Source organism: Desulfovibrio intestinivivus, from assembly GCF_053570665.1.
On record NZ_JBRBQT010000001.1, the window covers coordinates 678,436 to 736,106 of the forward strand.

Below are 57,671 nucleotides of genomic sequence, written 5' to 3' on the forward strand. Positions count from 1 at the left end.
GCATCCCGGTCAGTACACGGTGCTGAACTCCCCCCGGCAAGAGGTGGTGGAGCACGCCGTTGCCGATCTTGTATTCCATGCCGACTTTCTTGACGTACTGGGAGCGGACGGCAGCGCCCGCATAGTGCTGCACCTCGGCGGGGGCTATGGCGACAGGGCATCCGCCCTCGCACGGCTGGCGGAAAATCTGTTGGCCCTGCCGCCGCATGTGCTGGCCCGCATCTCGCTTGAAAACGACGAGCGCACCTTCACCATTGAAGATGCCCTGCACATCTGCGGAAAATGCGGCCTGCCCGCGATCTTTGACGTTTTTCACCATTCCCTGAACGCCCCGGCAAAGGGAAATCTGGCGTACTGGCTTGATCGCGCCATGGAGAGCTGGACCCCACAGCATGGCCGCCCCAAACTGCACTACAGCCAGCAGCTTGCAGACGGCAAACCGGGCATGCACTCGCGCACCATTGCCATGAGGGGATTTATGGAATTTCATCAGTCGCTGGGGCAGCGCGAGCTGGATGTGATGCTGGAGGTGAAGGACAAAAACCTTTCAGCCGAAAAGTGCATCCAGCTTACCAATCCAGGGCTGACGCGGCAGGAGCTTACGGCCCAGTGGGCCAGATACAAATATCTGGTGCTGGAGAGGGATCAGGCCGCCTACACGGGCATACGCGCTCTGCTCAAGGCGGAAACGCCCGATGCCAAGGGTTTTTATGCGCTGGTGGAGCAGGCGATGGAAAAGGGACTTTACGGCCCGCAAGCCCGCAATGCCGCAGAGCATGTGTGGGGCTATGTGGACAAGCTGGCCTCGCCCGCAGAAAAAAAGCGCGCCCTGGCGGGCATGGCAGAGCTGCAAAACGGCATTGCCGCCCTGCCGCGCGTCAAGCGCCTGCTGCTGACACTGGCCGAGCGGCATAAGGTGGAATACCTGCTGCACAGCATCTATTTTTATGTGTAGTAAAAAAATCGGCGCAGGGCAGAACCGTGCGCCGAAAGATGTCAGGCTGTTTCGCCCTGCCACTCCATGTGCAGCAGGGGATAGGGATTGCCCTGCCCGTCCAGAGCAGACCGCCCCACCACCTTGAAACCCTGCCGCTCATAAAAAGTCAGAGCCTGCGGATTCTGTTCGTTCACGTCCAGCGTCAGCCGTGGATGCAAAGCCCGCATATGCTCCAGAAGCGCCCCGCCCACACCGTGACGGAAGCAGCGCGGTTCAACAAAGAGCATCTCCACCTGCGCGCCGTTGCAGCCAATAAAGCCCGCCAACATGCTGCCCGCTGCGTGTTGCGCGGGTGCAGCCTGCCCGCAAGGCGCAAGCTCCGCCACCCATAGAATTTCTACGCCCGGCAGGTAGGCGTTACGCACATCATGAAACAGGCGTTCCACCTCGCCGGAAGGCAAAAAATGGTGGGTGGCCTCCACGCTGCGCCGCCACAAATCCGCCAAGGCCGCATGATCGCAGGCCGTTGCCTGCCGGATGCGCAATGTCTGCAAAAGAGCCTTTTCGTCAGCGCCGCTCATCGAACATTCTGATGAGCAACCCCGGCCAGCAGCCCGGCGGTGCGGTCGACACGCAGGGGCGGCACATGGCTTTGCACCTCAAGGGTAAACTGCTCCTTGACCAGCTGGCCGCTGTCGAGCAGTGCGCGGGCGCGAGCCTCGCGATCAGGCGCGGCAGAAGCCACCGCTGAGGGCGACTGCTCATACCCCTTGGCGTACTTGGGCGAAAAGTGTCTTTCGACCAGCGCCACGCAAACAGTATAGGCCACAAACACGACTGTTACCCCGCCGAGAAACAGCGCCGTGCGCAACAACATCTTAAGCGTTTCCATACGTCTCCCGACCTGAACGTGTTATACAGGCGCGGCTTCCCCGGCAGAGGGAGCCAGTACTTCCATCATGTCACCCGTGCGCACAGCGCCGCCGTGCAGCACTTTGGCAAATACGCCCTGGGTGGGCATGATGCATTCGCCCATGGTGTGGAATATCTGGCAATGACTGTGGCATTCCTTGCCGATCTGCGTAACTTCCAGCAGCACGTCATTACACGCAATGCGGGTTCCCACCGGCAGAGCGGCAAAATCAATACCGTCCACTATCAGATTTTCTCCAAAACAGCCGTTGGCGACCAGAGCGCCCCGAGCCTTGAAGGCCTCAATGGCCTGCCACGAAAGCAGGCTGACCTGACGGTGCCAGTTGCCCGCATGGGCGTCGCCCTCAATGCCGTGATTTTCTAAAATATTTGCCTGATCCACGGCCTTTTTGGCCGTGCCTTTCTTCTGGCTGGTGCAAATAGCTATGATCTTGCCCATAATGCTGTTCCTTTGCTGTATTCATGCCTCGCCGCCTGCAAGCGGTTGCCCGCAGTCTGCCCCAGATAGGCGGCTGCGTCCAGTCAGGAGGCGGGCCCGCTACCCTGACACCTCATATATACTTGTCCAACCCCGCCAGATCGCCGTGGGCGAAAAGCCAAGCAAACAGGTGCGTGAGCCGCAGCGCCACCTAATAGCACTATTTACGTAGGTTATCACAGCCTGCGCGCGCCGCCAAGGTGAGCCGCATCAGTAATTATACTTCCAGGTCAGGCCGCCCTTGGTGCTCTGCTGCTCGGTGCGCAGTTCAAGGTTGGCCTTTGGGGTCAGCTCCAGCTGAAGAACAAAGGCGGTTGTGCCCTGCTTGGCGCCCTGCTCTACGCCCACATAAATATCTTCTGTGAGGTACTTGCCCATCTCCACCGAGCTGCCCGCAGCCATGCCCTCGCCGCCTTGGCCCGACTGGCCCGTCCCGTTTGTGCCGGAAGCGCCGGAATTGAAGCGCAGCACATCGACGCCCAGCGCCTGACGTGCAGAATCCAGCACACCACCGCCTCCGCTGCCCGAGCCAAATCCGGCCAGTTGCGCCACGGCGGCGGCCAGTCGCAAATTTTCGAACCGCCCAAGCTCGCTGGCACTTTTGCCAAAAAGTATCTGGGCCAGAATTTCATCGCGCGGCATTTCAGGGTCGCTGCTCAGGATCAATTGCATTTTGCGCACAGTACCCACAATGCTGATATTGGCCGTGAGCGCAGGGGTCTGAGTGGTCAGCATGATGTCCAGCAAGGGGTTGGAAACAGCCCCGCCGCCAAAGGTCACAGCGCCCCGCGCCAGCTTGAAATTTTTGCCCAGAATATCAAGGCTGCCTTTTACTGCGTTAAGTTGGCCGGAGATCAGCGGTTCTGCGGGTGTGCCGCCCACATGCATGTCTGCCTTCCACTCGCTCTTGAGGCCAAACCCTTCCACGACAAAACGGCCGGGGATGACAATGCGCAAGTCCAACAGGCCCGCATTGCCGCCAGAGGCGGGAGCCGTTGAGGCCGGGGCAGCAACAGCAGAGGATGCGGCCTTTTTCCCCTGCGCCACGGCAGGCGTGGGCGGTTCATGCCCGGCTCTGGCCCAGGCGGGCGAAACCTCGCTGATGGGCAAGGTGGTGATGCTGCCGCCCACATCAAGATTGTTAAGCAGCACAAGGCCCTGATTCACGGTAACTGTTCCTCGTACTTGGGGCGCTGCGGCACTGCCAGCCACAGAAGTCTGCGCGGAGAGTTCCACGCGGATGTCGCGGCGGCGCAGGGGACGCAGATGGTCAACCACGGCCTTGAAATCAAGCATACTGCCGTCAAGCCTGCCCTGCCCGGTGATACGCGCTGTACCGCCCTGCCCGTCGGCTGCGCCGAGGTTCAGACGGGCAAGCCCCAATGCGCCGCCGCGGCCTTCTTCAAGATCAAGCCGCAGGTTGATGCCCGTGAGCAGCACGCCGTACTGCAAATTTTCGTAACGGGTGTCGTCCATGCGCACAAAACCCTTTGGGGCCGGGGCCTCAAGGCTGCCGCCCACATCAAGCGAAAGCGCAAGCCGCCCCGCAAGCCGCTGGTCTGCCACTGGCATCAGGCTCCACAAGGGGGCCACGGCTCCGTTCCAGCGCACTGACGCGCGCAGCGGCCCCTGCATGTTCGGGCTCGGCAATCCGTCCGGCCCGAAAAGAAGGGGCAAACGTGCCTCTACCCGGCATTCTGTGCCGCCCAGAGCCGCCACCGTGGCCTGATCCGGCACGAGGCGCAGGGCCAGAGCGCCGCCGCCAGCGTTGTCCCTCTCCAGCTTTCCGGTCAGCGCAAGGTTCATGGGTTTGAGCGCCGCACCCGGCACCACAAGACCGCGCACATCCACACGCAGATCCCCGCCGGGCTGGGCCGGGGTGCCGGTAAGCCTCGCGCTGGCCTCAAGCTCGCCCTTGGGCAAGGCCGGGATCAGCACATGCCAGGGCGTGAGCGAAAGATGTTCAAGCGTAAGTCGCATATCAAGCTTTTCCGGCCCAAGGGCGGCCTGCGCCCGTAACCTGCCGGAAGGCTTCATGGCTACATCAAGACCACTGACCGCCAGATCGCCCGCGCCGTAGCGCATTGTGGCCCCTGCCGCCGCGCGCAGGCCCAGCTTTTGCGCGGGCAGGTCAAGATCAAGACGGCGCAATTCAAGCAGGCCGGGTTGCCAGCGCACTGCGCAGCGCGTTGCGGCAAATCCGCTTGTTTCGAGGCTGGCCTCCAATGGCCCGAATATGGAACCCTGCGCGCGCAGCTTGGCACCAAGGCGGATAGTCCCGCTGCGTACCCCGGCGAGGTCAAGCCGGGCGGCAAGCAGGCCCTTGCCGAGGGCATCGGTCAGCACCGCCTCGCCCTCCAAACCCTGGACTTCCACCGGCTGACCGTTGCCTGCCCGGTAGGCCAGCCGAGGCACACGCCAGCGAAGCGTTGCCTGCTGGGTGTACGCGGCCTGCGGAGCCGAAGGCTGCATTGTCTGGGCCTGAGGATTCTGACCTGGGGGACTCTGAGCTGGCGGACTCTGAACTGATGAATCCTGGCCTGACGAATTTTGAGATGTTACGGGCACCACAGGTTCCGCCCGCTGCGAAACGAATTCGAGGGAGAGTGCTGCGTCTCCGTCCAGCCGCGCCCCCGGCAACATGGCTGACAGGGCCTGCCAGTCGGCCACGCGCACATCCACCTTGCCGTCCACGCGGGGCATGCCGCCCGTCAGAGGTGGCAAAGGCAAAGCCGCAGCCAACTGACCGGAACCAGCCACGCCCAGCAACTGACATTGAAGATCACGCACGCCAGCGCGCAAAAGCGCATGCCCGTCTTCCCTGCCGTTCAGGGCAAAAAGCGTAGCGCCAAGGCGCTGTGGATGGCTATCCACCACGGCGGAGGCCTGCACATTTACTGTCAGTTCCGCTGCCTGCGCCGCATCTTTTTGTCCGGGGTCTGACAGCCCGACTTCTGCCGGAGTTGCACTTGTCTGCTTGAAAGCGCCAAGCAGCACCCGCCCCCAGTTGAGCGGCGTGGACTCCAGTTTCAGGAAAATATCCGCCAGGGCATGCCCGCCCACGTTCCACGCGGGGCAATCCAGCGCTATCTGCATATCTGGAGTTTGCAGCGGCCCCTTTGCAGTGATGTGCAACTGGGCGAGTTCCGGCAGCAATGTACTGCTTGTGGAAGGAACGGCAGCTGATGCAGGTGCGGTCTTTTCAGCAGCGGCTTTTTCCGAATCAGCTTTCCCGCCAGTGTTGGCCTGAATATCCACATCCAGCAGCCCTTCCAACCAGGAAGCGGCCTCGCCAGTGTCCCACTTTGCATGCCCGGCAAGGTGCAGAGGCCCGGCTTCCACCCGGATGCTTTCCAGCGCGGCGCTGGCCCCGGCGGCTTCACCACCAGCGGCGGGAGCAGTGACGCGCGCGGCAAGGCGCGCCTGTGCATAGGTTCCTTCGCGCAGCAGGGCGGCAAGCACGCCTGATTCGGCGGGCAGATTCCTGGCAGAAGAGATTTCTACGGAAGAAGAACTTGCAGGAGAAGCAATGGAAGCGTCAGAAGCCCTGCGCAATATCGAGGAAAGCTCGGCTGTGGCATCAAGGCCAAGAACTTCGCCCACGTGAGAGGGGGTGAGAATCACTTTGGCTGTTGAGTCAACCCCGTAGATTGCCGCCCCGCCAACGTACAAAGGGCTATCTTCCGCGCAGGCGATTCTGAGCTGCAAAAAGGCTTTCGCGCCCTGTATTCCACCCTCCACCCGCAGGCTGGCCTCAAGAAGTGCGGCGGCGGAAGCTTTGTTTTTCCCTCCGTCCTTCGCTTCGGGATGCGGCTCAGGGCGCACTCCGGGCAATGTTGCGCCAGATGCCGCTGGCTGGGCCTCTGCGGTAGAAGGCGCACTTTTTTGAGCATCTGGCGCGGCAACCTTTGTGGCTGGCGCAGTTTCATTCCGGGCAGCCGCAGGGGCCTCCCCACCCAGCAAAGCTTGAGGCAAATGGGCATTGAGGATGTTCAGCCCGCCAAGATGCACCTGCGGCAACCAGCCGGGCAAACCGCCAAGCGTCCGCAGCGCATCCCCCAGCATGGCACGCAAGGCCGCCTCAGTCAGGGGCGGCGCAGGCGCAGGAACGGGCGCATCCGGCAGTATGGGCAAGCGCAACAGTTGCGCGTCATTTACATATACGGAAGCAATACGCACGACCGAAGGCAGGGCGCGCCAGTCCCACTGTACGCGGCAGTCCGGTAGGCGCATCCACAGGCCGTCATTGTCGAACAACTCCACACCAAGAGAAAATTCAAAGGGCAAAGAGCCGGAAAGATGGGTGATTCGCGCCCTCACCCCGGCAGGCGGCGCGCCGGATTCCGGCGCAGCTTCCATAGCCGTATTGATTTTTTCCGTCAGCCAGCCCTGCACGGAGTCGCTGCGCAGGGCCGCGAGGGTTGCAGCAAGGGCAATTACGCACAGCAGTACGCACAGGCCCAGCGCCCAGCCTGCGCGACTCAGCCACTTGCGAAAAGGGCCACGGCCCCCGCCAGAGGGGTTCCTGTGGCCAGGCTGACCCGCGCTGGGGGAAACCTTGCCGCCCAGAGCGGCAGATGCGGAAGAAGAGGAAGACGGCGGGGCCGCGCTGTGTTCCTGATCCATCAGAAAGACTGTCCTATGCTGACGTAAATCTGCACCGGGGGGTCGCCATCAATGGGCTGCAAGGGAAAGCCCACATCCAGCCGCACAGGGCCGATGGGCGTGTAGTACCGCAGGCCAAGGCCAGCGCCCCAATTCATGTCGCCAATGATGCGCGGCAGCTCGTCCCTGTAAACCATTCCGCCATCAAGAAAAGGCACAATGCCCACATCTTCGGTAATTTTATAGCGCGCCTCAAGATTGACCACCTGATAGGAGCGCCCGCCCAGCGGCTCGTCCTTGTGGTCGCGCGGGCCGAGCGACTGATAGGCATAGCCGCGCACAGAACCCGCCCCGCCCGTATAGTAGCGCAAACTGGCCGGGATAGTGCGCAGCCCGGCGCCCGCAAGCCCCCCGGCCTCGACCCTGCCTGCAAGCACAAGCTTGTCGTCCGGCAGGCCGTCCTTGCGGAAGGGGGCGTAATAGCCGCTGGCGGAAACAACACCTGTCATAACGTTGAATGATTCGCCATAAAAGCCCGTGTAGGGCTTGACCTTGACAGCAAGCTCCGAGCCATCGGAAGGATTGAGGATATTGTTGCGCGTGTCGCGCCGCAGGCCCACCCGTGGCCCAAAAAATCCGTAGCCCTTGGGATCCTGCTCGTTATCCTTGATGGAGCCGCTTTCGCCCCCAAGGCCTGCGCTGCCCCACCACTGGCGCGAAAGCCGCCGCTCGATATCGCCGGAACCGCTGCCCGCAATTTTTTCGTAGGCGCTGGTATCTTCCCGCAGGGTGGAACCTGTAACAAGCAGTTTCTGCTCTCTGGCCATAAAGGCAGGCTTTTCAAACACTGCCTTGAGGCCCTGTGTTTCCGTAGCCAGAGGCGCTGTGAGCGTGAGTTTTTCTCCATTGCCGAAGACATTGCGGTTCTCCCACATGCCTTCCACACCGAGGCCCGTATCCGTATCATACCGGGCGCTGCCCCCCACCGAATGGAAGGGGGCTTCCGCCACGGTCACTTCCAGAGGCAGCACGGAGGCGCTTTCGCGCCCTGCGCCCCAGGCGAGATTTTCTTCCAGAGGTTTAACCTGCACCGAGCGGAACAGGCCCAGACCGCGCAGCTTGTTGGCGTAGCCCTCCACCATGTCCGAATCCCACGGCTCCTCACCAACATTCCAGGGGGCGAGCCGCTGCACGTATTCGGCATTCACTTCTTTTGCTCCGCGCACTTCGATGCGGCCCATGAGCGCAGGCGGGCCGGGGTGCACCAGGATATCGGCATTGAGCTTGCGGGCCTCGCGGTCAAGGGTATAGCTGGTATCTGCCACAGCGGCGAGGGGGTAGCCCTGCCGTCGCAAGGATTCTGGCAGGGAATCCACCGCCGCGAGCAGGTCATCGGCCGCAATGGGCTTGCCAATGGCTACACCCGGCAAAACAGCAGGGAAGGACGGCGGGGGCACGGGTTCCGTTTGCAGCCCCCAAAAGCCCACCTCTCGCTGCCTGTTGCGAAAAAACTGCGGGATGTCGGGTTCCGGTTCGTAATATACATCGGCGCGGCCAAGGCTGTAGCGCTTGCCTGGCGAAAGAACGAGGTCAACAACAACGGGCGAGGCGTCCTTGTCTATTTGAACGGAAGCAAGGCCGTCATAATAACCTTGGGAGTGCAGCAGGCTTTGCGCGCTGGCAGTGTCAACTCTGGCGCGCCTTTCCAGAGCCAGCAGACTGTCTGGCGGCTCCTTGGCAAGCTGCACAAGCTGGCTTGAGGCCTTCATCTGCCCTGCCAGAGAATCTGGGCCATCCTGCACCTTGATGCGCACCTTATACGGCACTGGATTGCCCTGCCACGCCGTTTCCAGCCCCGGCGGCGCTGGCTGCGGTTCTTCTGCGGGCGCGCGGGCCAGCAAACCGCAGCCCCCTGCGCACAGCAGCAGCACCGAGACAGCGAAGGCTCGCAGTACGGAAAGGCTGTTCGCCCTCCGGGGGTGTAGTTCGCCAAGGGTGGAGATCATGCCGAACCATACGTTGCCCCGCCGCATGAATCAAGAACCATTCGCAACTGTTGCTTGCAAAAAACTGCCGCTTGGCTAGGATTGTCGCAACAGGCCTTGCAGCCTGTGCAACGCATAACAACAGGAAGAAGTATGAATTACGATCTCTGCCTGCACATGGACAGCAAGGACCCCGCCATTCTGCGCCTTGTTCTTCGTAATGCGGCCAACTATATCAAAGCCCTGCCCGAAGAACGCTTTCAGATTGTGGTTGTAGCCAACGGCCCCGCCGTCACCCAGTTCGTCAAGGGCAATGAAGAATTCCGCGCCATTGCGGCCCCCCTGCAGGATCAGGGTCTGCGCATTCTGCTGTGCGCCAACGCGCTGGCCGACAACAAGATCGACCATGCCGACATCTGGCCCGGCTGCGATGTTGTGCCCGCTGGTCTTGTGGAAATTGTGCGTCTGCAACGCGAAGGCTTCGCCTACATCAAGCCCTAGGACGGACTGCGTTTCTGTGGGCATCTGCGGTGTCTGAGCGCGTTCTATCCTGCGCTTTTTTACTATTGCTTCCGGTCTGGCCGGGGGAGACAGAGCATGGAATGCTTTGGGGAAATTCTCGACATGGTGCGCCGCCAAAGCCCCGTGGTGCACAGCATTACAAACTATGTGACAGTCAATGACTGCGCAAATATCATTCTGGCTGCGGGGGGATCGCCCATCATGGCTGATGATGCGGCGGAAGTGGAGCAGATTGTGGGCCTCAGCTCGGCCCTGGTTCTCAATATCGGCACACTCAATACCCGCACGGCGGCGTCCATGCTGGCGGCGGGCAAGCGCGCCAATGCCCTGAACATTCCCGTTGTGCTCGACCCTGTGGGCGCGGGCGCTTCCAGCCTGCGCAACGAAACACTGCGTACCCTGATGCGGGAAGTGCGCTTTGCCGTCATCAAGGGCAACAGTTCTGAAATCCGTTTTCTGGCTGGCGACAAGGCCACGGCGCGCGGCGTTGACGCCGATGAAGGCACGCTCGTTTCAGAAGACAACCTTGCCGCCTCGGCCCGCATGGCTATGGACATGTGCGCCGCCACTGGTGCGGTTATCGTCATAAGCGGTCGCATCGACATTGTGGCCCACCCCAAGGGGGCCTGGGCCGTCAGCAACGGCGACCCGCTCATGACCCGCATCACCGGCGCAGGCTGTATGACCGCCGCCGTGGTGGGCTGCTGCGTGGGCGCTGCCCCGGCTGAGCTGCCGCAGGCCTGCCTGTGCGCCATGTGCTCCATGGGCGTAGCCGGGGAAATTGCCGCAGAAAATATGGGGGCCGTGGGCGGCGGCACGGGCACCTACCGCACCCTGCTGCTGGATGCCATGAGTTCCCTTGACGGCCCCGCCATCACCTGCCGAGGCAAGGTACAGCACATAGCCTGACCTGCGCCAGAGTTCAGCTACTCACAAAGCCCGCCGCCGCTCGACATTTGAACGGCAGCGGGCTTTTACAATTCCGGCGTCTGGTTGGCAAAAAAACTTTTAGCTCAGGTTACGAATACATATGTTCCTGCTCTAAATTGGCAGCCGCACAATGCAGAACACATCGTTGACGTATCGCCCATCGCGCTTGTATTCGCGGTAGCCGCGCGAGCGCGCGCAGCCCACGGCATACAGTACACCGTCTACAGATTCGAGCTGCGAGGTGCATTCACCCTGCCCAAGGGCCAGCCATTGGGGCTGTAACTGACAGCTTTCGCCGGGATGCATGTGGGCTTCGCTGGCGGCCACAACGGTTCCGCCCGCTTCGGCAAAAAAGCTTGCTGCCCCGGTGATCACTTCGCCGTCCCCATTCTTGGGCAGGGTATCGCCCAGCATGTCCGCAAACTGCGGCAGGGAATCAAAAACAATGCCTATGCCGCCAACGGCCTGCCCCCCCTGTGGTGCAAACACGGGGGCGCTGTACACATAGGTGGGTTGCGTCGCGCCCTTGGGGTGATACAACTCAGTAGCGCGAAAGGGCGAGACGGAAAAATCGTCCGAATCCTTGAGCGACAGCGTGCGGCGTACATACTCCTCGCCTATCTGTTGCCCGTAGAGGCCACGTTCCCCGGCCTGCGAACAGGCCACCACAGTTCCCCGCGCATCGTAGAGAAACAGGTTGGAATACACCGTATAATAGCTGTTGATGTATTCCAAAATATCCTCAAGCCGTGAAAGGTCGCCCCTGCTGATGGACGGCTGGGCAAGGATACGCCGAAAATCCGGCGTCAGCGCCCACCAGCGGCAGTCGTTGGCCCGTTCATACAGATTGCGATCCATTATTTCCACGGTGATGGAAGCCAGAAACGAGGCATCGTTCAAACGCGAAGCCGTAACCGTTTTCAGCAGGCCATTGGTGAAATAATGGAACTCATGCTCCATCTCGATGCTCATTTTGCGCACCGCATCCAAGATGGGTGGCAGGGCCTGGGCGGCGTGGCGTTCGTCATCCCGCGCGTTGCCGCTTTGACGGGCGGCCATTATCTGCCCGTTGAGCGCCGCCAGCGTCAAGTCGCCCATAACATCGCCAGCCTGTTCTTCAATGCTGGTCAACTGAGCGGAAAAGCCCGCCTCCCGCCGCACGAGGGCAACATCGAGCTCTTCTGCCGTCTTGCTGGCAAACGCGCTTTGCGCGTTGCGCAGCACGTGGGTTTGCCATGCCTGTCCCACATAGCCCTGATAGCCTTCTGAAGGACGCGAAACCGCCAAGGTTGCCTTGCTGGCATAAGAGGTCACGGCAAAGCTGTCCTCCGGAGTGCGGGCAAAGGAGCGCCCAGCGGGAACCAGCCGTGTATCGCTACTGGCAAAAGCCTGGCCTTTTTCATCCAGCAGCAAAATGACCATATCCTGCGCAAACCGCGCCATGCCCGCAAAAAGGTCTGCGGTTTCGCCGTCCATATCAAAGACGAGGCAGAGCACGCCCAAGGGTTCGGTGACGCCTTCAGCCCGGATAGCATGGGAATACACAAGGGCCGACCTGCCATCGGGGGCGAGGTCTGTGGGCCGAAATGTTTCCACATATTCCTGGGCGGCAAGCGTCCGCCTGACCAGCGGATCGTTTGAGGCGCTCACCGGCCTTTTGGTATCAAGCTGCACGCACACCCGGCCCTGAGGATCAAGCACCATAATGTCGCGGTACACGCTGTATTTGGAGCGGTAGGCTGCAAGCCGGGCGCGCAGCGTGGGCACATCGCATGCGCCACTCTGCAAAAAACCCACAATTTCGCCATCTGTTGCCAGAAAGCTCACGTCCGCAGTGCGCTCGTAAAGATTGCGCTTGATGATGTCCATAACCACCTGGGCCACGGGCGACATTTCGCGCACGGCTTTTTCAAGCAGTTTTTCGCCCAGCATGTTGGTCATGTCCTGCCGCAGCAGGCCAAAAGTATCACGGGTTTTGAAGATGAAATCAAAGAGGGTGGCGGCAATGGCGTTGCAGTTGATCTTGCCTGTGAGGGCAATCCACGTCCATTGCCGTTCCAGTTGAGAAAACACCGTGTGGCACCGCCTGATATCAGGCATAAAGGGAATCAGCTGCTCAACGGCCTCTTTCGTGGACGCATGGGGGTCGCGCACAATCACCTCGCTCGGATTTTCTCTCGGCGCCGCAACGCAGAGCTAAAAAACGGACTATTGATAATCCGTTGCAAATTATAGTAACTGTATCAAACCTCAAGCGGGGGGGCAAAGAACTTGTGGAAAATTTGCATAAAAGTCAATAATACTCTGATTTCTTTTTAGGAAGTATTTTTGCGCATCAATAGGCCTATCTTATTAAAAATGATAAGCAACAAACTGCAAATTTGTTAGTACACTACTCATCAATGGCAGCCAAATACATTTCATCTTTTTGTATTTGAGCATGTATTCAATACACATAATCAAATTATTATATGTACTGCGTACAGAGCAGCGTACCATACCTTATCGACTGCATAATAAAAACTTAAGGGCATTTGCCTGAAGAGCATCGCCAATCATAGCAAAAAATCCTGCCCCCCTACAAAAAATTCATGTGCGCCGCGCAAACAACAACACCCCCGCAGGGCATGGCCCTGCGGGGGTGAACTATCTAAATGAACGGCAGGAAGCCGTTCGCGATGCTGATGCTTAGTTGTTCTTGCGCTTGCCTGCGGTCTGGTAGCGCTTCATGGCCGAAAGCTCGGCCTTGCGCAGACGGATGGAAAGAGGCGTGACTTCCACCAGCTCATCTTCGCGCACAAAGTGCAGGGCGTGTTCAAGTGTCATTTTTTTCACCGGGGTAAGGGTGACGTTTTCATCCTTGCCCGAAGCGCGCAGGTTGGTGAGCTTCTTTTCCTTGGTGGGGTTCACGTCGATGTCGTTATCGCGGTTGTGCTCGCCCACGATCATGCCCTCGTACACCGGGTCGCCGGGTTCCACAAACAGAACGCCGCGCGGCTCAAGGTTAAAGAGGGCATAGGCCACGCCAGCGCCAGCGCGGTCGGCAACGATGGAACCCGTGTAACGCGTGGGGAAGTCGCCGCGCCATTCTTCGTAGCCTTCCACATAGGAGTTCATGATGCCGGTACCCTTGGTATCGGTGAGGAACTCGTCGCGGTAGCCGATAAGGCCGCGCGAAGGCACGCTGAATTCGAGGCGCACACGGCCTGTGCCGTTGTTGACGCAGTTGAGCATGCGGCCCTTGCGCTGAGCCAGCTTGTCAGTCACTACACCCATGAACACTTCGTCGCAGTCCACGTACAGGCGTTCGATGGGTTCGATAACCTTGCCGTTTTCGTCTTTGCGCAGAATAACTTCGGGGCGGCCGACGGAAAGTTCAAAACCTTCGCGGCGCATGGTTTCGATAAGGATGGCCATCTGAAATTCGCCACGGCCCTTGACCAGGAATGCGTCGCGGTCAGCGGTGTTTTCCACGCGCACGGCCACGTTGCGCAGGGTTTCCTTGACCAGGCGGTCATAGATGGCGCGGCTCTGCACAATCTTGCCCTCGCGACCGGCCAGGGGAGAGCTGTTGATGCCAAAGCGCATGGCCACGGTGGGTTCGTCCACGCGGATGCGGGGCATGGCGCGGGGATTGTCGCGGGTGCAGATGGTATCGCCGATGGTCACATCTTCAATACCTGCCAGAACCACGATATCACCGGGCAGGGCCTTTTCCACTTCCACCACCTGCAATCCATCATACACCTGAAGCTTGGTGGCGCGCAGGGGCTTGGCCTGACCATCCTCGCCAATGCAAGCCAGGGATTCCTTGGCATAGACCGTGCCGTGCATGATGCGGCCCACGGCCAGACGGCCCAGATAGTCGGAATAATCGAGGTCGGCCACCAGCATCTGGAAGGGCTGCTCGGGGTCATGGCTGGGGCCGGGGATGTACTTAACAATGGCATCGAACAGAGGCGAAAGATCCTTCTGCTCGTCGTCAATGTTGTTCATGGCCACGCCAGCGCGCCCAATGGCGTACAGCACGGGGAATTCAAGCTGGTGCTCGTTGGCGTCCAGATCGATGAACAGGTCGTAAATTTCGTTGAGCACTTCCTGGGGACGGGCGTCCTTGCGGTCAATCTTGTTGATGACCACAACCACGGGCAGACCGGCCTCAAGGGTTTTGCGCAACACAAAACGCGTTTGCGGCAGCGGCCCTTCAGAGGAGTCCACCAGCAGGATTGCGCCGGTAGCCATGGAGAGCGAACGCTCCACCTCGCCGCCAAAGTCGGCGTGGCCAGGGGTGTCAATGATGTTGATCTTGACCCCTTTCCAGTTGACGGCGCAGTTCTTGGCGGCAATGGTGATGCCGCGCTCGCGTTCCAGATCCATTTTGTCCATCACGCGGTCGTCAACCTGCTGGTCGGCGCGGAACACGCCGCCCTGCTTGAACAGACCGTCCACAAGGGTGGTCTTGCCGTGGTCAACGTGGGCGATAATGGCGACGTTACGAAGGGATTCATTGTGCTGCATGGCTTTGTGCCCTTAAAAAACACTAGGTAGTGCGGTTTTGTTCCCCGCCGGGGGGAGATTCCGACTGGCAGCGAAGCTGCGCCAGTTCAGCGCCGGGTTCGGCCGACGCAGGCAGGGGGAAAAACCGGCAGTCGGTATTGTTTGTTCTTTAATGATGTCCGGGCCGCGCTTTTACGCACTTTTCAGAGTTTTGTCACCATCGCGCGGATGAGCCGACCCAGATTTTTGCCCGCCACAGCGGCCACTGCGAGGATTTCTTCCAAGGGGGCCGGGGTCATGCAGTCAGGTAAATTTTTATTGGTCAAACATGAAAGGCCAAGCACACGCATGCCCATATGACGTGCCGCAATGATCTCAAGTACGGTGCTCATGCCCACGGCATCGGCGCCCCACTGGCGGTACATGCGTGTTTCTGCGGGCGTTTCCATTTCCGGCCCATGCACGCCAATGTATACGCCGCGCTCAAGCCGCAGACCCATTTTTACTGCGGTTTCCATGGCCATCGCCCGCAAATCCGCGTCCAGAGGCGCGCACATGTCGGGGAAGCGCGGCCCCCATTCCTCAACATTGATTCCGGTAAGGGGCGAATGCCCGGTCTGGTTGATGATGTCGCTCATGCACATGATGCCGCCAGCATCAAACTGCGGGTTCAGGCCGCCCGCCGCATTGGTAATGATAAGGGTTTTTACGCCCATCAGCGCCATAACCCGCACACCCATGCAGACCTCAGCCGGGGTGCGTCCTTCATAAAGATGGCAGCGCCCCTGCTGGATGAGCGCATAGCGCCCGATGGAGTCGTCCTCGCCGCACGCTCCGGCAAACCGGCCCCATACAAATGCGCCCGCATGCCCTTCCACGCTGGAAGCGGGAAAACCCGGCAAGTCGGTATAGGAAACAACAACACGGTCTTGCAGTTTTTCTGCCAGAGCAGAAAGCCCCGTACCCAGCACAATGCCCACAGGTGCATCCGCATCGGGCGCGGCCTTGGGATCAAGCCTGCGCGCTCCCAAGGGCAAGGCCAGAGGCCCCTGCGCGGCCTGAATGGCGTCACGGAGTGCCGTTGCGGCGCGCTGGACATCCTGAAAATTTTGCATAGAATCCCCTTCTGAAAAATACGCTCAGTGGTCTGCTGTCAGGCCGCAATCCGCGCCGCGCGTTCCTTTGCCGCTGCGCGGCTTTTTGTGCCGGACAGCCCCTGCGCGAGTGGATTTTCGCGCCAAAAGCGGGTAAGAGGTGCGGATGCACAGTCTGTATAGCTCGCCAATCGACACCCCACAAGGGGGGAGCGGGCAACGAAACAGAACCGTAACACCCCGCGATGCAAATCCAAACTCCGGCACACGCCCGCTCTGCCTCATGGGCAATCGCGGCCTTGCCGGGCATAAACCAACACAAAAAAGCGCAATTCAATGAGGGAGACAGGCTTGGACAAAGCTCAGGACAGCATTCCCCTGCAAAAGCACAAAATTCTGGTGGCCAACCGTGGCGAGATAGCCATGCGCATCATGCGCGCCTGCCGCAAGCTTGGAGTGGCCTTTACCGCCATTTTCACAGCTGAAGACGCGGCATCGGGCCATGTGCGCCTGGCGCGTGAACAAGGCGGTGAAAAAAGCCTGTACCGCGTGTCGTCTTACCATGACGCCAACGAACTTATGGCCGTGGCCGACGAGGCGGGCTGCACAGCAGTTCACCCCGGCTACGGTTTTTTTGCCGAGGATTTTCGTTTTGCACGCCGCGTGACCAAACGCGACCGGAAACTTATCTTCATCGGTCCCTCGTGGAAAATCATTCGCGAGCTGGGCGACAAAATCAACACCAAACGCCTTGCGCGCAGTTTGGGCGTGCCCACCGTTCCCGGTTCCGACCGCCCCATCTATGACGAGATGGAAGCCGAACGCATCGCCAAGAGCGTGTTCGAGTTTCAGGATCAGCAGGGCATCACGCGCCCGCTGGTGCTGGTCAAGGCTTCCGCTGGCGGCGGCGGCATGGGCATTGAGGAAGTGTACGACCCGGATCAGTTCCGCTCGGTCTACCGCCGCATCCGCAGCTACGCCTTGCGCCAGTTCAAGGATGAAGGCGTACTCATCGAGCAGCGCATCACAGACTTCAACCACCTTGAAGTACAGGTAGTTTCTGACCGCTCAGGGCATAACCCCGTACACTTCGGCACCCGCAACTGCTCCATCCAGTCCACTGGCCGCCAGAAGCGCATTGAGATCGCCCCGGGCTTTGCGCCCGAAGAACTCAAGTACACCTTTGATGCGGGCAAGGTGCTGCGCGATATTGTTGACTACTCCCTCACCATGGCCCGCAAGGTGGGCTACGACAATGTGGGAACATGGGAATGGATTGTGACCCGCAAGGGTGAACCTTTCCTGATGGAAGTGAACACGCGCATTCAGGTGGAAAACGGCGTTTCAGCACGCATTTCAAGGGTGAACGGCAAGGGCGATGTGGACCTCATTGCCGAGCAGATCCGCATTGGCCTTGGCGAGCCTTTGGGCTACGGGCAGAAGGACATCACCTTTGAAGGTCTGGGCATTGAATACCGCCTGATCGCCGAAGATCCGGACAGCAACTTCACCCCCTGGGTGGGCCGCATTGAAAAATTTGCATGGAAAGATCAGCCCTGGCTGACCATGCTCACCCATGTACCGACAACTGAGCCTTACGAAATTCCCACAGAGTTTGACCCCAACCTGGCTCTTGCCATCATCTGGGGCAAAGACCTTGAGGAAGCCAAGGCCCGCGGCCTTGAATTTCTTGGGGATCTGCGGCTGGAAGGCCACAATGCCTCGGGCGAGGAGCTGAAGTCCAACGTCAACTTCCTTGCGGCCAACACAGAGCGCATTTTGCGCTTCTGACGGGGATCAGCCCATGAGCACGGCACCGTCCACACATCTGGCGCAGGTTTCCGCAGACTGCGGAAGCTCCAGCGCTCTGGCCGGGGTAAAAACCTTACGCCCCCAGTATGGACGCATGCTGGCAGACAAGCCATTGGCCGCCCGGAATTCCGGGGATTTCGCCTACCTAAAAAAACCAGTCTAGCTGGCCCCAATATACTATGGACAACAACATCGAAAAACGCATCCAGAGTCTGCGCGACAGACTTACCTATCTGGTGGACATATTCGCTGGCAAGCACAAGGATAACGCCGACCTGCTTGAAGAAAAGCTGACCGCCTTCACTGCGCGCGTCCGCTCCGGCAATGTGGAAGATCCCTATGCCGAACTTGCCACGGTAGAAGACCTTTTCAACTATGTGGAACGCCGCCTTGAGGGCAGCATCACGCCCATGGACAAGGTGCGCATTGTGCGCCACGCCCAGCGTATCTGCCTGCGCGACATACTTGAAAACGTCTACGACAATTTCACCGAAGTGGGCGGCCAGGACGAGCACAGCCTCGACCCCAGCATGCTCATTGCCCGCGCGGTTATTACCCGCCGCCGGGGCAAAAAGGTATACACCCAGTCCGTCATGGTTATCGGGCAGGAAAAGGGGCACGGCGCGGAATTCCGCAACGGCGGCTCAGTCAAGCCCTGGGGCAACGCCAAGGCGCAGCAGTACATGCGCGTAGCCGAGACCGAAGGGATACCTGTCCACACCTACATCTTCACGCCTGGCTCGTATCCCATTGAGGATTACCCCGGCGCGGCGCAGCAGATCGCCCGCAACATCTACAGCATGGCAGGCCTGCGCGTGCCCGTTATCGCCGTTATTTCCGAAGGCGGTTCTGGCGGCGCGGAAGCCATCGGCCTTGCCGACAAGCGCCTGATGCTCTCGCACGGCTACTATTCGGTTATTTCACCCGAAGGCGCCGCCGCCATTGAAGGCCGTATCAAGGCTGGCCAGCGCGCCACGCCCGAGCTGATTGAAAGCTGCGCCAATAACCTCAAGATGACCGCGCAGGACAACCTCAAGTTCGGCTACATCGACCGTGTGGTGCAGGAGCCGCCTCTGGGCGCGCGCCCCTGGCACTTCGACTTTTTCCGCAGTCTGCGGCAGGAAGTACTGCGCGCCACCGATGAGGTAGTGATCTCCACGCGTACCATGCCCGGCCTCAAGGGGCTGGCCCTGGCCCGCGTTCGCAAACCCGATGCCAACCTGGACGAAATGTACACCCGCTGGGGGCTGACCTCCGCCGCCAAGGACAGGCTGCGCGAACGCCGCCAGCAAAAGTTCCTGCGGCTCTCGCGTCAGGCAGCGCGCGACAGGCGTCCCTTCTTTACCAAGATGGCTGTCGCCACCTGGGACTGGCTCACCAAGCCGTGGGTCAGCTTCAAGTACGATTTCTACCGCAAGCACCAGATGCGCATCCGCACCTTTATGGAAGAAATCGACAACGAGTGGGAAGTGTTCAAGAGCCGTCTGCTGGCCCCCTGGCACAAGCTCACCCGCAAGCTCCCCAGCGCCAAGGCCGAAAGCAGCAAGGTCAAGGAACTGACAGCCCTGTCCACGTGGTCGGACGATGGCCGCCGCAGCCGGTGGAACTACATTTCGCCGCGCTACAAGACAGACCGGGCCATCACCTGCCCCAACAGCGCCGCCTATGGCTGCCTTGACCTGTGGGGGCCTGACCTCTTTGCCGAATTCGCGGGCGTGTGCAGCCACTGCGGCTATCACTTTCCCATGGAGCCGGAATGGTATGTGAAGAACGTCTTTGACCTCGGCTCGGTCTTTGAATTCAACAGCGAGATTGAAGCGGGCAACCCCCTTGATTTCCCCAACTTCGGCGACCGCATTCTTGACGCGCAGAAGAAAACCGGGGCCAAGAGCGGCTGCATGACCTTTGAAGCCCGCATTGACAATACCAAGATGGTCGTGGCCATGCTCATGGGCACCTTCCGGGGCGGCTCCGTGGGCGCGGCGGAAGGCTACAAGTTTGTGGAAGCCGCCCAGCGCGCCGCCAAGAAGCGCTATCCCTTCCTGGCCTATGTGCACGGCACGGCTGGCATCCGCATTCAGGAAGGTACGCACGGCGTTATCCAGATGCCCCGCTGCACCGTGGCTGTGCGCCGCTACATTGAATCCGGCGGCCTGTATATGGTGCTGTACGACACCAATTCCTTTGCCGGCCCTGTGGCCAGCTTCCTCGGCTGCTCGCCCTACCAGTTCGCGGTGCGCTCGTCCAACATCGGCTTTGCCGGGCCGGGCGTTATCAAGGAAACCACGGGCATGGACATCCCGCCCAAGTACCACCGCTCGTACCGCGCCCTTTCGCGCGGGCACATTCAGGGTATCTGGGACAGAAGGGAAGTGCGCGCCAACCTCAAGCAGGCCCTGCTGACCATTGGCGGCAGAAACCTGTATTACAGATAGCGCCCCACTGCGTAGAAAAACGACAAGTATTCCGAGTGACGCGGCGGCCGGGAACAGTCCGGTCGCCATTAGCCGGAGGTTTGGGGGCAGCAGCCCCACCAGCCGGAGCGTCGCCAATATATAACGTTAACGGACCCAAGCATGATAAACATATCTGCACTGCTGGACGAAATAAAGGCTTCGCCCTACCGCGAAATAGTCATCAGCACGCCCCATACGGGCAAGGTGACCTTTGCGGGCATAAAACAGGGCGACAAGGTGGTTGGCCCGCAGGGCCAGTGGAAAGAAAAGCCCGGGACGCTCATTGCCACGCTTGAGCGCGAACGCAACCCCAAATCCATCTGCGCCAATGAAAAGGGCGAGATCAGCCTTCTGCACACCGAGCTTGAAGGTACCTTTGTTGAGGCAGGCACTCCCCTTGCCGTGGTGCGGCACATGCTCACCCGCGCAGAGGTGGAACGCATCCTGCTCAAAAAAGCCCTGCATCTTTTTGTTGCGCCCGAGCGGGCCAAGTACTACTTCACACCTGAGGTGGACAAAAAAATCCGCGCGGCAGATTCACAGTCGGTAGCCGTGCGCGAAGGCATGGAACTGCTCATCATGTCGCGCATGAAGCGCGAGGTGCCGCTGGTCTATACCGGGCCTGCGGGCGTTATCTATGCCGTCTACTTCACCTATAACGAAAATATCGACGCCGGAGCGCCCCTCATCGGCGTATGCCCGCAGGATCAGCTTCCCGCCATTCAGGAAGTTATCATGCGTGTACAAACCGAATGGACTGAAAAAGACTAGGCTCTCCTGCCAGCCCTGATCGCGTTCCGGAACAAGCTGCCATCAGCAGCGAACCGGGGCGCGGCAAACACGCACAAAGGCGGCCTGCCGCCAAGGGAGCACCTATGGGCAATGCACTGCAAATCCGCGTTAGCGCCGTTACATGGAACGAAGACCTGCTGGAAAAACTCTGGCCCAAACTTACGGAGCTGGCTTTCAGCGTTCCCATCAAGCATGAAAAGCACGGAGTGCTTGAAATGGTGAAGGCGCTGGATGAAGGACTGCAATTTTTGCCCTGGTCGCCAGCGCGCCGCAAGGCCCTTGGCCCCGGCATTCTTGAAGCCGCAAGGCTCAAGGCCGAGCTGGAAGCAGCCCTTGCCGAATGGCAGCCGCGCGAAGCCAACAAGCTGAGCGACGCCCTTGAAGACGTGCTGGATCAGCTCGAAAAGGCGTTTGTTGCCTGAGTCTGAAACTCGAATACCACCTTGGAGCATCACAATGCTGAATAAAGTAATGATTATTGGCCGGTTGGGCCGCGACCCCGAGCTGCGGTACACACAGAGCGGTTCGCCCGTTGCCACCCTGAATGTCGCCACCGACGAATCCTACACCGACCGTGACGGCAACAAGGTGGATCGCACAGAATGGCACCGTGTTTCTGTTTTTCAGCGCCAGGCGGAAAACTGCGCCAACTTTCTTGCCAAGGGCAGCCTGATCTACGTGGAAGGCAGCCTGCAAACCCGTAAATGGCAGGATCAGCAGGGACAGGATCGCTATACCACAGAAATCAAGGCCCAGCGTGTGCAGTTTCTCGACCGCAAGGGCGGCGACGCCCCCCGTGAAGGCGGCGGTGGCCGCGGCTTTGAAGATGACTATGGCGCGCCCGTTGCCTCAGCTGCTCCGCGTGGCAATGCACCGCGCGGCGGCCAGGGCGCCCCGAGCGCACGCAGCCAGAACGGCAATGCCCCCCAGGGTGGCAGCCGCAAGCCCCAGCCCATGGACGAAGATCTCGGCCCGGCCTTCCCCTCTGAAGCCTCCAACATGGACGATGTTCCGTTCTAGGGGCTGATTTCCTCACATTGATGACCGCAAGGCGTGGATACTGCATCCACGCCTTTTTTTGTTGATTCAGGTTTGGCACGGGCCTCGGCATTGGGGTTGAGAAAAATTTCCCCCAGTCAACAATTTTCTATCCAGCCAGACAGTTTTTCGCCGTAGTTCGCTGCCCGCAAGCAATAGCGCCAGTCCTCGCAACATAGCCTAGCAAAAGACTTTGCGAAAAAAAGCGCACTTTCACATGTATTTTTGGGTTCAGGCACATTTTTATTCTGAATCCCCCTTCTCTTTTTGCGCGATTCAGCGTATATGTTTTTGTGAATTTTCCGTATTACCCGCAGTGGCTGTGGTTTTTTTGGCGAGTAGTCAGGAAAAGTTTTAAGAGGTAGTTGACTTTTTGTTAGATTATTCACAAGATGCGAATTGAACGCTGCCCTTCCGCATGGCGACGCGGCCACGGAAGGATGCCCACATAACTAAAACACGGAGGATTTCGCAATGTCCAAGCTGGTAGCTCCTCATGGCGGTAAGGGTCTGGTCTGTTGCCTTCTGGAAGGTAAGGCCCTGGATGACGAGAAGAAAAAAGCCGCAGGCCTGAAGCAGATCGAGATTACTTCCCGCGCCAAGGGCGACCTGATCATGATGGGCATTGGCGGCTTCTCGCCTCTGAACGGCTTCATGAACAAGGCTAACTGGAAGAGCGTCTGCGAAAAGATGACTCTTACTGACGGCACCTTCTGGCCCGTGCCTGTCACCCTTGATGTTCCCGCTGCTGATGCCAAGACCCTCAAGGTCGGCGAAGAAGTGGCCCTGGTTCGCAAAGGCGAAATCATGGCTACCATGAAGGTCGAAGAAGTCTACGAAATGACCGAAGCCGACAAGAAGCTGGAATGCGAACTGGTGTTCAAGGGTTGCGGCCCTGACTCCGAAAAGTTCTGGGAAGTGGCCCCCAACGACCACCCCGGCGTGAAGATGGTTCTCGCGCAGAACGAATTCAACGTTGCCGGTACCGTTAAGGTTCTTTCGCAGGGCGAATTCCCCGAAAAGTTCCCCGGCGTGTACATGACCCCTGCTCAGCTGCGCGCCAAGATGGACGAACGCGGCTGGCAGAAGGTTGCCGCTCTTCAGCTGCGCAACCCCATGCACCGCTCGCATGAATACCTGGCCAAAATCGGCGTGGAAGTGTGCGACGGCGTGGTTATCCACTCCCTCGTGGGCTCCCTGAAGCCCGGCGACATCCCCGCCGAAGTGCGCGTGAAGTGCATCGACACCCTGGTTGACAAGTACTTCGTGAAAGACTTTGTCATTCAGGCTGGCTACCCCCTGGACATGCGTTATGCCGGTCCCCGCGAAGCCCTGCTGCACGCCACCTTCCGCCAGAACTACGGCATCAACAACCTGCTGGTTGGCCGCGACCACGCTGGCGTGGGCGACTTCTACGGCATGTTTGAAGCCCAGGAAATCTTCCGCAAGATTCCTGTGCCCGCCGAAGACGGCAAGCGCCTGCTCTGCGAACCGCTGAACATTGACTGGACCTTCTACTGCAAAAAGTGCGACGGCATGGCCAGCATGCGCACCTGCCCCCACACCAAGGAAGATCGCGTCATCCTGTCCGGTACCAAGCTGCGCAAGATGCTCTCCGAAGGCGCGGAAGTGCCGGATCACTTTGGCCGCGCTGAAGTGCTCGTCATCCTGCGCGAATACTATGCCAGCCTGACCGAAAAAGTTGAAATCAAGATGCAGCGTGCGGCCTCCGGCTCCACCATGTAAGCTTGACCGCAGCAACACAACACGAGAGGACGCCCGAAAGGGCGTCCTTTTGTTTGCACCGCGCCAGCCCGCGATGCGTTCAATAATTCTGGCCGCAACAGGCTGCCTTTAGCCGACATATTGCCTGCCTCGCCATGCGCATGCTGAAATAAGAGCATGCGGCACGCTTTTGCCACATCCTTGCAATATACTTTCGCACCGCCCCACATTACGGCAATGGGCAGCAAGCCACAGATGGGACCGCGCTTTACGAAAAAGCAAAAACAGCCTATAGCTGAAACGAGTTGCATGAAATCGCGGCTACAGCCCCATGTTTCGGCGGGCCTAATGATGGTCAGTACCGGGCTGTCGCGCTATTGCTGCACAAGCCAAAAAGCTATTACATCCACAGGTACCTATGAACCGAACCCATCAATTATTTCCCGGCATTCTGAGCATGGCCGTTCTGGCTGCGGCCTTCTGCATCTGGAGCGCCTTTGGCAACGAAGTGAACCTGTGTGTAACTTCGGGTTGCGCACTGTTTCAGGATACGTCAGTTGCGGGCATATCGCTTTGGTGGGCTGGCGGGGTCATGTTCACGCTGCTTGCCGCAGCCGCCTTGATGGGTGCTGCCCAATTGGGCCTGATTCTGGCGGGTCTGGCCCTTCTGGGTGATATCTGCCTCTTGCTGCTCATGGCGGTCACGGCCCCTTGCGTGAGCTGCCTTATTGTGGCCTGCTTTTTTGCCATGATCTACGCTGGCTTTCGGCAGGCGGCGCAGCGCAGCCGCTCCGGCCTCCCCACTGACAAACCGGGACGCTCCTTTCTGCTGGTTCTCTGGGTTCTGCTATTTATCGTCAACGCCGGTACCGCCCTGCGTACCCAGGCGGACGTGTGGGCCATCACGGACAACAGCAACGAAGCCAGCGTACGCATGTTTTTTTCTCCTTCCTGCCCCAGTTGTCAGGAAGGCATCGCCCTGCTCTCCGGCCATGTGGATGTGGCCTTCTACCCTCTGGCAGAAAATGAAGCCGACATTCATACCGTTGCGCGCATGCTGCGCCTCATGGATAACGGCGCAAGCCTTTCTGAAGCCCTGACCAAGGCAAAAGACATTACCGCGCCAACGGTCATGGCCGCCACCGCGCCTGATATGCTGTTGCTGCGCCTGCGCATGTTGCGCAACAAGGCCCATGTGTTCATGGCCGGTTCGCAGACGGTTCCCTTTTTTGAATACCACGGCTTGCCCGCCATGCTGAAAAAGAATACCAAGCAGCAGGCAGGCCAGGCTTCTTTACCGCAAGCTCCTACTCCCCCTCCGGCAGCAAGCAGTGCAGATTTGCCGCTTGACCCGCAAGTGGCTGGTCAGTGTTCTGGCACAACGCCCTGCCCCTAGGCAAAGTCGACTCCAGTTCTTTTTGCCTCCGGCGCAGGAGCTGCCCGGGTCGATTTAGCCTGTCCAGGCGCAGCCTTAAACTGCCATGGTTTATCGCCTCCACCGGGGCCTTGTGCAAAAAATGACAAACCTTGCGTTTTAAAAGCGCAAAGGGGCTTGACGCCCTTTGCGCTTACTATTTATATGAGAGAGCCTTATACAAAAGGGCACGGGGACAGAATGAAAGCAATCGACGTGTTTCGTAAACACAAAAGCGAGATGGTGCGTCTATGGACAGACTCCGTATTCGACACTTATCCATTTGAAACGACAGGTTTTCTTCGCACAAAAGACGACCCCTTCGGCAACCCGGTAGCAAACATGACCAAGGAAGCCGCAGGGGCCGTGTACGATGCAGTTACCGGCGAATCCGTAGAAGTGGCACAGACCCGCAAGGCTATGGACCGCTTTATCAAGCTGCGAGCAGTGCAAAAATTCTCCCCCAGCCAAGGCCTGGCTGTGTTCAGCCTCATGAAGCCTCTTCTGCGGCAACACGTCATGCCTGAACTCATGGCCCAGGACGACCTGGCGGCCTACCTTGAAACCGAATCGCGCATCGACAGCCTGATGCTCCTGGCATTTGATATGTATATGGAAGACCGGGAAGTTCTGGCTGAGTCGCGCATTACGGAAATACGCAACCAGCACGCCCAACTGGCGCGCTGGGCGCAACAACTGGAAAGCGGAACCGTTCCTTCTGGGGACGACCGCTGACATTCCGCGTTCATTAGGCCATAGGGCCTGACCGTGGGCTTTGCAGCATGCGGGCCAGAGATCTCTCAAATCCCGTGGTGGGCTTTTGAGGCAACTTTAGTGGAAGTGAGGTAGGGAATGTTCAATTCATTACTGCTGGTGCTGCTCATAGGAGCCATCGCCTGGGCGGGAGCGGCCATAGGGCTTGCTGGCCTGTTCGGCGTGGCGCTGCCTTATGTGGCAGTAGTCGTGTTCATCGCCGGTGTCGTCTGGCGCATGGTGTACTGGGCCAAATCGCCCGTGCCCTTCTGCATCCCCACCACTGGTGGGCAGGAGCAGTCGCTTGACTTCATCAAGCAGGCAAAAATCGACTGTCCCAGCACAACTTGGGGTGTTGTGCAGCGCATGTTTCTGGAAGTGTTCTGCTTCCGTTCGCTGTTCCGCAATACGGTTGCGGAAGTAAGGGAATTTGATCCCGTCAGCAACGGGCCGCGCACCATCTATTATTCCTCCAAGTGGCTGTGGGTATTTGCCCTGCTGTTCCACTACTGCTTTCTGCTGGTTTTTATCCGTCACTTCCGTTTCTTTATGGAACCCGTGCCTTCCTGTATTCGCTTTCTGGAAAGCATTGACGGCATCATGCAGTTTGGCTCGCCCCGCTTCTTCTGGACGGGCGGCCTGCTGCTGGTAGCGCTGCTGTTCCTTCTGGGACGCCGCCTGTTCAACGAACGCCTGCGCTACCTTTCGCTTGCCAACGACTACTTCCCCCTGTGGCTGATCATCAGCATCGTGGGTACCGGCATCTGCCTGCGCTATTTCGACAAGACCGAAATCGCCCAGGTCAAAATTTTCGTCATGGGCCTGACCCACTTTGCGCCTGTGGCGACCACGGGCATCAACGCCCTGTTCTTCACGCACCTTACTCTGGTCTGCGTACTGCTGATTTACTTCCCCTTCTCCAAGCTCATGCACATGCCGGGCGTGTTTTTCAGCCCCACGCGCAACATGGCCAACAATTCCCGCCGTGTGCGCCACATCAACCCCTGGAATCCGCCCAAGCAGTACTTCACCTACGCCGAGTACGAGGATACCTACCGCGACGCCATGGCCGATGCCGGGCTGCCGCTGGATAAGCAACCCGAAAAGGCCGCCGAGTAAGGAGTTTCCACGATGGCAAAATTACCTACGCCGCAAATGCTTGTGTCCAGCCGCCCGGCCTTTCCCGCCCAGGACTGGCTTGACACAAAGCCTGAATTTACACCGGGCAGCTTCTGCTATCCGGCCAAGAAAGAGACCATGGAACTTCTGCACATGCCCAATCCCCACGAATGGGATCCGGCGGCAGAAGACTGGAACCTGCCCGAAAACTGGGAACAGATTCTCTGCGACGCTTTTGAAGAACGCCTTGAAAAGCACCGTTCGCTCAAGCTGTTCATGGATATCTGTGTGCGTTGCGGCGCCTGCGCCGACAAATGCCACTTTTTCCTGGGCACCAATGATCCCAAAAACATGCCCGTGCTGCGCGCCGAGCTGCTCCGTTCGCTCTACCGCCGCGACCACACCATGCTGGGCAAGATCCTCGGCAAGAAAGTGGGCGCTCGCGGCTGGGACAAGGAAGTAGTGAAGGAACTCTTCTACTACGCCTACCAGTGCACCGAATGCCGCCGCTGCTCGCTCTTCTGCCCCTACGGCATCGACACGGCGGAAATCACCGCCATCGTGCGCGAACTGCTGCACGAAGTGGGCCTTGGCATCCACTGGATCATGGACCCGGTCAAGAACTGCAGCTTCACCGGCAACCACCTTGGCATCAAGCCCCACTCCTTTGTGGAAATCGTGGAAATGCTGGCCGATGACTGCGAAACCATCACCGGCATCCGTCCCAAGACGCCCTTCAACGAAAAGGGCCACGAAATCCTGTTCATCACGCCCTCTGGCGACGTATTTGCCGACCCCGGCATCTACACCTTCATGGGCTATCTGATGCTCTTCCACGAGCTGGATCTGGACTACACCTTCTCGACCTACGCTTCGGAAGGCGGCAACTTCGGCTCCTTTACCACGTTCAACATGGCAAAGAAGCTCAACGCCAAAATGTACGCCGAAGCCGAACGTCTGGGTTCCAAGTGGATCCTGGGCGGCGAATGCGGCCACATGTGGCGCGTGATCAACCAGTACATGGACACCTACAACGGCCCGTCGCCCTCGCACATGACGACGCCTGTTTCGCCCTATACCGGCACGGTGTTCCAGAACGCGGCTTCCACCAAGATGGTGCACATTGCCGAGTTCACGGCTGACCTGATCCACCACAACAAGCTGAACCTCGACCCCAGCCGTAACGACCATATCATCACCACCTTCCATGACTCGTGCAACCCTGCGCGCGGCATGGGCCTGCTTGATGAACCCCGCTACGTGCTCAACGCCGTGTGTAACAACTTTGTGGAAATGCCCGAGAACACCATCCGCGAGCAGACCTTCTGCTGCGGCGCGGGTTCCGGCCTCAACACAGAAGAAATTATGGAACTGCGCATGCGCTCCGGCATGCCGCGCGGCAATGCCCTGCGCTATGTGCAGGAAAAGCACGGCGTCAACCACATGGCCTGCGTGTGCGCCATCGACCGCGCCACCCTGCCCCCGCTTGCCAATTACTGGGCGCCCGGCGTCAATGTAAGCGGCCTGCACGAACTGGTGGGCAATGCCCTTGTGATGAAGGGCGAGTGCAAGCGCACCATGGATCTGCGCCAGGAAGACCTGCCCAACGTGGTAGAGGATGATGACGCGCCCGAGGCGCAGGGGGAGGGTCAATAGATGTATAACTCCAAAGCAGTAATTCTTGGGATCATTATCTTTGTGGTCCTGTTCACCTCCCCGTTCTGGGCAAGCATGCTGGGCAAGAGCTATACCAGCACCGGCATTGCGCTGCCCAAGAATGAAAAAGAGTGTGTGGAAAATGTGGATTTCATGCGCGACAAGCACATGCAGCTGCTCAACGAGTGGCGCGATGAAGCACTGCGCAACGAAAACCGCACCTATGTGGCATCCAACGGTAAAAAGTGGACCATCAGCCTGCAGAACACCTGCATGAAGTGCCACACTGACTACAAGGGTTTCTGCGAAAAGTGCCACGTGGCCAACAGCGTTGATCCCTATTGCTGGACCTGCCACATCATTCCCCAGGGGAGCAAGTAATGAACAAGAGCAGAAGAAGCTTTCTGAAAGTGGCGGGGCTTTCTGCCTGTGCCCTGAGCAGCGGGTTGGCTGGCCTTGGCGCCTTGTCCGGCGTTGCTCAGGCCAAGATTGCCCCCGGTCACTATGAAAAAGGTGCCAACGCCCTGCACGCCAAGCGCTGGGCCATGGTTATCGATACGCGCCAGTTCAACGGCCCCAATGACTACGAACCGCTTATCGAAGCCTGCCATAAATTCCACAACGTCCCGCACGTTCCCGGCGATCAGAACATCAAATGGTTCTGGCTTGATTCGTTCGAGCACACCTTCCCTGATGAGATGAACGCCTTTTTGGACAAGCGCCGGGCCGAAGCAAGCTATCCGCTGCTGTGCAACCACTGCACCAATCCGCCCTGTGTGCGCGTTTGCCCCACGCAGGCCACCTACCGGATGGAAGACGGCATTGTGGCCATGGACTACCACCGTTGCATCGGCTGCCGTTTCTGCATGGCTGGCTGCCCCTACGGCGCGCGTTCCTTCAACTTCAAGGATCCGCGCAAGTTCCTGGCAGATCCCGTACCCAATCCGGCCTTCCCCACGCGCATGATCGGCGTGGTGGAAAAATGCACCTTCTGCGCCGAGCGTCTGGCCGTTGGTCAGTTGCCCGCCTGCGTTGAAGCTTCTGGCGGCAAGATTCTCTTCGGCGACCTGGAAGACCCCAATTCAACGGTGCGGCAGGCTTTGTCCGCCAACTACAGTATCCGCCGCAAGCCCAACCTGGGCACGCAGCCCGGCGTTTACTACCTCATATAGGGAGGACAGGCCATGGTTGAAAAATTGCTCGAAGGTCCCAAGACCTACTACTTGTGGCTGCTCTTCCTGCTCTGCTTGATTGCAGGCTGCGGCATTGTGTATCTGGATCAGCTCCAGAACGGTCTGTCTGTGACCGGCATGAGCCGCGACGTTTCGTGGGGGCTGTATATTTCGCAGTTCACCTACTTCGTCGGCGTTGCCGCCTCAGCCGTTATGCTGGTGTTGCCCACGTACTTCCACCACTATAAAAAATTCAAGCGCATGATCATTTTTGGCGAATTCATGGCCGTTGGGGCCGTGGTCATGTGCGCCCTGTTCATCGTGGTTGACCTTGGTCAGCCTCAGCGCATGCTCAACGTCATGCTGCACCCCACGCCCAATTCCGTCATGTTTTACGACATGCTGGTGCTCATTGGCTACCTTGGCCTGAACATCGTCATCGGTTGGGTGACCCTTGAAGCCGAACGACACGAAATCGATCCCCCGAAATGGATCAAGCCCCTCATCTATCTTTCGATTCTGTGGGCCTTCTCCATCCACACGGTGACCGCCTTCCTGTACGCGGGTGTTCCCGGTCGCCACTACTGGCTCACCGCCATCATGGCTGGCCGCTTCCTGGCTTCCGCCTTCTGCTCCGGTCCTGCCATCCTGATGCTGCTCATGCTGTTGCTGCGCCGCCTCACCGGCTTTGACGTGGGCAAGGAAGCCGTGAAGACCCTTACCACCATCATCGTGTATGCCATGTGCGTGAACGTTTTCTTCTTTGTGCTGGAACTGTTCACGGCCTTCTACAGCAATATTCCCGGCCACATGGAACCCATCCACGTGCTGTTCTTCGGTCACGGCGGGCATCTGCTGTGGGTGAGCTACTGGATGTGGGCTGCGGTTATCATGGCCTTTGGTTGCCTTGCCATTCTTATTCCGCCCAAACTCCGCACGCACCCCACGCTCATGCCCATCGCTCTGGCCATGCTCGTGGCTGCTTCGTGGATCGACAAGGGTCTTGGCCTTCTGATTGGCGGTTTTACCCCCAACATGTTTGAAGCCATCACACCCTATATGCCCACCGGTAAGGAAATTGCCGTGGCCCTTGGTGTTTACGCCGTGGGCGCGCTGGTAGTCTCCCTGCTTTGGCGGATTGCGCTTGGCGTGAAAAAAGAAGTGAACCACTTCTCTGACTAACCGCCTGGTACGTGTACTCAAACGCCCCCGCGTCGCTGACGCGGGGGCGTTTTGTCTTGCTGGCTGGTTTATCACCGTAAAGCCGCAAGTAGCACAAACAATAATCCAGCGTAACCGTAGCGGCATTTCTTCAACCGCAAGCTTGACTCGCACCCATGCTCGCGGGCATAGTATCAGCCATTCCCCGTTATTTTATTCGCAAGGAGCCATGGATGCATCAAGCGCTCAAAGACGCCATAACCATAAGCAAAACTCTGTTGCGCAACGGCTATGACGCTCATGTTATCAACGCCCCCTTGCAGGAGCACCTGCTGGAAAACGCCACGCAGCCCACTGTGGATATTGCCTGCGAGCCGGATCTCGATACGCTTATCAAGCTTTTTCCCAAGGCAGTGCCGCAGCACGACAAGCGCGCTCTGGCAACACTTGAAGAAAACGGCTTTGTCTTCTGTTTTTATCCTCTGGAAGTAGCTGCTGCCGGACACCCGGAGCTTTCCCTGCTGCGCATCACGCCTACCATGATGGACAGGATGCCCCATGAGGAACAGCTCAAGCTGCGCATCACGGGCTTTGGCAGCCCCGGAACCACGCAGGATGCCTACGACGGCTTTGAAGACGTCAAGGGCGGCGCTATCCAGCTTGCGGGCCTTCCGGATGAAACCCTGCGCCACAATTACCTGCTGGCGGTACGCGCTCTGCGTTTTGCAGCCAATTTTGACCTGCCCATCGAGCCAAACACATGGCTTGCCATTGTGCGCGCCTCAAGCCGCGTGTTGGATTACGTCCCGGCTACAGACATTATGGACGAATGGCGCAAGGTTGCCGCTGAATCCATGTACCGTTTTGTGCGCCTGCTCTTTGATTCGCATATCCTTCAGGGGCTTATTCCTGAAGTGGCCTCCCTTTCCTGCCTCACCCAGATGCGCAACAAGGAAGGCGACACGGAAAACGTGTTTGAACACACGCTTGAGTGCATGAAGCACTACCCCGAAGAAGATTTCCACTACGACTGGCTTGGCACAATGGCCATGCTGTTCCATGATGTGGGCAAGCTCTACACCGGCGAATACTTCGACGGCATCTGGACGTACTACCAGCACCACCGCGTGGGTGCCAAGGTTACGCGCAAGATACTGCGTCGCCTGCACTTTGCACAGGAAGACATCGACCTGCTGTGCCATCTGGTGCGCCACCACATGCGCTTCCACTTCATGATGACCGACAGGGGCATTCGCCGCTTCAAGGCACTGGACGACTACCCCCGGCTTATCGCCATGGCCAGGGCCGACCTCAAGGCCCGCGACGGCATTCTCACCTCGTTCAACCACAATATGAAGTATCTGGATCGCGCGGAAACGCCGGAACAGATGCTGGAACCGCTGTTGAACGGCAATGAGATCATGAGCGAAACCAAGCTGTCGCCCGGCCCGCTGGTGGGCATTATTCGTGACGCGCTGTTGCAGGCCCAGATTGCAGGCGAAGTTACGGATGTTGAATCCGCAGTGACCTTTGTGCGTGATTACGCGCGCAAGTCAGTGGGATAACCGCCCAACAGCCTATGCTGACACTATGGGCGTTCCTTTGGGAACGCCCTTTTTGCTTGTTCACGGCGCATAAACGCGGTTTTACCGGCATGAAAATTTCTTGCCCATCAGCGCCAAACATCGTAGTTCAACAGCCAGTAAGCAGCACATCTGCACAAAACCTTATCTAATCCCGGCAGAACATATGACCAATCTTCTCAACCTGACCCTTCCCGAGCTGGAAACCTGGCTTCAGACCGAACTGGGCGAACGCAAGTTCCGCGCCATGCAAATTTGGCAATGGTTGTGGCAGCGCATGGTTTGCGACTTTGAATCCATGACCAATATTTCAAAAGACTGCCGTGAAAAGCTGACCGCCAAGGCTGTCATTGTCTGGCCGGAGGTGGTCACGGTCGAGAAAAGCCAGGACGACACCACAAAGTTTCTGTTGCGGCTCGAAGACGGAGCCTTGGTTGAAACGGTGCTCATTCCATCGGATTCGCGTGAAGGCGTACGCCGCTGGACGCAGTGCGTGTCGTCGCAGGTGGGCTGCGCCATGGCCTGTACATTCTGCTCCACGGGGCAAATGGGCTTTGAACGCAATATGACCATGGCCGAAATTCTGGGGCAGATACTTGTGGCGCGTGCGCACCTGGGTGATGACAGGCCGGAATGGCCCATGCTGCGCAATATTGTGTTCATGGGTATGGGCGAGCCATTGCTCAACATGCGCGAGCTCATGCGCTCCCTTGAAGGCCTGAATAACGCCAAGGGGCTGAATTTCTCCCCCCGGCGCATCACAGTCTCCACCTGCGGCATTGAAAAGGGGCTGCGCGAACTGGGAGACAGCGGCTTGGCCTATCTGGCGGTTTCGCTGCATGCGCCCACGCAGGAACTGCGGGCCAAAATCATGCCCAAGGCCGCACGGTGGCCCCTTGACGAGATGTTTGAAGCGCTCAAGTCATATCCGCTTAAAACGCGGGAGCACATTACATTTGAGTATTTGCTGCTGGGTGGGGTCAACGATGGCCTGGAGCAGGCCAGGGATCTGGCGAGGCTGGTGGGCGATGTACGCGGCAAGCTGAACCTTATTGTCTACAATCCAGCGGAAGGCGCTCCCTACGCCGCGCCTACGGAAGAAAGCGTATTGGCCTTTGAACAGTACCTCTGGAAGCGCAAGATCACGGCCATACTGCGTAAGAGCAAGGGGCAGGACATCAAGGCAGCATGCGGGCAGCTTAAGGCAGATCGGCAGGAAAAACAGGACTAGCTGGGCAAAGCCGAGAGGGAAATGCTCTAGCGGCGGGCAGGCCTCCGCCTTGAAGTGCCGCAGCACGAGTCAGCACTATCGCGGGGCCTCAGCCAACCGTAGCCGCCAGTCCAACGACGACAGAGCCTGTAAATCAGCAGGGGCAGCAGGGCCAGGGCGCACACGAGATGCACCATTTTGACGGCTGCATACACGCCATCATATAAAGAAAAATCTGGCATATTGTGGACGATAAGCGCCAATCCGCTGGTGGCCAGCCCCATCAGCAAAATGACGCGCAGTAAACCACAGCGCGTCAGGCAGAAGGTACCGCGCCCCTGAAGACGCCAGACGGTAAAGGCGTAAGTTCCCAGAAACAACAATGCCGCAGATGAATAATAATGCGCAACTGAAGGCGCCCAGCTTGTACTTTGAATCAGCCCATAACGCCCAGCCTGCGGCAGATGCGCAAGGCCGCTCCATACTGCCGCGAGCATGCTGGCCAGCCACAGCACACTGAAGAATGAGGAAAAGAGCGAAGGCTGGTTCTTCATGGTTTGCGCCTCATCTTCCTTTCACGCCACAATCGAAGACCAGCCAGGGCCGCCCCTGCCACAGGGGCCAGCAGAACAGCGCGCAGCAGGCTGTTTTCCTTATCCATACTGGCACCTGCCGGACGCAAGCTCGGCATGCCAAAGCCTACCTTTCCCTGACGCAGCATATTTGCCTCAATATCGCGAAAAAGCACCGAAGAAACATAGATGGTGTTTGTGCCGCCATTTTCTTTGAGTCCAAAAATATCTCCGCCCCGCTGCTCCGCCATTTCCTTGGCTAGCTTTGCCATTTCCTCACGAGGTCCTATGCGCATGGCCCCCTGCGGACAGGCCGTCACGCATGCAGGGCTTTCGCCAGCCTTGAGCAGAGAACTGCAATAATCACATTTGAACATCTGCCCGTTGCCAACATATCTGGGCGCAAGATTCAGGTAAGGGCCCACCCCCGCCTGACGCTGCGGGATACCCCACGGGCAGGCCCGGTCACAGGGGCCATCCCCCAGACAGGTGCTGCGATGGGAGTAAACTGCTCCTTCGTTGCTCTGGCGCAAGGAGCCAGTGCTGCAAAGAGTGACGCATTGAGGGTTCAGACAATGCAAACAGCGCCGGGGCAGATATATCCGCCGCTCCACACCGTTAACCGTGATGGCGCATGACTGAATAAAAAGCCAGTTGTAGGGAGTGAGCCGAGAGACTTCATCTCGGCGGGACGACCAGTCGTTGCCGCGCACCCATGATGGGTAGGGACGGGGAATCGGCTGAGCAGGAAGGGGGATTTCTGCCAGATTTCTGTCGCGGCAGGCTGACACACAAGCTCCGCACCCATTGCAGAGATCCACATCAATGATGGTGGCACGGTCATCACCGCCGCCCCAGTTCTGCAAACTTGAGGCCATAGAAGGTGTTGCACCCGCCAGCGATAAGCCCGCAGTGCCTGCCATGACCTTAATGACTGACCTTCGCTGTAGAAGCAGCTTGTTGCCCATAAGAATGCCTTGCCTGTTACTGTCTTGCAGTAATCCTATAGGCCTGCCTTTACCGTGGCGTCAACGTCTCAGACAATTTGCCCGGGCACAGTCTGGTCATCCGGGTAATGGTCGCCACACCATGCCAAACGCGATGACAGACAGTCCAGATGCGCATCAGGCAAGCGCAGCTTTTTCAAAAGGCGGCGGTGGTCTCCAACGCCAGAACAAGGCCAACAAAGGCACAACGCCTGCCAGTTCTGCCAACTCACGCGGCGCAACCAGCCCTATCCCCCACCACATTCCTACGCAGGCGGCGCAGGCGGCAAGCATGAGTCCCCACTGCCCAGCCGACATGGGGCGCGCGGCCCACTGAAAATAGCCAACTGTAAGCAGGGCCACCCAAACCTTGGTAATGGTGAGGGACAAGGCCGCACCTTCAAGGGGCATGGCAGGAATGAGAGTAAAGCAGCATATCAGATTGCACACCAGGCCCGTGAGATAAAATACCAGGAGCAGCCGATGTTGGCGCATGCCGATCATGGCGTATGCCGCGAGGTTGTGCAAAAAAGCCGTTGCCAGGCAAGGTGTAAGCAAACGCTGAGCGGTGACCGCACTTTGGTAGTTGGGGCCGTAAATCAGGGGAAGAAAGCGGTCGCTCTCCACACAGATAAGAAAAATAATGGGCAGCGATGCGGCCCAAAGGGAGCGTGCTGTCTGACCGGCCAGCTGGCGGAAAGCGGCTTTGTCCTGCTGCCACAGTTTTGCCAGCAGCGGAAAAATCACCTTGCCCAGCAATGCGCTGGAAACAAGCACCGACAGGCCTTCAACTGTTTCCCAGGCAACGCCGTAGCCGCCCACATCGGCATTTCCGCCATACTGCTTAAGGAAAATGACGTTGATCTTGTTATAAAACATGGCGCAGCCAGCCATGCAGGTAAAGATAAGGCCGTGCTTCATGTGACGGGCCAGATCTTTCATGCCATCAAGACCAACACCTGCCAGAGGATTGCGTTGCAAGGCCAGCAAAGCAAAAATGATGCACAGTACCGATTCCATGGGTTTGTAAAGGGCAATCACAATGGGCGGCGCTCCAAGCACCACGCATGCAATGCCAAAGCCAATGCCCATCAGTGCGGAAGGCACACGGATGCGCATTTCCACATCCTGCCGCCCCCGCGCCTGGCAGAGCGCAAAAAACGAATCGCTTACACCGTCCAGCCCCAGACCAGCGGCAATGCAGATGACCACAAGCCGCAGCTCTGGTGTATAGTTTTGCCAGCCAGTCACAAGCCATGTAAAGCAGAGGGCCAGAATAAGCACAACTAGCTTGAGCCAGGTGACTTCACCCAGCAGGGCCACCGGCCGCCCTTCGCGTCGGGCAAATGTTGAGAGCAGAAAATCGTTAAGCCCCACGTCGGCTACGGTTTTCACCAAGTAGCCGAACGTGAGCGCCAGCACGACCTGCCCCAGAATGTCGGGGCTGCGGCGTGCAAGAAGAATGGTAAAAGCGGTCCACGCCAGGTCGCGCGTCCACTGCGCACCCAGAATGTACCCCAATCGTCGGGGGATGCTTTTCAGCTTCATGAAACGGGTTTACCTGCTCCCTTTGAATCGCACCACAGCCTTGAACCCGGGCTTGAGTTCCAGACCAGGATTGGGAACAGTAATCTCCACCGTGTAATATGAAGGGGTTGAAACATTCATGTCATTAGAAACCCAGGAAATTTCATTCACAGTACCGTTGAACTTCTTGTTGTTCAGCGAAGGAATTTCAACTTCCACCGAGTCGCCAGCCTTGATGCCGCTGATTTCGGCCTCGTAGACGGGCACCTGGATCAGCACGGGATCAAGCCGCCCCACACGCACGGGCGTGGTGCCAGCGGCCAACAGGGAACCGGGGTTGAGCGTTGCATCAAGCGACAGCACATAGCCGTCAATGGGAGAGGTAAGCGTAAGCGAGGCAGGCAGGCGCTCGCCTTCCTTGATGGTCGTGCCGAAATAGCCGCTCAGTTCTTCGAGACGGGCGGCAAAGTTCTGCTCAGATTTCTGGATGGTCACAGTCAAAAGTTCAATGCGGCGCTTCAGGGAGTGCACATCGTCTTCCAAACGGCTGGATGCCTGGGCAGAACCAAGCCCCGAGGCTGCAAGCTGCCGGGCCTTGTTACGCTGGGCGGCAGTTTCTGCAAGCTTGCGGTCAAGATCAAGCACCTGCCCCCTCAGATTCTCGGTAGCAGCCCCGGTGGTCACTTCTCTTTGCAGCACCCGCTCGGCCTCTTCCTGAAGGTGGTACCGCATCAGCGGGGCACCCTTGGCAATGGCTTCGCCGGGCTTGACCAGCACCTCGTCCACAACGGCGTTAAAGGGCACAGGCACAGCGCGCGTGACAGTAGTAACTACCTTGCCGGTCAGAATGGTCGCTCCAGCGCCTATGGATCCATTGTCCGCAGCAGAGGCTGCGTTCTGAAACATCAAAAAAGCAGCAAGCAGCATGACAGCAGACAAGGCTGCGGCAAAACTACGACGCCTCCCCTGCGACAGCGTTTTCTTATACATACCCAGCATTACAGCAACTCCTTAGCAGGCAGGCCGAGGAAGCGCTGGGCCAGCGAATTGGACAGATCCATCCACTCAAGCTGGGCCAGTTTATAGTCAAGCTCGGCATTGATGTAGGCTATGCGCGCCTGAACCATGTCTTCCTGCTTGGAGGCCATGTCGGGCAACTGCGCAATACCTTCGTGGAAAGAAATCTGGGCTTCCTTGTACTGCATGCTGGCCGTATCCAGACGGGTCTTGGCGAGCTTGAGTTCCGTTTCGGCCAGGGCTACCCGCTGCTCGCTCTGGAGCCATTTGTTGGAGTAGTCCGTACGCTTGCGGGCCAGTTCGTGGAAGGCCTGGGCCTTGCCCATGCGCGCAGTCTGCACGCCACGGTATCTGCGCCCCCAGTCGATAAGCGGAAAGTCGAAGGTCAGGTGCAAAAATGTGTCTTCAGTCCCGCTCGGGGGCTGATACTGGCCCGCCGGAGGATTATTGTTCACGGCAATGGACATGGTCGGCATATACTGGGCCCAGGCGACCATGATATTGTAATCGCCCAGGGTCACCTGTCCGCGGAGCAGCAGGTCATCTTCTGTGGCAGGCCAGCGTTCTTCCCAGGTGAGCTTGCGGCCATCAAAACCAGCCAGTACGGAATCAGCGCTCTTGGTATCCACCTCAAGCCTCTGCTGCGGCTCAACGCCAGCAAGAATCTTGAGCTGCGTGCGCTGCATGACTTCCCGCATCCGGGTCTGCTCCAGCTTGAGTTCAAGCTCGCGCTGGTGCTGAATGGCCATGTTGAGCGAGACCCCCTGTCGGCCATCAACAGCCTCAACCTTCTTCCAGTAATCCACAAGCTCCTTGCCAAGCGGCAGCAGCTCTTTCTGCGCTTCCACAATCTTCTGCTGGGCCTGAAGCTGGAGATAGGCCTCGCCAATCTTGCCAATGGCCTTGCCCACGGCTTTGCGGTGGGTGGAGATTGCCAGATTGACCATGGCGGACTGCACCTTGTGCTCAAAATAGGTGGCCATGGGATTGGGAAAGGCAGCGTAAAAGCCCACACGGAACCGGGCCTGGCCGTAATCGCTGGGCGTATCCTTGTTGTCCATATTATACCGGGTCAGGTTGTTGGACACGGTAAAATTCATGCGAGGCTCGGGAAGGTACTTCCACACGGCGTCCGTCTGGGCAAGACGCTTGATTTCAATATTCACGGCGCTGTTGACCAGGGCAGGCGACTGCTGGATGGTCAGGAACACGCAGTCTTCGAAGGAAAAAACCTTCTTGGGATCATAGAGGTTCGGCACTGCGGCTTCAAGCTTGGCCTTGTTTTCAACAGGCACGCCTGGGGCTTCTTCAAGCCAGTGCTTGGCGGGAAGTTCCGGCGACTTGAGCCCGGCCTTGTTGGAACAGGCTCCGGCAAGCAGGGCCGCCACAAGCAGCAGCGGCAGGAAAAGACGTGTAGTAAGGTTTGCTTGTGCAGTGAGCATCTGGCACCCTTCGCGCCGTTGCGCTTTGCGCGACGCTGAGCAGATTGAGTGTTTATGCCGAGGGATTCACGACAGGGGAAAGCCCGGCCTGATCACTTCGGTCAAATTCAAGATGGTGAATTGTCAAAAAAACATGCCCTTCCTGATCAACGACCTGCGCGTCAAAACGACGCAGCCGTGCATTGGCCCAGGAACGTTGCATCAATATGCGCAAAGGGCCAGCAGCACGGGCAGGCCCGATGCGGATAAAGCCCACAGCATGCAAAGCCCACTCCTGCATGGCGGCAGCAAGAGCGGCAGTGTCTGAAAAATCCTTGGAGTATTCGGATGTTATGGCAAGCCATGCAGCCTGCAATACGCCCTCCACCACAAGCATGTCGCCAGTATAGCCAGAATCAGCTCCGGGGGCAATGCATGTATGGGGCAAACTCAACGCCCCAGAAAACAGGTCATCGGGCAGCGTGCAGAAGTTTTCCACAAAGTGCCACTCACGGCCAAGCCCGGCTGCTTTATAAAACGGCGCAGTGTCCAGTGCAGGACTTGCCGCAGAGGCAGCCGCAGGCACCTCTTCCCATAGGGGGCGCACACTGCTGCGATGGGCCGCAAGCCACACCATCCCCTCGCTTACCGGTGCATACTGGGCAGTATGCCTGCCGTTGGGCGTCAAGCCGCGCACTGAAAGCTCACTGCGGCACATGCGCGTCATGACTTTTTCCTGCAGCAGCCAGGGTTCGGCCTCAGCTGTCACCCGGCATTCGCGAGTAATGCCGGGCGGTAATTCCGGCGCATCAAAAAAACGCAAATCGCAAAAGCCAGTAACTGTCAGCCAGGGCAAAGCTTGCCTCGAGCTTTCGAGCATGGCCTCCAGACTGCGGCAAACCGGCAGGCGTGGCGTATCAGACCCAAGACAGTTGCCCTGCTGCGCTCCGTGCAGGGCCAGCGTTTTGTCGGCAAAATGCGAAAAATGGCAGCCTCCCTGGAACAGGGTGGCGGTTGAGCGGTATGCAGGTTGCAGCTCGGGAAACACCAGCGGGAACCTCAATGGATTCTCCTTGATGATGTCCCGAATGGACGGTTCCTCGCAAACGACCTGGCCGTCAATGGCTCCTGGCCGTACCCAGAGCACTTGTTCGGCTGTGCCGCAAAGAATTTCACGCGCCAGCATGTCGCCCCATTCGTCAAGGCTTGCTCTTTCAGGGCCGTGCAGCATGCGGATTGCCCGCACCGCCACACCATGAGCGTGAGCCGCCGCATTCAGAGCTTTTTCCAGCGGGGCGTCAAAAATACAGTTCTCCACTTCGGGCGGCAGCACGGAGCAACTGCCGACAAAGCGCAAGCCGTGCGGCACGGCGGCCGCAATGGCCGCTTCCATCAACGTACCAAGATGCTCCGGCGCAGCATGTGGCGGCACATCATCGGCAGAAGGCGCAACCATGATGCCAGCCGGGACAGGCGGCACAAAAAACAACCCGTCCACTCGGCCTTGTGCCTGCGCGAAATCTGCTACGGCCGTCTGCAACTGACTGGCTACAAGAGCGGTTTCGCCGCCTTTTTCCAGGTCGATATCAAGCGGCACCAAACTTGCCCCGGCCTTGGCAAGGGGCGCACACCGCTCAAGCAGCGGCTGGGGCACACCCAGCACGCATCCCAAAGGTGCAATGCCGCTCAGCAGGCGGGGCAATATATGAGCGTCCAGCACGCAGAGAAGCACCACATCGCCAGGCTGCAGATTTATCCCGGAAGCACTGGGATCAAGCGGCAGTGGCTCAAGGCGCAGCGCGTTATTGCTCCCAACAGCGGGCAAGGCTTTAAGGGGGGCAAACCTGCGCAGAGGCTCCGCACAGAGCTTTGCAGTTGCGCTGGCCCTTTCTGCGGTATGTTCAGCCTGCCCAGAAAACGCCGAACCGCCGGAAAGCACCCGGCCAAGATCTCCAATGGTTGATACCTGCAGCAGATCTTCAAAATTGACGGCAATGCCAAGGGCCTTTTCCACATCCTGCACAATATGGGGAAAGCGGCTGGAGCGCAGGGCAAGATCATACCGCAAGTCCATTTCTGGGCGCAGATCTTCAACCGGCCTGCCGCAGGCTTGCGCCAGAATTTGCAGAACCACCGCCATGCTTTCGGCATAGGATGCCATTGCAGGAGCGGAATCCGGCGCAACGGCAGCAGAATCGGCGAATTCAGCCGTTGCTGTTTCCATAACACTGGATTGCGGTGCATCTGATGCCGCCGAAGCGCAGGCATTTGCACCATTGCCAACCACAGCGGGGCGTAAACCGCAGTGGGGCGCCGGTTTGCAGGCCAGCATGCGGGCTTCGCCGCCGCTTGCCGCCTGCCCTGCCCGCCGGGCCACGGCATCACGCCGCAGATACCCCAGCGAATACAGACGGGCGCAAGCCTGACGCATGCCCTCGACCTCTTTCCCCTTGCGCCCTGCGGTCAGGCATTTTGCCTGCGGCTCATTGTCAGCCACAAGGCTGCACAGCGTATCTTGCGGGCCAAGTTCAAGAAAATACCGTATGCCCTCACGGTTCCACATGGTCTGCACAGATTCTGTCCACCGCACGGAATTTTCATCAAGATCGGCGATGTACTGCCAGATGGAGGGCTGATCCTCTGGATAGAAATCTGCGGTAATACCGCTCAGCATAGGTCTTTCGGGCGCAGACATGTCGAGGGCGCTCAGGCGACGCAAAGAAATGTCGCGCAACACGCGCATGCTGGGATGATGAAAAGCCAGGCTGACATTGAGCACAATGGCAGGGATGCGGCGCTTGCGCAGGCTTTTACGGGCTTCCTGCAACACCCCGCGGGGGCCGCTCAGAATAAACTGATGCGGCGTGTTGTAATTGGATACGTACAGGGCGGGCCATGTGGCGCAGGCTTCGTTGATGATCTCGGCATCTGCATGCACGGCCATCATGCCTGTTTCGCGGGAGGCCCCTGCCTCCAGCTCCGACATGTGTACGGCGCGCGTGTCCAGAATATACCATGCCACTTCAGGGGCCAGTATGCCCGAAAAACAGAGTGCGATCATTTCGCCAAGGCTGTGGCCGCAAAAAAGCGAAGGATTCAACCCCAGCGAAGCCAACACGCTCCACTGGGCATACTCCAGCATGAATACGTAAGGAGATTGCCAGCGGGTAAGGCTGATTTTCTCCACGCCCGTTTCATCCATGAGGCCAAGAACATCCCAGTCCGCCACGGCGGCAATGCGATCCATGGCCGCTCGTGCTGCGGGGAAATTATCGTACAGTTCGCGGCCCATTCCGGGCCAGACGGCCCCAAGACCGCAGCACATAACTGCCAGAGGCGGCGGGCCGTCAACCCGCTCCGGCGCAATCCACAGGCCGCGAGCTTCCAGCCGGGCAAGGGCTTCGGCATCGGGATTTGCTGGCAGAGCCAGTAATTCCTGCCGCCATGCGGGGTTGATGGCACCGATGCGCCACTGCTGGCCAGCCTGTTGCAGGTCGGCATAACGCACGCCATCAAGAACTATTTCGTCTTGGAGGGTGCCTGGAACTGGATTTTCGTAGTCCTGACGCATATCTTTGTGCCTGTAAAGGGCCAAGGCCCGGCAACCCGACAGGGCCGAGGCAGGGCAAAAGGGGGACATAGCAGCCGCTTGGGTAAAGGATTATGTTAGTAGATATCATCATGCTTGTCCAGACAGTGCCCGCAAACTCTTTTACCACGCAGCCCAACAGAACAGCACTGCCTGCAAAGCTTTCAACAGAGCCGCCCCACACGTGACTTGCCATAATATCTTGCTTTGGCTATACTGACGCCTTACAATGTTGCGCCTGCCGGATTTCGGCCCTCATCTGGCCCACCAGGCACGGCTTTTTTGGACAAATTTACGAGGACGAGGCATGAAGAACAACCATTCCTATCAGGCTGGCCAAGAGGCGGTGCAAACTCCCGCCGCCGCCGAAAGCAGCGCTTCCGGATTTAACCGCACGCGTTCCAAGCTCGCCTTTGATCGGCTTGTGGAAATGGGAGCCAAGATGGGGATGGAAAATCCTCTGTTTCTTTGCCATGAGCGCGCGGCCAAGGCCACCACGTTCATCTCCGGCAAAGAATATCTCAATTTTTCCACGTACGACTATCTGGATATCAACGCTCACCCCGAGATCACCGCTGCCGTCAGCGAAGCCGCTGCCATTTACGGCACCTCTGCTGGCGCCAGCCGCCTGGTCGGCGGCGAACGTCCGCCCCACCGTGAGCTTGAGCGCGCCTTTGCCGACCTGTACGGGGTGGAAGACTGCATCATTTATGTGAGCGGACACGCCACCAACGTCTCCACACTTGGCTTTCTTTTCGGCCACCGCGACGCCATCTTCCACGATGGCCTGGCTCACAACTCACTGATTCAGGGCGCACGGCTTTCCGGCGCATCGCGCTACTCATACGCCCACAACGATTGCGATGCTCTTGAAGAAATGCTCAAGGCCAAACGCGGCGAGCACAAGCGCGCCGTTATCGTTACCGAAGGTCTGTTCAGCATGGACGGCAACATCCCCGATCTGCCGCGCATCATTGAACTGAAAAAACGTTACGACTGCATGCTGCTTGTGGATGAAGCCCACTCCCTTGGCGTGCTTGGCGCAACGGGCCGTGGCGCGCACGAACATTTCAATATTGATCCTACCGATGTGGATATGTGGATGAGCACGCTCTCCAAATCCATGTGTGGTTGCGGCGGCTTCATTGCTGGCAGCCACGAGCTGATCGAATTCCTCAAGTACGGTTCGCCGGGCTTTGTTTTCAGCGTGGGCATGCCCCCCATTATCGCCGTGGCCTGCCACAAGGCTCTGGACATCATGCTGCGCGAACCCGAGCGGGTGCACAAGCTGCAGAAGATTTCGCACTTCTTTGTGGACTACGCCGCCAGCATTGGCCTTGATACGGGCGCGGCTCAGGGATACGCCGTTGTGCCGGTCATGGTGGGCGACCCCATGGTGGCGGGCTTTTTGTCCAACGCACTGTTCAAGCGCGGCATCTATGTGATGCCCATCACCTTCCCTGCTGTCAAAGAAGGCACTGACCGTCTGCGTTTCTTCCTTTCAGCAGCCCATACGGAAGAACATATCCGCACGGCGCTGGATGCAGTGAAGGAAGAAATCCCCAAGGCCTGGGCCATTGTGGACGACTACAAGCGCCAGAACGCCAGCGAGAGCGGGCAGGCGTAACTTCATAGCGACCCGTGTTGCGTGGTCGAACTGTCGCTTGAGCGGGCGTTACATCGCCCGCTTGAGGATCGCAACGGTGCGATTGTGAGACATGTTCGCATTTTCGGGCAGATGGAACCTCCGTCTGCCGTGCCGGGCCAAGTGGCCCGGCTCTTGTTTGCAGCGGAGAAAACCATGACGCATATTGACGGCGCAGAAGCAGAGCAGAGCGCATCACAACCGAAAATGGACGCCTTGCCGGTTGTTGCCTATGTTCTGCTTTGGTTTCCCCTCTCCTCCGAAACGTTCATCTTTCGCGAGGTGGTGCAGCTTATGGCGCGGGGATTGCCTGTGCGCGCCTATACCATGTATGGTAAAAGCCTGAGCGGCTGTAGCGAAGAAATGCGCAAGTTTACCGGGCCGGTGGAACGCATGGGCGTTGGCGGCACAGTGCGCATTCTCCGGGCTTTCATACGTGCGCTTTCACGCAATCCGCTTAAGGTCTGGGGCCTCATGCGCATGGGATTTTTCCATCGCATGCGCAACATGGAGTCTCTGGGTGAAAATCTGTGGTGCTTCATGGCAGGCTTTTTGCTCGCCGAATTGTGCGTGAGGGATGGCGTCAAGCTTATCCACTCCCCGTGGGCCAACGGCCCGGCAACGGCATCATGGGTGGCTTCGCGTCTTACAGGCATTCCCTTTGCCTTTACGGGCCGCGCTGGCGACATCTACCCGGAAGACGGCCTGCTGCGGGAAAAATCTGCAGACGCGCTCTTCATCCGCACCAACAACCACGCCAATGTGAGTTGGCTGCGCAAGTTCTGCCCTGTCGGGCAGGAATATAAAGTTCACGCCATTTACAACAGCCTTACATTTACCCCCAAGGGGCAGTGTGCAGTCAGCATGCGCCCCCCTTACCGTCTGCTGGCGGTGGGGCGTTTTGCGCGCACCAAGGGATTTCCCGACCTGCTCTCCGCCATGGCGCGCCTGCAAAGAGAAAATGTGCCTGTGAGCCTTACCCTCGTGGGCAATGGGCGCTGGAGGCTCAAGCTCATGGGTATGCGTGATCGGCTGGGCCTTAAAAATATCGTGCACATGCCCGGTTTTATCCCGCACGATCAGATCTGCGGCTACATGCTCGACCACGACATGCTCATCATGCCGAGCGTTGTCCATTCCAACGGCGACCGCGACGGCATCCCGAACGTGATCATGGAAGCTCTCTCGCACGGCATGCCCGTTATTGCCACAGACGTGTGCGGCATCTCCGAAGTAATCATCAACGGAGAAACCGGTCTGCTTACCCCGCAACGCAACCCGCGCGCTCTTGCCGATGCCGTACGGTATATGGTTGAAGACCGGGAGCACGCAAGCCGCATGGCCGAGGCAGGCCGCGCCCGCGTTGAAAAAATGTTTGACCGGGAAAACAACATCACGGCCCTGCTGCGCCTTTATGTGGATGAAAGCCGTCGTTACTGGAGCCATTCCGGCGGACAGACCGGGAGCACTGCGGAGGACGACATCCCTGCCGCCATGAAAGCCGAAGCGGCGGGTCACGCATGAGCGTCAAACAGCCGCTCTATCTGGCCGTCAGTCTGGATGTTGAAGAGGAAGGCCTCTTTGGCGGACACTACGCCCGCCGTGGCTTTTCCACGCGCAACACCGCCAGCCTGAGAGCATTGACCCCTTTCTGCACCATGGGCGTACGCCCCACGCTCTTCTGCGCCCACAGCGTATTGGCGGATAAAACATCCCACGAGACCCTGGCATGGTTGCGTGACGAGCACCACGCAGAAATTGGCGCGCACCTGCACCACTGGAACACGCCGCCTCTGGCACTGGACGGGTCGGAGCAAACCCTGCCCGACATGTCCGACAGCGTACCCGCAGCAGCACTGTCCAACGACCTGTTCGCCGCCAAACTCGCTGCGCTTATGAAGGCAGGCCGGGCAGTGCAGAGCGCGCCGCTCACTTCCTTCCGCATGGGCAGATGGGATCTCCACCGCCAGCACTGGCCTCTTTTGGCCGCCGCAGGCATCCTTTGCGATGCATCAGTGCGCCCCCTGCACTGCGCGCCCACGCCACTGCAGGGTCCCAACCATTTTGACGCGCCAGGCACACCATACTGGGTTTCAGTGGGAGACGACAGAATTTTTGAAGTTCCTCTTACCGTGACCCCTCTCGTTCCGCGGCTTCCGGCCCTGTTGCGCAGCGTGTCCGGCCCGGCTGGCAAAAAAATACGCGCCAGCCTGAAAAACTGGGGAGCGCTGGCTCTGCTGCCAGTTTACCATCCCCTGTGGGCGATGTGCGCCATTACAAAAATCTTTGCGGCCCGTGGCGGACGGGTGCTTTCTCTGACTTGGCATTCATCAGAAATGATGCCCGGCGGCACGCCTCACCTGCCTGACGCCGTAGCTGTGGCGCGCTTCACTCGCAAGGTTGCCGACTGGCTCAACTGGCTGCACAGACATTACAGTGTGCGGTGCGTGACCATGGACGAGCTACGCTGCGAGCTTGGGCCAACAGCCCCCACCCTGCTGGGCAATGGCGACTGGACCGGAGAACCTACAAATCCATAGTACTGTTTTCCAGAAAAATTTTACAAGAAAACCTTGATCATACATGCATAAAGAGGCGGCGACAGCCTTAATACCCAGCAACCCGCTGAGAAAAGCCCGCCGCATTTGGAGACAACCATGACGGAAACCAGCACCAAGGCCTCCCGCCCCGTATTCAAGACGGGCCTGCCCCACGTGGCCTATGTTCTGCTGTGGTATCCGCTGTTTACACAGCCCTTTATCTTCAGGGAAGTGGAAGGCCTCAAGGGGCTGCTGCCGCTTTCCGTATACAGCCTGTACGGCCCCAACCTGCGCCACTGTTCCAACGAAATGCGGGCCGTGGCGGGAGAAACGCACACCTACGGCATGCGTGCTCTGGGGCGTGTGCTTGGGGAATGCTTCCGGCAGATTGCGCTGCATCCGTTGCGCTCCGGGCGCCTCTTCCGCAGGGCCATATTCCGCCGCTGGCGCAGCTGGGAAACCTTGGGTGAAAATCTTTGGGCATTCTGCACCGGCATGTATCTGGGCCGTCTGTTCAGCGAAGCTGGCATAGACATGGTCTACGCTCCCTGGCCGCGCGGCACTGCCACCGCTGCCTGGGTTGCCTCGCAGATCGCCGGGTTGCCCTTTGCCACCGCCGCGCGCGGAGACAATCTGGAGCCAGCCGACCCGGACCTCGGCGACAAGCTGACCGCAGCTTTCTTTGTCCGTGCCAACAACGAGGCGGACAAAACCCGTATCGAAGTTTTTGCCCAGGGGCAGGCCAAGGGCAAGGTGGAGCTGATCTACAACAGCCTTACCCTGCCGCCCTTGCCAAAAGCTGAAACAGCCGCAAGCGTTGCCGCACCCAAGGCACAGGAAGATGCCCAGGCACAGCAGCCCATGGAGCGCCCCGTGCGTCTTCTGGCTCTGGGGCGGTTTGACGTTACCAAGGGTTTTGACGTGCTGATCAAGGCCTGCGCCATCCTGCGCGACAGGGGCGTGGATTTCAGGCTTACCCTTGCTGGCGGCGGCGGCGCGGTTATGGGTCTTGGGCGTATGGAAGCAGAAATATTGCGCCTGCGCGAGGAGCTGCGGCTTGAAGACCGCGTGCTGCTGCCCGGCATCATTTCGCACAACGAACTGCCGCACATTCTGGCCGAGCACGACATTTTTGCAGCGCCCTGCGTGGTGCACGAATCTGGCCGCCGCGACGGCATTCCAAACACGGTTATTGAGGCCTTGGCCTACGGCCTGCCCGTGGTGAGCACCACCGTCAACGCCCTGCCTGAAGTGGTGATCAACGGTAAAACCGGCCTTGCCGTGCCGCCCAACGACCCCGAAGCTCTGGCCGATGCCCTGCAACGCCTTGCCGATGACGACGCCCTGGCTCAGGAACTGGCGCGCAATGGCAAGCAGCTTGCGGCGGATATGTTTGACCCGACCCGCAACAATCGGCGTCTGGCAGATATTTTCATCAAACATTACACGATCTGGAAGCAAAAATGTGCGGTATAGCGGGCATTTGCCAAGTTGACGCCTCGCCTCTCACTCCCGAAGCCGGGCAGTGGGTCAAGGCCATGACCGATCGCATGTCCCATCGCGGCCCCGATGGTGAAGGACAGTGGAGCAGCGGCCCGGTCTGCCTTGGGCACAGGCGGCTCTCCATCATCGACCTTTCCGGCGGCGGTCAACCCATGCACAGCGCCGATGGTCAGATGACCGTCACCTTCAACGGTGAAATATACAATTATGCCGAGCTCAAGGAACAGTTGACCGCCCTTGGCGGACAATTTCAGACCAGTTCCGACACGGAAGTCATTCTTGAGGGCTACCGCATATGGGGGCCGGACTGTCTGGCCCGCTTTGACGGCATGTTTGCCTTTGCCCTGTGGGACAACCAGCAGCGCCGTCTGTTCTGCGCCCGCGACCGCTTTGGCAAAAAGCCATTTTTCTATACCGTGCAGCACGGCAGGCTGTATTTTGCCTCCGAACTGACCGGGATTGAACAGTTGCGCCATCTGAGCCTGACCATGAACCCGCAGGCCGTTATGCGCTATCTGGCCTACGAATATGTGCCCACGCCGCACAGCGTCTACACAGAGGTGCAGAGCCTGCCGCCTTCGCACATGTTGCTGCTGCAGGATGGCAATCTGAGCATTTCTCGCTACTGGGATATGCCCATGCCCGATGAATCCGACAGGCGCAGCGACAATGAGCTTTGCGAAGAACTGCGCTTTCTGCTCTCACGGGCGGTGCGCCGCCGTATGGTCAGTGATGTGCCGCTGGGCGTCTTTCTTTCCGGCGGCATTGATTCTTCCATTGTGGCGGGGCTCATGGCCCGCCAGTCTTCCACGGCCATCAAGACCTTTTCCATCGGCTTCAGCGAGGCCAGCTACGATGAGTCGCGCTATGCCCGCATCGTGGCCAAGGCCTTTGCCACCGACCACCATGAACGCGTGCTTTCCGCCGAGGAATGCGCAGATACCCTGCCCGGCATCATCAGCCGCATGGACGTGCCAATGGCGGATGCGTCCGTGGCCCCCACATGGCTGCTTTCCGGCGTCACGCGCGAAAAGGTCACCGTGGCTCTTGGCGGCGACGGCGCGGACGAACTGTGGGCGGGGTACGAACACTATATCGGCTTCAAGGTTGCCCAGTGGTACAATGCTGCCCCCTCTGCGCTGCGCAAGGGCATCATAGAACCGCTTGCGCAATTGCTGCCTTCCTCTGCGGGGTACATCAACCCCCGCCTGGCCGTTGCCACATTCCTGCGGGCGGCGCATGCCCCGGCATGGCAGCGGGTGCAGACCATGCTCACGGCCTTTACGCCCGACATGCAGGAATCCATTCTGGATAGCGCTTTCAAGGCGCAACAGCCCGGCTTTTTGGCTCCCGAAGTTCTCTTTGCCCCCACGCGCGAACACTATGACCACTGGCAGCCGCAAAACGCCGCCACGCCGCTTGCCCGCGCTTTCCACGTGTATGCCCGCCAGTTCATGCTTGATGATATCCTGGTCAAGGTTGACCGCTGCTCCATGCTGCACAGCCTGGAGGTTCGCGCGCCGTTCCTTGACAAGGATGCGGCGGAGTTTGCCGCACGCCTGCCCGTGAGCAGGAAGCTGCACGGCTTCAAGCGCAAGTGGCTGCTCAAAAAGGCTTTTGCCGAGCTGCTGCCGGATGAAATCCTGTACCGCAACAAACGCGGTTTCCAGATTCCTGTGGCAGAGTGGCTGCGCGGCCGCATGCGGCCCCTCATGGAAGACCTGCTGAGCGAATCCACCCTGAAGGCGCAGGGCATATTCAACCATCAGGCGGTTCGCGCCCTTATGGACGAGCATGTCTCCGGCAGGGCCGACCTGCGCAAGCCCCTCTGGACGCTGCTGGTCTTCCAGCTGTGGTGGAGGGCTCGCCATCCCTGAGCCTGCCCCGCTTGCCACCATCAACAGAGTGCTTATACTGAAAGAAGCATGCGGAAAACCCGCAGCTTAAATCTGCTTGAGAGGAAAATGCATGACCAGCCAGATCAAGACTGTTCTTCTGCTCGCCCTGCTTTCCGGCATTATAATCATGCTTGGCGGCCTGATGGGCGGGCGCACAGGCGTTATCTTTGCCTTTGGCCTAGCCCTGATCATGAACGTGGGCAGCTACTGGTATTCTGACAAGATAGTGCTTTCCATGTACCGCGCGCGCGAGCTCGCACCGGAGGAAGCACCATATCTGCACAAAATTGTGGAAGAACTTGCCCACAATGCGGGCATTCCCAAGCCGCGCATCTGCGTGGTGCCTGAAGAAGCTCCCAATGCTTTTGCCACGGGACGCAACCCGGAAAATGCCGTTGTTGCCGTCACGGAAGGCATCATGCGCCTGCTCTCGCCCGAAGAACTGCGCGGTGTGCTGGCGCATGAAATCGGGCACATCGTCAACCGCGACATCCTTATTCAGACCATTGCGGGCGTTATGGGTTCCGCCATTGTGACCCTTGCCAATATCTTTCAGTTTACGGCCATTTTTGGCGGCAACCGGGACGAAGAAGGCGGCGGAACCAACCCCATTGCCGCCATTGCCATGGCCCTGCTGGCACCCATGGCTGCCGGGCTTATCCAGATGGCGATTTCACGCTCGCGCGAGTATCTGGCGGACGACACTGGCGCCGCGCTTTGCGGTCAGCCCCTGGCCCTTGCCGGGGCGCTGAACAAGCTGGGCATCGCCAGCGGCCAGATCCCCATGCAAGAAGGCAACCCCAGCACGGAACAGATGTTCATTGTGACCCCCATGTACGCTCATGGCGGCATGGCAAGCCTCTTCAGTACCCATCCGCCCCTGGAAGAACGCATTCGCCGTCTGCGCGAAATGGCCGCTTCGGGGCGCTGAAACCACAGCACAATGAGGTAGATGATGCACGTACGCCTTGTTTGCGCCGCCCTGCTGAGCCTTGCGCTGATAGCCTGTAACAAGGCCCAGCCAACGCAGGACACTACGCCCCTTCCTCCGGTCGAACCATGCCCCTTTGTGTACGTCTACGCCCCTGGCAACTACATTGTAGATATTGCCAGCGGCTCGGAAGTGATTCTTGACCCCGGCGTACAGGAGTTCGACCTGTTCTGCTCGCCTGGCGAAGCACGGGCGGCTGTAAATGAAGCCGTGCGGCTCGGTGTTCTGAACGAGGGAGACTGGCGCATCTACCGACTTGAAGGCTCCATGGAAGAGATTGGCCAACGGCAGCGCAATAACCAGCATACCCTTACCCGCATGACCCAGATTGTGGACTGGGTGGCTGAAGGTTTCTAAACGCCGCATATGAATGAATTGCAAAAGCTCCGGGCATGAAAAATGTCCGGAGCTTTTTTGTCTGCACTGGCACACGGGGCTCAGTTTTTACGAAAAACCATGGTCATCATATTGCCCCAGAATGGCGGCGACATCCCTTCCGGTTCATCACCCCTTTTTCTGGCTTCTATGGCCTTGTACAGCGTCTGAATATCCTGTGGCGGGTCCGCATAAGGAGTTTCCTCATAAAAGAAGGTCTGCCCGGCTGTGGCGCAGCCCTGCGTTGCAAACTCTGCCGCCAGCGACTGCGGCGTGTACCCCACGCAATCACATGGGGTTAAACTGAAGCGAAATCTGTTGCGGTACACCTGGTGACAAAACGCTTCCATGTTGGGCTGCGCGGTCACGTACACATGGCCGCCAGGTGCGAGCAGGGAAGCCGCCTTGCTGAAAAAACGGCGCGGCGCATGCACATACTGCAATACGCCGCGAAAAATAATCAGGTCGTAACCGGGGGCTAAGTCCAGATCAGGGAAATATCCCTCCTGAACAGGATACCGCTGCGCGGCCTTTAGTGCCGCCTCGTGCCCAAATTCCACACCATGGCACTCGTGCCCGGCAGCCGCGAACCAGTCCAGAAACAGGCCATCCGCACAGCCCACATCCAGCACCCTGGCCCCGGGTTTCAGAAACTGGGCGATATACGCATAGTCCACCGCGTACATGCGCTGCCGCTGGGCACATTCTGCTTCTACCGCGCAGTGTTCACGGTTCTGATAATCCTGCCAGTAAGCAGACAAACCTTCGGGGTTAAGGCGATGGTCGCAATAGTACCCGCCGCAAGCGCACTTTTGCGCCATTACTCCCCCGCCGACCTCATAGACTACCTGACTCTGTCTGCTGCCACAGACAGGACAGGCGTCAACATTTTCCAGATAGCGCCGTTCAAAAAACTCTTCTTCCATAATTCCCTCCTCAAAAACACTAAAGCTCCTCCGGCCTGCCTGTCCAGTATGTCTGCATGAACTGGAGGCAGAAATTATGACGTGCAGAAAAATCGTATCTTCATCCAGCATGGAAGGCGTAAACGCATGGGCGCATCCTTCCATACCAGGCAAGTATTTGTGAAAATATAGGAAGATACAGCAAAAGCCCCGCAACGCACAGACAAGGTCTGATGCGGTGCAGGGCTTGATACGGTCAATAACAGTGTGAAGTGGTGGAGAAGCCTTACGAACGGTAGTCAGAGTTCAGGGTCACGTATTCATGACCAAGGTCGGAAGCCTGGAAATTGTAGAAACCGGAACCGCCGCCCAGATCAATCTCCACCTGCACGTCCTTGACCTTGAGCAGTTCGGCCAAGGCGTCTTCCTTGTCTTCATTGACAGGACAGCCCAGGCGGAAGCGCTCAATGCCGCACAGCTTCATGCTGACCTTGGCGGGGTCAAACTTCGCGCCGCTGTAACCAACAGCCGTAACGATGCGGCCCCAGTTGGCATCGCCGCCGTAGATGGCGGTTTTTACCAGCTGTGAATGCCCCACGCTGCGCGCCACGGTGCGGGCATCGTCATCACTGGCGGCACCGGTCACGGTGATGTGGATAACCTTGCTGGCTCCTTCACCATCCATAACCAGCATATGCGACACAGTGCCCAGAATGTCGGTAAGCGCTTCTTCCAGCAGTGCCAGATCAGCCGCACTTTCAGCGACAACGCCAGACGCGCCGTTGGCAAGGCCCAGAATGGTGTCGTTGGTCGAGGTGTCGCCGTCAACGCTCACCCGGTTGAAGGTCTTTTCCACGGCACGGCCAAACATGGCCTGCCAGGGATCGCGCGCCACCTTGGCGTCTGTAAGCGCCACGCAGAGCATGGTTGCCATATTGGGGCAGATCATGCCCGCGCCCTTGGCCATCACGGTAAGGCGCACAGTGCCGCCTGCAAGCGTAACCTCGCGCATGGAAAATTTGGGAAAGGCATCCGTGGTCATAAAGGCGCGGGTAAAGCCCTCCGCATCGCGGGTGCCGATATTGCTGACCAACTTGGGGACGGCATCAAGCCACAGATCCATTTTGAGATGCGCGCCCACAACGCCAGTGGAAAGGGGCAAAATTTCATCGGCCTCAAGCCCGCTAAGGCCAGCCACCATAGCCTGCGTGGCGCGGCAGTTGGCAAGCCCCTCAGCACCGGTGCAGGCGTTGGCCTGTCCGGAATTGGCAAGAACTGCGCGCGCGGTGCCGCGACTTGCCAGTATTTCCTGGCACACAAGCACAGGTGCGGCCTTGAACAGGTTCTGGGTGAACATTCCCGCCAGCACAGCGGTTGTGTCTGAAACTATAATGCCAAGGTCGTCCCGGCCAGCCTTTTTGAAATTGGCAGCCGCAGCCCCAGCCCTGAAACCCTTTGGCAGATCGTCCTGCATCACCTACTCCATCACATCGTTGACTGTGCCGTGATGCCCCGGCAAAGAGCGAAGCTTCACGCAATATAGCAAACCCATATTTCCGTTAGCGCAGAATGCCCTTTTCTGGCCCTGCCAACAACAGCTAATTTCAGTGCCTGCCACAAACCAGACGGGGGAGAAAGCTTGCCGCTTCCTCCCCCGCCGTATAAAGCCCTGAGCGGCTAGGCCGCCAGACTCAGATTATGTACGGCTCTTCTGGATTTCTTCGGCAATGGCCTGGGGCACGCGTTCGTAGTGATCGAACTGCATGGTGAAGGTGGCGCGGCCCTGAGTGCGCGAACGCAGGTCAGTGGCATAGCCGAACATGGCGGAAAGCGGCACCTGAGCGCGCACGCTCTGCGCGCCGCCAGCGCGGGCTTCCATGCTCTGCACGCGTCCACGACGGCCATTGAGGTCGCCCATGACGTCGCCGAGGTATTCTTCAGGCGTAACCACTTCCACGTCCATGATGGGTTCGAGCAGCACAGGGGTGGCCTTGCGCATGCCGTCCTTGATGGCCATGGAGCCGGCCACGTAGAAGGCCTGTTCCGAAGAGTCAACTTCGTGGTACGAACCGAAAATGAGCTTGACCTTCACGTCCACGACGGGGAAGCCAGCCAGCACGCCGGACTTCAGGGCATCGTTGATACCCTTGTCCACTGCGGGGATGTATTCCTTGGGAATAACGCCGCCGGAGATGGCATTGACGAACTCATAACCGTTGCCGGGATTGGGTTCCACTTCAATGACAACGTGACCGTACTGACCACGACCACCAGACTGCTTGGCGTACTTGAGGTCCGACTTGGCAGGCTTGGAAATGGTTTCGCGGTAGGCAACCTGGGGCTTGCCCACGTTGGCGTTCACGCCGAATTCGCGGGTGAGGCGGTCAACGATGATTTCCAGGTGCAGTTCGCCCATACCGGCGATCAGGGTCTGGTTGGTTTCATCATCGCCCTTCACGCGGAACGAGGGATCTTCCTTGGCCAGCTTGTTCAGAGCGGCGGAAAGAGCGTCGCGGTCGGCCTTGGTCTTGGGCTCGATGGCAACTTCGATAACCGGATCAGGAATGTTCAGCGATTCCAGAATGACTTCACGTTTTTCGTCGCACAGGGTGTCGCCGGTGGAGGCGTTTTTCAGACCCACCAGAGCCACGATGTCGCCAGCGCCAGCCCATTTCACGTCTTCACGCTTGTTGGCGTGCATCTTCAGGATGCGGCCAATGCGTTCGCGCTTGCCGGTGTTGGCGTTGTACACGGTCATGCCGGATTCAAGGAAGCCGGAATAAATACGGAAGAAGGACAAGTGACCGATGAAGGGGTCGGAGAAAAGCTTGAACACCAGACCGGCAAGGGGTTCCTTGTCGTCGCAATGGCATTCCACAATGTCTTCGGGCTTGCCAGCAACGTGGCCGGGCATGGCCGGGATGTCCACCGGAGAAGGCAAGTAGTCCACCACCGCGTCCAGCAGGGGCTGCACACCCATGTTGCGGAAGGCGGAACCCAGCAGCACCGGCACGATGTTGCGGGCAATGGTGGCCTTGCGGATGCAGGAGATGATTTCTTCTTCGGAAAGAGTCTCGCCGGCAAGGTACTTTTCGAGCAGGGCTTCGTCTTCCTCTGCCACGGCTTCCAGCATCTCGTGATGCTTTTCGTCGTAAAGATCCTTCATTTCGGCAGGCACGTCTTCAACGCTGAATTCCGCGCCCTTGGAGCTTTTGTCAAAACGGATGGCATGCCCGCGCACCAGATCCACCACGCCTTCAAACTTGTCTTCGCTGCCGATGGGCAACTGCAACGGCACGGCCTTGGCGCCAAGACGGTCGTGAATCATCTCCACGCAACGGAAGAAGTTGGCGCCGATACGGTCCATCTTGTTCACAAAGCAGATGCGGGGGACATTGTAGCGGTCAGCCTGACGCCACACGGTTTCAGACTGGGGTTCCACGCCGGCAACGGCGTCGAACACGCACACGGCACCGTCGAGCACGCGCAGCGAACGTTCCACTTCAATGGTGAAGTCCACGTGGCCGGGGGTGTCGATGATGTTAACGCGGCAGTCTTTCCAGAAGCAGGTGGTGGCGGCGGAAGTAATAGTAATGCCGCGTTCCTGTTCCTGCTCCATCCAGTCCATGGTGGAGGCGCCGTCGTGCGTTTCGCCGATCTTGTGATTAACGCCGGTGTAGAAAAGAATGCGTTCGGTGGTGGTAGTCTTGCCTGCGTCAATATGGGCCATAATGCCGATATTGCGCTGTTTGTTTACAGCAACGGTGCGGGACACGGTGTTTCCTCCATACTGCGGATGCGGTGTGGTGCAAAGCCGACGCCGCTTCCTTGCGGACGCGGCGTCGGGCTGAATTCAGATAAAAAACGGAAGGCCCTCTTACCAGCGGTAGTGAGCGAAAGCCTTGTTCGCGTCGGCCATACGGTGCGTGTCTTCACGCTTTTTCACCGCGCCGCCGCGTCCGTTGAAAGCATCCAGCAGTTCGGCGGAAAGCTTGGCAGTCATGCCTTTTTCACCGCGCGAACGGGCATAGTTGATAAGCCAGCGGATCGACAGGGAAACCTGACGTTCCGGGCGCACTTCCATAGGCACCTGGTAGGTGGCGCCGCCAACACGGCGGGCCTTGACTTCCATGTGGGGCTTCACATTGTCCAGGGCCTTTTCAAAGGCGCGCATGGGTTCTTCGCCCGACTTTTCAGCCAGGGTCTCAAGGGAGCTGTAGAAAATCTTTTCGGCTGCACCCTTCTTGCCGTCGAACATAAGCCTGTTCACAAACTTGGTGACAAGGCGGCTGGAGTACAACGGATCGGGCAGCACTTCCCTCTTCGGGACAGGACCTTTACGGGGCATGGGGTTTCTCCTTCATGCTTGATTTGCGGCGGCACCAAACCCCGCGGCGACCGGCGCTCCCCAGGGGAAGCAGCCAGGCGGGCCGCATGGCACGCGCCGAAAGAATAAAACTACTTGGGACGCTTGGCGCCGTACTTGGAACGGCTCTTGCGACGATCGGCCACGCCGGACGTATCAAGGGTACCGCGCACGATGTGGTAACGGACACCGGGCAAGTCTTTTACACGACCGCCGCGGATGATGACCACGGAGTGTTCCTGAAGGTTGTGGCCTTCGCCGGGGATGTAGGCCGTAACTTCGATACCGTTGGTCAGGCGCACACGGGCGACCTTACGCAGAGCCGAGTTAGGCTTTTTCGGGGTGGTGGTGTAAACGCGGGTGCAAACGCCACGGCGCTGCGGGCAAGCCTGCAGGGCGGGGGTCTTCTTGCGCTTCACCACGGCCTTCCGCTCAATGCGGATAAGCTGGTTAATCGTGGGCAT

At 58.8% G+C, this 57,671-nt stretch carries 44 protein-coding genes (1 of these 44 running past the window's edge); 25 read left to right on the plus strand and 19 right to left on the minus strand.

The features are described from left to right. A protein-coding gene (uvsE, locus tag ACUZ9P_RS02975) for a UV DNA damage repair endonuclease UvsE (protein ID WP_449248591.1) crosses the window boundary here: on the plus strand, positions 1 to 955 show its 3' portion. 299 nt of this gene lie to the left of the window's left edge; only the last 955 of its 1,254 coding nucleotides appear in the window; its start codon lies off the left edge, out of view; the stop codon is at positions 953 to 955. A 41-nt stretch (positions 956 to 996) separates the two neighbouring features. Here uvsE and ACUZ9P_RS02980 read toward each other — a convergent pair whose 3' ends face one another. From ACUZ9P_RS02980 to ACUZ9P_RS03000, 5 genes are all read right to left on the minus strand, one after another. Beyond that, complete coding sequence (locus ACUZ9P_RS02980) at positions 997 to 1,518, minus strand: GNAT family N-acetyltransferase (RefSeq protein WP_449248592.1); 522 nt, start codon at positions 1,516 to 1,518, stop codon at positions 997 to 999. Further along, on the minus strand, positions 1,515 to 1,829 hold the full coding sequence (locus ACUZ9P_RS02985; protein WP_449248593.1) for a hypothetical protein: 315 nt from the start codon (positions 1,827 to 1,829) through the stop codon (positions 1,515 to 1,517). Before ACUZ9P_RS02985 ends, ACUZ9P_RS02980 begins: the two co-directional genes overlap by 4 nt. A 21-nt stretch (positions 1,830 to 1,850) precedes the next feature. Then, on the minus strand, positions 1,851 to 2,309 hold the full coding sequence (locus ACUZ9P_RS02990; protein WP_449248594.1) for an MOSC domain-containing protein: 459 nt from the start codon (positions 2,307 to 2,309) through the stop codon (positions 1,851 to 1,853). A 249-nt stretch (positions 2,310 to 2,558) separates the two neighbouring features. Then, complete coding sequence (locus ACUZ9P_RS02995; RefSeq protein ID WP_449248595.1) at positions 2,559 to 6,974, minus strand: translocation/assembly module TamB domain-containing protein; 4,416 nt, start codon at positions 6,972 to 6,974, stop codon at positions 2,559 to 2,561. Next, positions 6,974 to 8,986: an autotransporter assembly complex protein TamA gene (locus ACUZ9P_RS03000; RefSeq protein ID WP_449248596.1), complete on the minus strand. Its 2,013-nt coding sequence runs from the start codon at positions 8,984 to 8,986 to the stop codon at positions 6,974 to 6,976. Before ACUZ9P_RS03000 ends, ACUZ9P_RS02995 begins: the two co-directional genes overlap by 1 nt. Positions 8,987 to 9,091: 105 nt before the next feature. Here ACUZ9P_RS03000 and ACUZ9P_RS03005 point away from each other — a divergent pair, with 105 nt between their 5' ends. Together ACUZ9P_RS03005 and thiM are read left to right on the plus strand one after the other, a co-directional pair. Continuing rightward, positions 9,092 to 9,439 (plus strand): DsrE family protein, encoded by a 348-nt coding sequence (locus tag ACUZ9P_RS03005; RefSeq protein WP_209818193.1) that lies wholly within the window; start codon positions 9,092 to 9,094, stop codon positions 9,437 to 9,439. A 96-nt stretch (positions 9,440 to 9,535) separates the two neighbouring features. Then, on the plus strand, positions 9,536 to 10,369 hold the full coding sequence (gene thiM / locus ACUZ9P_RS03010; RefSeq protein WP_449248597.1) for a hydroxyethylthiazole kinase: 834 nt from the start codon (positions 9,536 to 9,538) through the stop codon (positions 10,367 to 10,369). A gap of 132 nt (positions 10,370 to 10,501) precedes the next feature. On the opposite strand, the gene ACUZ9P_RS03015 is transcribed toward thiM, so the two are convergent. The 3 genes from ACUZ9P_RS03015 to ACUZ9P_RS03025 form a co-directional block, all read right to left on the minus strand. Then, positions 10,502 to 12,544, minus strand: a complete 2,043-nt coding sequence (locus tag ACUZ9P_RS03015; protein WP_449248598.1) for a cache domain-containing protein — start codon at positions 12,542 to 12,544, stop codon at positions 10,502 to 10,504. Between the two features lie 534 nt (positions 12,545 to 13,078). Next, positions 13,079 to 14,908, minus strand: coding sequence for a translational GTPase TypA (gene typA / locus ACUZ9P_RS03020; RefSeq protein WP_449248599.1), 1,830 nt, complete (start codon positions 14,906 to 14,908; stop codon positions 13,079 to 13,081). A gap of 182 nt (positions 14,909 to 15,090) precedes the next feature. Beyond that, positions 15,091 to 16,002, minus strand: a complete 912-nt coding sequence (locus tag ACUZ9P_RS03025; RefSeq protein ID WP_449248600.1) for a purine-nucleoside phosphorylase — start codon at positions 16,000 to 16,002, stop codon at positions 15,091 to 15,093. A gap of 315 nt (positions 16,003 to 16,317) precedes the next feature. Between ACUZ9P_RS03025 and ACUZ9P_RS03030 the strand changes: the two genes are divergently transcribed. The 15 genes from ACUZ9P_RS03030 to rlmN all read left to right on the plus strand — a co-directional run bounded on the left by ACUZ9P_RS03030 (position 16,318) and on the right by rlmN (position 33,893). Next, entirely contained in the window at positions 16,318 to 17,772 is a 1,455-nt protein-coding gene (locus ACUZ9P_RS03030) for a biotin carboxylase N-terminal domain-containing protein (protein ID WP_449248601.1), read from the plus strand. A 200-nt stretch (positions 17,773 to 17,972) separates the two neighbouring features. Then, the gene (locus tag ACUZ9P_RS03035; RefSeq protein ID WP_209818205.1) at positions 17,973 to 20,228 is read left to right on the plus strand and encodes an acetyl-CoA carboxylase carboxyl transferase subunit alpha/beta; all 2,256 of its coding nucleotides are present in this window, start codon (positions 17,973 to 17,975) and stop codon (positions 20,226 to 20,228) included. Positions 20,229 to 20,369: 141 nt separating this feature from the next. Further along, the gene (locus ACUZ9P_RS03040; protein ID WP_209818207.1) at positions 20,370 to 21,020 is read left to right on the plus strand and encodes a biotin attachment protein; all 651 of its coding nucleotides are present in this window, start codon (positions 20,370 to 20,372) and stop codon (positions 21,018 to 21,020) included. Between the two features lie 104 nt (positions 21,021 to 21,124). After that, the gene (locus tag ACUZ9P_RS03045) at positions 21,125 to 21,463 is read left to right on the plus strand and encodes a hypothetical protein (RefSeq protein WP_298996012.1); all 339 of its coding nucleotides are present in this window, start codon (positions 21,125 to 21,127) and stop codon (positions 21,461 to 21,463) included. Between the two features lie 34 nt (positions 21,464 to 21,497). Then, positions 21,498 to 22,061 (plus strand): single-stranded DNA-binding protein, encoded by a 564-nt coding sequence (locus ACUZ9P_RS03050; RefSeq protein WP_449248602.1) that lies wholly within the window; start codon positions 21,498 to 21,500, stop codon positions 22,059 to 22,061. Positions 22,062 to 22,553: 492 nt separating this feature from the next. Further along, positions 22,554 to 23,825, plus strand: coding sequence for a sulfate adenylyltransferase (gene sat / locus ACUZ9P_RS03055; protein WP_022659766.1), 1,272 nt, complete (start codon positions 22,554 to 22,556; stop codon positions 23,823 to 23,825). A gap of 397 nt (positions 23,826 to 24,222) precedes the next feature. Continuing rightward, positions 24,223 to 25,200 carry a hypothetical protein gene (locus ACUZ9P_RS03060; protein WP_449248603.1) on the plus strand — a complete coding sequence of 326 codons (978 nt, stop codon included), beginning with the start codon at positions 24,223 to 24,225 and terminating at the stop codon, positions 25,198 to 25,200. Between the two features lie 219 nt (positions 25,201 to 25,419). Next, complete coding sequence (locus ACUZ9P_RS03065; RefSeq protein ID WP_449248604.1) at positions 25,420 to 25,953, plus strand: RsbRD N-terminal domain-containing protein; 534 nt, start codon at positions 25,420 to 25,422, stop codon at positions 25,951 to 25,953. A 117-nt stretch (positions 25,954 to 26,070) separates the two neighbouring features. Then, on the plus strand, positions 26,071 to 27,090 hold the full coding sequence (gene dsrM, locus ACUZ9P_RS03070; protein ID WP_022659762.1) for a sulfate reduction electron transfer complex DsrMKJOP subunit DsrM: 1,020 nt from the start codon (positions 26,071 to 26,073) through the stop codon (positions 27,088 to 27,090). Positions 27,091 to 27,102: 12 nt separating this feature from the next. After that, on the plus strand, positions 27,103 to 28,746 hold the full coding sequence (gene dsrK / locus ACUZ9P_RS03075; protein WP_449248605.1) for a sulfate reduction electron transfer complex DsrMKJOP subunit DsrK: 1,644 nt from the start codon (positions 27,103 to 27,105) through the stop codon (positions 28,744 to 28,746). Continuing rightward, positions 28,747 to 29,127: a sulfate reduction electron transfer complex DsrMKJOP subunit DsrJ gene (gene dsrJ, locus ACUZ9P_RS03080; RefSeq protein ID WP_192112731.1), complete on the plus strand. Its 381-nt coding sequence runs from the start codon at positions 28,747 to 28,749 to the stop codon at positions 29,125 to 29,127. Then, entirely contained in the window at positions 29,127 to 29,918 is a 792-nt protein-coding gene (gene dsrO, locus ACUZ9P_RS03085) for a sulfate reduction electron transfer complex DsrMKJOP subunit DsrO (protein ID WP_449248606.1), read from the plus strand. Before dsrJ ends, dsrO begins: the two co-directional genes overlap by 1 nt. 12 nt (positions 29,919 to 29,930) lie before the next feature. Next, positions 29,931 to 31,100, plus strand: coding sequence for a sulfate reduction electron transfer complex DsrMKJOP subunit DsrP (dsrP, locus tag ACUZ9P_RS03090; RefSeq protein ID WP_324835078.1), 1,170 nt, complete (start codon positions 29,931 to 29,933; stop codon positions 31,098 to 31,100). 212 nt (positions 31,101 to 31,312) lie between these two features. Continuing rightward, entirely contained in the window at positions 31,313 to 32,644 is a 1,332-nt protein-coding gene (locus tag ACUZ9P_RS03095; protein WP_449248607.1) for an HD domain-containing protein, read from the plus strand. A 184-nt stretch (positions 32,645 to 32,828) separates the two neighbouring features. Continuing rightward, positions 32,829 to 33,893, plus strand: a complete 1,065-nt coding sequence (rlmN, locus tag ACUZ9P_RS03100; protein WP_449248608.1) for a 23S rRNA (adenine(2503)-C(2))-methyltransferase RlmN — start codon at positions 32,829 to 32,831, stop codon at positions 33,891 to 33,893. A 26-nt stretch (positions 33,894 to 33,919) separates the two neighbouring features. Here the strand turns inward: rlmN and ACUZ9P_RS03105 are convergent, their stop codons facing one another. The 6 genes from ACUZ9P_RS03105 to ACUZ9P_RS03130 all read right to left on the minus strand — a co-directional run bounded on the left by ACUZ9P_RS03105 (position 33,920) and on the right by ACUZ9P_RS03130 (position 42,966). Continuing rightward, on the minus strand, positions 33,920 to 34,426 hold the full coding sequence (locus ACUZ9P_RS03105; protein WP_449248609.1) for a FeS-binding protein: 507 nt from the start codon (positions 34,424 to 34,426) through the stop codon (positions 33,920 to 33,922). Next, positions 34,423 to 35,322, minus strand: coding sequence for a 4Fe-4S dicluster domain-containing protein (locus ACUZ9P_RS03110; RefSeq protein ID WP_449248610.1), 900 nt, complete (start codon positions 35,320 to 35,322; stop codon positions 34,423 to 34,425). Before ACUZ9P_RS03110 ends, ACUZ9P_RS03105 begins: the two co-directional genes overlap by 4 nt. A 246-nt stretch (positions 35,323 to 35,568) precedes the next feature. After that, positions 35,569 to 36,978, minus strand: a complete 1,410-nt coding sequence (locus ACUZ9P_RS03115) for an oligosaccharide flippase family protein (RefSeq protein WP_449248611.1) — start codon at positions 36,976 to 36,978, stop codon at positions 35,569 to 35,571. Between the two features lie 9 nt (positions 36,979 to 36,987). Next, a complete protein-coding gene (locus tag ACUZ9P_RS03120) occupies positions 36,988 to 37,956 on the minus strand; it encodes an HlyD family secretion protein (protein ID WP_449248612.1) in 969 nt (322 codons plus the stop codon). Beyond that, the gene (locus tag ACUZ9P_RS03125; RefSeq protein ID WP_449248613.1) at positions 37,956 to 39,416 is read right to left on the minus strand and encodes a TolC family protein; all 1,461 of its coding nucleotides are present in this window, start codon (positions 39,414 to 39,416) and stop codon (positions 37,956 to 37,958) included. Before ACUZ9P_RS03125 ends, ACUZ9P_RS03120 begins: the two co-directional genes overlap by 1 nt. A gap of 52 nt (positions 39,417 to 39,468) precedes the next feature. Then, positions 39,469 to 42,966: an acyltransferase domain-containing protein gene (locus ACUZ9P_RS03130; protein WP_449248614.1), complete on the minus strand. Its 3,498-nt coding sequence runs from the start codon at positions 42,964 to 42,966 to the stop codon at positions 39,469 to 39,471. Positions 42,967 to 43,291: 325 nt separating this feature from the next. Here ACUZ9P_RS03130 and ACUZ9P_RS03135 point away from each other — a divergent pair, with 325 nt between their 5' ends. The 7 genes from ACUZ9P_RS03135 to ACUZ9P_RS03165 all read left to right on the plus strand — a co-directional run bounded on the left by ACUZ9P_RS03135 (position 43,292) and on the right by ACUZ9P_RS03165 (position 51,918). Continuing rightward, positions 43,292 to 44,611 (plus strand): aminotransferase class I/II-fold pyridoxal phosphate-dependent enzyme, encoded by a 1,320-nt coding sequence (locus ACUZ9P_RS03135; protein WP_449248615.1) that lies wholly within the window; start codon positions 43,292 to 43,294, stop codon positions 44,609 to 44,611. Positions 44,612 to 44,836: 225 nt separating this feature from the next. Continuing rightward, positions 44,837 to 46,153 carry a glycosyltransferase family 4 protein gene (locus ACUZ9P_RS03140; RefSeq protein WP_449250225.1) on the plus strand — a complete coding sequence of 439 codons (1,317 nt, stop codon included), beginning with the start codon at positions 44,837 to 44,839 and terminating at the stop codon, positions 46,151 to 46,153. Beyond that, complete coding sequence (locus ACUZ9P_RS03145) at positions 46,150 to 47,169, plus strand: glycosyl transferase family 1 (protein WP_449248616.1); 1,020 nt, start codon at positions 46,150 to 46,152, stop codon at positions 47,167 to 47,169. Before ACUZ9P_RS03140 ends, ACUZ9P_RS03145 begins: the two co-directional genes overlap by 4 nt. A 117-nt stretch (positions 47,170 to 47,286) precedes the next feature. Then, a complete protein-coding gene (locus tag ACUZ9P_RS03150; protein ID WP_449248617.1) occupies positions 47,287 to 48,645 on the plus strand; it encodes a glycosyltransferase family 4 protein in 1,359 nt (452 codons plus the stop codon). Then, positions 48,633 to 50,549 (plus strand): asparagine synthase (glutamine-hydrolyzing), encoded by a 1,917-nt coding sequence (gene asnB, locus ACUZ9P_RS03155; protein WP_022659744.1) that lies wholly within the window; start codon positions 48,633 to 48,635, stop codon positions 50,547 to 50,549. Before ACUZ9P_RS03150 ends, asnB begins: the two co-directional genes overlap by 13 nt. A gap of 91 nt (positions 50,550 to 50,640) precedes the next feature. Then, on the plus strand, positions 50,641 to 51,501 hold the full coding sequence (locus tag ACUZ9P_RS03160) for a zinc metalloprotease HtpX (RefSeq protein WP_449248618.1): 861 nt from the start codon (positions 50,641 to 50,643) through the stop codon (positions 51,499 to 51,501). Positions 51,502 to 51,525: 24 nt separating this feature from the next. Beyond that, positions 51,526 to 51,918 carry a DVU_2496 family lipoprotein gene (locus tag ACUZ9P_RS03165; RefSeq protein ID WP_449248619.1) on the plus strand — a complete coding sequence of 131 codons (393 nt, stop codon included), beginning with the start codon at positions 51,526 to 51,528 and terminating at the stop codon, positions 51,916 to 51,918. Between the two features lie 80 nt (positions 51,919 to 51,998). Here ACUZ9P_RS03165 and ACUZ9P_RS03170 read toward each other — a convergent pair whose 3' ends face one another. From ACUZ9P_RS03170 to rpsL, 5 genes are all read right to left on the minus strand, one after another. Next, positions 51,999 to 52,862 carry a class I SAM-dependent methyltransferase gene (locus tag ACUZ9P_RS03170; protein WP_449248620.1) on the minus strand — a complete coding sequence of 288 codons (864 nt, stop codon included), beginning with the start codon at positions 52,860 to 52,862 and terminating at the stop codon, positions 51,999 to 52,001. Between the two features lie 265 nt (positions 52,863 to 53,127). Next, on the minus strand, positions 53,128 to 54,315 hold the full coding sequence (gene argJ, locus ACUZ9P_RS03175; RefSeq protein ID WP_449248621.1) for a bifunctional glutamate N-acetyltransferase/amino-acid acetyltransferase ArgJ: 1,188 nt from the start codon (positions 54,313 to 54,315) through the stop codon (positions 53,128 to 53,130). A 222-nt stretch (positions 54,316 to 54,537) separates the two neighbouring features. Then, positions 54,538 to 56,616: an elongation factor G gene (fusA, locus tag ACUZ9P_RS03180; RefSeq protein WP_298996054.1), complete on the minus strand. Its 2,079-nt coding sequence runs from the start codon at positions 56,614 to 56,616 to the stop codon at positions 54,538 to 54,540. Between the two features lie 102 nt (positions 56,617 to 56,718). Next, the gene (gene rpsG / locus ACUZ9P_RS03185; protein ID WP_022659738.1) at positions 56,719 to 57,189 is read right to left on the minus strand and encodes a 30S ribosomal protein S7; all 471 of its coding nucleotides are present in this window, start codon (positions 57,187 to 57,189) and stop codon (positions 56,719 to 56,721) included. A 110-nt stretch (positions 57,190 to 57,299) separates the two neighbouring features. Next, a complete protein-coding gene (gene rpsL, locus ACUZ9P_RS03190) occupies positions 57,300 to 57,671 on the minus strand; it encodes a 30S ribosomal protein S12 (protein ID WP_008683436.1) in 372 nt (123 codons plus the stop codon).

Coding starts and splice junctions, on each gene's coding strand:
- ACUZ9P_RS03035 (WP_209818205.1), top strand. CDS start 17,973: ATGGACAACAACATCGAAAAACGCATCCAGAGTCTGCGCGACAGACTT.
- ACUZ9P_RS02985 (WP_449248593.1), bottom strand. CDS start 1,829: ATGGAAACGCTTAAGATGTTGTTGCGCACGGCGCTGTTTCTCGGCGGG.
- ACUZ9P_RS03165 (WP_449248619.1), top strand. CDS start 51,526: ATGCACGTACGCCTTGTTTGCGCCGCCCTGCTGAGCCTTGCGCTGATA.
- ACUZ9P_RS02990 (WP_449248594.1), bottom strand. CDS start 2,309: ATGGGCAAGATCATAGCTATTTGCACCAGCCAGAAGAAAGGCACGGCC.
- rpsG (WP_022659738.1), bottom strand. CDS start 57,189: ATGCCCCGTAAAGGTCCTGTCCCGAAGAGGGAAGTGCTGCCCGATCCG.
- ACUZ9P_RS03000 (WP_449248596.1), bottom strand. CDS start 8,986: ATGCGGCGGGGCAACGTATGGTTCGGCATGATCTCCACCCTTGGCGAA.
- ACUZ9P_RS03120 (WP_449248612.1), bottom strand. CDS start 37,956: ATGCTGGGTATGTATAAGAAAACGCTGTCGCAGGGGAGGCGTCGTAGT.
- dsrM (WP_022659762.1), top strand. CDS start 26,071: ATGTTCAATTCATTACTGCTGGTGCTGCTCATAGGAGCCATCGCCTGG.
- ACUZ9P_RS03105 (WP_449248609.1), bottom strand. CDS start 34,426: ATGAAGAACCAGCCTTCGCTCTTTTCCTCATTCTTCAGTGTGCTGTGG.
- dsrO (WP_449248606.1), top strand. CDS start 29,127: ATGAACAAGAGCAGAAGAAGCTTTCTGAAAGTGGCGGGGCTTTCTGCC.
- ACUZ9P_RS03005 (WP_209818193.1), top strand. CDS start 9,092: ATGAATTACGATCTCTGCCTGCACATGGACAGCAAGGACCCCGCCATT.
- ACUZ9P_RS03025 (WP_449248600.1), bottom strand. CDS start 16,002: ATGCAAAATTTTCAGGATGTCCAGCGCGCCGCAACGGCACTCCGTGAC.
- ACUZ9P_RS03030 (WP_449248601.1), top strand. CDS start 16,318: ATGAGGGAGACAGGCTTGGACAAAGCTCAGGACAGCATTCCCCTGCAA.
- sat (WP_022659766.1), top strand. CDS start 22,554: ATGTCCAAGCTGGTAGCTCCTCATGGCGGTAAGGGTCTGGTCTGTTGC.
- ACUZ9P_RS03060 (WP_449248603.1), top strand. CDS start 24,223: ATGAACCGAACCCATCAATTATTTCCCGGCATTCTGAGCATGGCCGTT.
- typA (WP_449248599.1), bottom strand. CDS start 14,908: ATGCAGCACAATGAATCCCTTCGTAACGTCGCCATTATCGCCCACGTT.
- ACUZ9P_RS02995 (WP_449248595.1), bottom strand. CDS start 6,974: ATGGATCAGGAACACAGCGCGGCCCCGCCGTCTTCCTCTTCTTCCGCA.
- ACUZ9P_RS03045 (WP_298996012.1), top strand. CDS start 21,125: ATGGGCAATGCACTGCAAATCCGCGTTAGCGCCGTTACATGGAACGAA.
- dsrP (WP_324835078.1), top strand. CDS start 29,931: ATGGTTGAAAAATTGCTCGAAGGTCCCAAGACCTACTACTTGTGGCTG.
- ACUZ9P_RS03145 (WP_449248616.1), top strand. CDS start 46,150: ATGAGCGTCAAACAGCCGCTCTATCTGGCCGTCAGTCTGGATGTTGAA.
- ACUZ9P_RS03170 (WP_449248620.1), bottom strand. CDS start 52,862: ATGGAAGAAGAGTTTTTTGAACGGCGCTATCTGGAAAATGTTGACGCC.
- ACUZ9P_RS03065 (WP_449248604.1), top strand. CDS start 25,420: ATGAAAGCAATCGACGTGTTTCGTAAACACAAAAGCGAGATGGTGCGT.
- rlmN (WP_449248608.1), top strand. CDS start 32,829: ATGACCAATCTTCTCAACCTGACCCTTCCCGAGCTGGAAACCTGGCTT.
- ACUZ9P_RS02980 (WP_449248592.1), bottom strand. CDS start 1,518: ATGAGCGGCGCTGACGAAAAGGCTCTTTTGCAGACATTGCGCATCCGG.
- ACUZ9P_RS03110 (WP_449248610.1), bottom strand. CDS start 35,322: ATGGCCTCAAGTTTGCAGAACTGGGGCGGCGGTGATGACCGTGCCACC.
- ACUZ9P_RS03050 (WP_449248602.1), top strand. CDS start 21,498: ATGCTGAATAAAGTAATGATTATTGGCCGGTTGGGCCGCGACCCCGAG.
- argJ (WP_449248621.1), bottom strand. CDS start 54,315: ATGCAGGACGATCTGCCAAAGGGTTTCAGGGCTGGGGCTGCGGCTGCC.
- ACUZ9P_RS03125 (WP_449248613.1), bottom strand. CDS start 39,416: ATGCTCACTGCACAAGCAAACCTTACTACACGTCTTTTCCTGCCGCTG.
- dsrK (WP_449248605.1), top strand. CDS start 27,103: ATGGCAAAATTACCTACGCCGCAAATGCTTGTGTCCAGCCGCCCGGCC.
- ACUZ9P_RS03140 (WP_449250225.1), top strand. CDS start 44,837: ATGGACGCCTTGCCGGTTGTTGCCTATGTTCTGCTTTGGTTTCCCCTC.
- ACUZ9P_RS03150 (WP_449248617.1), top strand. CDS start 47,287: ATGACGGAAACCAGCACCAAGGCCTCCCGCCCCGTATTCAAGACGGGC.
- ACUZ9P_RS03160 (WP_449248618.1), top strand. CDS start 50,641: ATGACCAGCCAGATCAAGACTGTTCTTCTGCTCGCCCTGCTTTCCGGC.
- asnB (WP_022659744.1), top strand. CDS start 48,633: ATGTGCGGTATAGCGGGCATTTGCCAAGTTGACGCCTCGCCTCTCACT.
- ACUZ9P_RS03130 (WP_449248614.1), bottom strand. CDS start 42,966: ATGCGTCAGGACTACGAAAATCCAGTTCCAGGCACCCTCCAAGACGAA.
- ACUZ9P_RS03135 (WP_449248615.1), top strand. CDS start 43,292: ATGAAGAACAACCATTCCTATCAGGCTGGCCAAGAGGCGGTGCAAACT.
- ACUZ9P_RS03040 (WP_209818207.1), top strand. CDS start 20,370: ATGATAAACATATCTGCACTGCTGGACGAAATAAAGGCTTCGCCCTAC.
- dsrJ (WP_192112731.1), top strand. CDS start 28,747: ATGTATAACTCCAAAGCAGTAATTCTTGGGATCATTATCTTTGTGGTC.
- rpsL (WP_008683436.1), bottom strand. CDS start 57,671: ATGCCCACGATTAACCAGCTTATCCGCATTGAGCGGAAGGCCGTGGTG.
- ACUZ9P_RS03115 (WP_449248611.1), bottom strand. CDS start 36,978: ATGAAGCTGAAAAGCATCCCCCGACGATTGGGGTACATTCTGGGTGCG.
- thiM (WP_449248597.1), top strand. CDS start 9,536: ATGGAATGCTTTGGGGAAATTCTCGACATGGTGCGCCGCCAAAGCCCC.
- ACUZ9P_RS03095 (WP_449248607.1), top strand. CDS start 31,313: ATGCATCAAGCGCTCAAAGACGCCATAACCATAAGCAAAACTCTGTTG.